We start from the raw sequence: 57,671 nt of genomic DNA on the forward strand, positions 1-57,671 counted from the left end.
TATTTCATTTGATATTGCTGCACGAAGAGTCGGCTCTTCTCCAGTCACGTTATTGCTCGTCGATTCCGAAGGGAATGAAACCACTGTCTACGATTATGAAAACCAAGTCCGAGAATGGTCGACAGAGACGGTTACCTTTGAAGTTCCTGAAGATGGTGATTACAAACTGGTATTCCAATCATCTCAGAGCGATACCTATGGCGCGTTGCTGGATAATATTGAACTGACTGAAGTTGATAATTACGGCTATGAAGATTCGTTTATTAACTTAAGTGATCTTGTCATTGGGGCGTCTAAAGATAACGATGGTTCAGAAGAACTGTCGGTGATACTTGAAGGGTTACCAGAAGGTTCTATCGTCCGTACTGTTGGTGAAGAAGACATTGTCGTTGGCGCTGATGGTGCTGCGGATATCTCTGATTGGTCTGACTTCGTCAACTTACAAGTGCTAATCGAAGAGCCTGGGGATTATCCGGTTACCGTTACAGTGACTTCAACTGAAACGGATACGAATTACGATGTACCTAGTGCGGAAGTCAGCAATGTCATTAATGTTACTGTATTGCCAGTGGCTGTGGCTCCAGATGCGCTGAGCAAAGAGATTAGTGGAGATGAAGATACCGCTATTATCCTGAGCTTGGATGACTTTGGGGTTACTGATGTGGCAAGCCAAGTAACACTTCAGTCACCATTAGATAATGGTGTATTACAACTCAAAGATGGTGACAGCTGGGTAGACATTACGGCAGAGCAAACAATTGACGCCACAGTGATTAGCTCTGGAGAGTTAAGGTTCGTACCAGAACTTAATGAATCTGGGACTAACGAATACAATTCTGACGGCTCTGGTGACCAGTTGAATGACTACGTCGTTATCGATTTTACCGTAAGTAAAGATGGTGTTTCATCTGATGTGAAACAGCTTACTATTGATGTTACGCCGATAGCAGACGACCCCGTTGTTTCTATAGAGCTCGGACAATTAGAAACAAGCTATGTAGCACCTGAGTTCTCAACTGATCGCGATTCTATTATTGATGACTTCAACAATGGTGGAGTGCTGGATGTAGATGGTGACCTATACCGAGGTAAACACGAAGTAGGCGCAGGTGAATCTAGCGACTTGTATGTAGCTCAAGACACCTATCCAGGCGCTCCGGGAACGCCAGACGCTGCACATCAAGTAACATATACTGGGACGTATAACGGTTCGGATGTATTCGTTGGTGGTGGCTTAAACGACACTTTCCACGGTGCACAGACTTCTTTAGACCCAACAAACGCAATTGACACGGTGATTTACGAAGGTTCTATAGATAACTTTGAGATAACTTGGTTTGATAAAGCAGGCGGTGGTTATTGGCAGGTCGTTGATAAGACGCAAACTGAAACCAAGAGTGACAATGTCACACCTATTAACCAAGGTGATCACTTGTACTTTATTGAACAGATTGTTTTTTCTGACGCTATCGTTCAACTGGACAATGAGAACCACGAGTATTCAGTTGCTACTGAGCAGAGAGTTGCTGTCACTATCGATGTTTCATTGTCCGATACGGATGACAGTGAACAGCTTGATGGCCAAAGTGTTGTAGTGTCAGGTATCCCTGAAGGCCTATCGCTGTTCGTCGGTGGTGTGCTGATTTCACCGACGAGCACTGCTAATGGGTTAAATAGTTATCTCATTCCAGTTGCATTGGATGTGAGTAAGTCGGGCACAATAGACGACGCCTATATTTCGATTCCATCTGACTACTCTGGCAGCCTTGATTTGAACGTAACAGTGGCTGCGGTTGCAAACGAAGTAGTTGATGGACAAATCGTTGATAGTGCTTCGAATAGTGCTTCAGCTAGCGCTAGCTTACGCGGTTACTCTTCTACCACTGGTGAAGCCGGAGATGATGTACTTGCCACTGCAGGTGATCACGATGTGATTATTGGTGATGTAAGTGGACTGCAGGTCATACCGGGCGAAGATTATAATATAGCGTTCGTGTTTGATACCTCTGGAAGTATGCATCAAACGATTACCCCTGCGAAAGCAGAACTGCAATCCGCATTTGATCAATTGTTCGATGCAACTCAGGGTGCCAACTCAGGTACGGTTAATGTACTGCTTACTGAATTTGGCTCAGAAGCATCTCGCGTCATTTCAATAGACCTGTCGGAGCCTAATCCTAAATTGGCGTTTGCTAATGCATTGAGCTCCATTGAAGATGATTATTGGGGAATGACAAACTACGAAGCAGGCTTTGAATCAGCGGTCGAATGGTTCAATAGTGTGTCGTCAGATAGTGCGACAAACCACAGTTTCTTTATTACGGATGGGCACCCTAATAGAGCTGTTGAAAACGATTTAGAGGCGGCAGAGTTCTCCAGTTTTTGGCTGTACGTTGATAAATCTACAGGTTCTGTTGAGTCTCTAGGTGATGTACTAGGTGATAACTTTGATATCGGTTCACTGCAAAATAGTCCAATCACACGTGATGGAAATAATGTGGTGGTCTACGATGATGGTGAAGCTTTAGTCTATTCGCCATACACTGGTGAATTGTTAGGAACATTATCCGTAGATGGTTCTTCACTTGAGTTTGAAGATAGCAACTCAGAATCTGAAAATGTGACGGTTCAAGCTCAGCATATGTATCAAGTGCTTGCCAATATGTCGACGGTACAAGCTATCGGTATTGGTAGTGGCGTGGATGCTAATACACTCAAAGCATTTGACACGGATGGCGTAGTTGATCAGAACATCAATGTAGATCAATTGGCGGAAGCAATATTGGGCCATACTCAGGACGTTGATGCTGGTAAGGACACGATAACTGCGGGGGCTGGCGATGATGTCATATTCGGAGACAACGTTCAGTTCGATGGTATTGCAGGGCAAGGTATACCGGCTCTTCAAAGTTATGTCTCACAGCAGCTAGGCAAAGAATTAGCAGATGTTGATACAGAAACTATCCATAACTATGTTCGTGATAATGCCGAGTCTATAAGTAATGCATTAGTGTCTAATCCAGCCAGCCAAACGGGTGATAAGGATGATGTTATATCAGGTGAGGCTGGTAACGACATCTTATTCGGACAAGAAGGCGATGATACGTTAATTGGTGGTATCGGTAACGATATATTGATTGGTGGAGACGGTGATGACATCTTTAAATGGGTAGATGGAGATCAATTCTCAACTCATGAAGATGTGGTTGCAGACTTTACTAAGGGCGAAGACCGAATCGATATCTCTGAGTTAGTTGATGTTGATGGTGGTGAAACTATGGAAGACTTGCTTAACAGTATCGACATCACCGTTGAAGATGACGATCTGAAATTGACCATGGAACATGGTGGGGAAACGCAGGTCATTGTTCTTCAGGATGCGGCGAGCCAGTTTGATAGTTTGCCGCAAGATAGTGCAGCATCGGTGGACTTCTTGAAAAACTTTATCGTGTCGCAAGACACCTAGAGATTAAGCGTTGATAAACAAAAAGGGCCAATAGGCCCTTTTTTATTGAATTCGATAAGTGAATTATAGGACTTTGCACGCAAAGCCCTTCAAGTAGAAACCTTCAGGGTAAGCAGAATCGGTTAAGTGATCCGCTGCTTGCTCAAATCGTTCTACAAATTTAACGCTACGGCCTGCATCTAGTGCTGCGTCAGCGATCACTTTTTGGAATAGATCTGCGCCCATTAGGCCAGAGCAAGAGTAAGTAAGTAAAGTACCGCCAGGTTTCAATATCTGCATGGCCAGCATGTTGATATCTTTATAGCCGTTTGCGCCAGATGTTAAGTTGTTTTTGCTTGAAACGAACTTCGGTGGGTCCATTATCACGACATCAAATTTAGTACCTTGGTCACGGTATTCACGTAGCAGTTTGAAGACGTCAGCGTTAAGGAAGACAGCTCTCTTTTTCGAAATATCAAACTCGTTGATTTGAGCATTGTACTTAGCTGTGTCTAATGCAGGTTGGGATACATCTGCGTTAATAACACGCTTAGCGCCACCTTTTAGTGCATAGAGGCCAAAACCACCGGTGTATGAAAAACAGTTGAGCACTTCTTTGTCTTGAACGTATTTCATCGCTTGTAGTCGGCTATCGCGTTGGTCTAGGTAAAAGCCAGTTTTATGACCATTGACGATATCAACACTGATCTTAACGCCGTTTTCTTCAATCACAACAGACTCTGGTGGGGTAGAGCCGTGCAGTACACCAACCGTTTCTTTTAAGCCTTCTTTTTTACGTACAGCAACGTCTGAACGTTCATAGACATGACAGTTCGGGAAGCACTCTATTAGAGCTTCAACTAACAAACTTTTGTTGTATTCCGCACCTGCACTTAGTAATTGGCAAACGAGGTAGTCTTGGTACTTATCAATTGTGATACCAGGAAGGCCATCTGACTCAGCTGCGATCAGTCTGTAGCCTGTAAGCCCATCACGTTTGATAATGTCTTCGCGAAGTAGCTGAGCATCTTGGATGCGTTTTACAAAGAATGATTTATCTATCTCAACGTTTTCAAAGCTCCACACGCGCGCTCGAATTTGAGAATTTGGTGAGTACGCAGCTTTCGCTAACCAACGACCATCTTTAGTCAATACGTCGACTGTTTCGCCCAGTTCTGGAGTACCTTCGACTTTGCTAATACCGCGAGAAAAAATCCAAGGGTGTTTACGTCGTAGAGATTTATCTCTGCCTTTTTCTAAGTAGATTGCCGAAGTCATTACTGTGCTCTATTGGTTTTGAAAGGTGGGTATTGTCGGGGAAGGGAGGGTGAATTGCAATTAAAGCCAAAATAAAAAGGCCACTAAGTAGTGGCCTTGGGTTCGTTATGCTTTAAGTCCAACCAAAAGTGATTCCATACGGTCACTTTGACTTCTTAGTTGATCAATATTGCTGTTGGTCGCATTGATTAAAGAGCACACATTGTCGGCTTGCACTCTTACTTCTTCGACGCTTGCGGCGATATTGTCAGCTACAACGCCTTGCTCTTCTGCTGCTGTCGCTATTTGAATGCTGCTGTCAGATATCGACTGATTCTTATCTGCTAGTGAACCTATTTCAGCATTGACTTCTGACATTAACGTTTGGCCTTCATTGGCATTGCTTACTGTCACATCCATCAACTTGGTTAGCGCTTGGCTATTACGCTGTAGTGATTCGATCATTGATTGAATTTCCACAGTGGCCTGTTGAGTTCGGCCTGCAAGAGCTCGTACTTCATCCGCAACCACTGCAAAGCCTCGGCCTTGTTCACCAGCACGAGCCGCTTCAATAGCTGCGTTCAAGGCGAGTAGGTTAGTTTGCTCCGAAATCCCATTGATGGTTGTGACCACTTCATCAATCTGAGCCGCGTTTGAATCCAATTCCCCAACTGCCTGAGAGGCCGATTGGATCTCACTTGATAGGCTAGAAATCGACTCTAATGTATGACTTACTTTCGATTGCCCTAGTTGAGCAACACTTTTCGCATCTTCAGTTTGGGTACTAGAGTCATGAGCAAGCGTTGCCACTTCACGAATGGTTGAAGCCATTTGTTCTGTTGCACTCGCTAGCGAGTTTAGATGCTCTTGTTGGGTATTTGACATATCCGAGCTTTGTTGAGTTGAGAGATTAAGCTCAGAGCTAATTTGTTGCATTAAAGCAACCGATTCTTGGATAGATTGAACCAACGTCTGTTCGCGCTCTGCTACTTTATCAATAGTAATTGCGATCGTGCTGAATTCATCTCTCACTTTGAAAAAGTTCATTCGACTGGTTAAGTCGCCATCAGCCAATGTAGATAGCGCTTTGTTCATGGTAAACATGGCGCCACCGATAAAGGTCATAATGTAGTAAACACCTAAAGCGATTAAGCCAAGTGTAACTAAAACGACTGTTAGATGCGTCGTGGAAAGAGAAGTCCAGATATCTTGCTCATGGTTTGAAATAAGGCTAAAGGCGCCGTTGGCGACCGATATCGAACCTTCTCCGGATCCAATTTTGATGGTATCTGAATTGGCGATGAGCGCGGACACTTGTTGTTGGCTTAAATTGCCTGCTTCGATTAGACCTTTCATCAGAGCCAGCTCATCTTTGTATAGGTTATCGAGCATAGCGTCAGATGAACTGTCTAAAACTAATGTAAGAACGGCGAGAGCAATGATGGGTAGAATAAAGAGAAGATAGAATTTTTCTTGTATTTTTAAGTGAATGAGATATTTGTCGATCCAGCGAAATGGTATTTCTTTCATAATAATTGTACTCATTGAGAAACCCTCTTTCCATTGAGGGTGGGAATGGAACTGGGGAATATATCACCCTAATGAAATGAGAGGTATAGATATGAATAAAAAGTGCGAGAAATTCACGGTCTCTGGGAGGGTGCAGGGTGTCGGGTTTCGCTACCATACTTCACATCAAGGGTTGAAGTTTGGGCTGACGGGGTACGCTAAGAATTTAAATAGCGGTGATGTTGAAGTAATGGTTTGCGGAGAGAGCTTGGCGATTGAACAGATGGCAAACTGGCTTGAAGAAGGCCCCCGTACAGCCGCAGTCGAAAGTGTGCAGCGAGAAGAGGCCATAATGAGGGAGTTTAGAGGGTTCGAGATACTCTAGTCATTTTTATAGACATTTAGCTGGCTTAGGTAAGCCAGCAAGTTTTGTTGCTTGCTTCGCTGGACCTTTTTTAAACAGCTTAAATAGGTATTTGCTATTCCCTTTTTCAGGGCCATGAGCTTTTTCCATCGCCTTTACCAACATTCTTACCGCTGGTGAAGTGTTGAATTCTTCATAAAAGTCACGAACAAAATGTATCACTTCTAGATGAGCGTCGGTTAATTCTATGCCTTCATCTTCCGCTAAGATATTTATCATTCCTTCTTCCCACTGCGTGTGGTCAAGAAGGTAACCTTGCTCATCAGTTTCAATTTGCTTGCCGTTATATTCGAACATGTTGTTTGGCTCTAGGTGTTAAGGAACATGAATAGGTTAGCGTGCACGTCGGGCTGCTTCAATAGAGCAGAAATAAAAAAGCCCAAAAGCAAGAGCTTTTGGGCTTTCTTTAAACAACTAAACGAGATTAGTCGTTGTTCATAATACCTAGAATACTTAATAGGCTGATGAAAATGTTGTAGATAGAAACATACAGCGTGATAGTTGCTGAGATGTAGTTAGTCTCGCCACCACGGATAATGCCCTGTGTTGTCATAAGAATAGCCATTGTAGAGAACACAATGAATAGGCTGCTCAGTGCTAGGTGCAGTACCGTAGATTGGATAAAGAAGCTTGCAATCATACCTACAACAAGAACAACGAATAGTGACAACATTAGGCCACCCATCATTGAAAGGTCACGGCGCGTTGTCAAAGCGTAAGCTGAAGCGGCCATAAACGATAGTGCAGTACCACCTAGAGCAGTAAGAACAACATCGCCCATGCCAGCGCCAATGTACATGTTTAGCAGAGGACCGACTGTGTAGCCTAGGAAACCAGTGAACAAGAACGTGAACACAAGGCCCATGCTATTGTTGCGGTTTTTCTCCGTTAAGAAAAGCAGGCCGTAAAAGCCAACAAGCATTAGGATGATGCCAGGACGAGGCAAGTTCATTGCCATTGAAACGCCTGCTACGACAGCAGACCATAGTAAAGTCATTGAAAGTAGAGCGTAAGTGTTACGCAAAACTTTATTTGTTTGGATTGCACTTTCTTGTGTAGAAGTGCGGCTAAACATAGGGCTGTTCATAATCTTCCTCATGAGGGTTTATGTTTATAAGTACATTTATGGGGCTGAATGTAACAAAAATCAAGCCCTGCGTACTATCTTTCTACTTAAAATAATAATGTAAATATGCACTTAAGTATTTTCTAAGATGTAACACAATATAACAACTAAAAAGAGGCGATAGAATCGCCTCTTGGTTCAGTGCTTTAGCTTTAATGATGGAGGATTTGTGCTAAGAAGTTTTGAGTTCGATCGGACTGTGGGTTCTCAAAGAAATCAACTGGGTTGTTTTCTTCAATAATCTCACCTGCATCCATGAATATGACTCGGTCAGCGACTTCTTTCGCGAAACCCATTTCGTGTGTTACACACAGCATTGTCATCCCTTCTTCTGCAAGTTCAACCATTACATCGAGTACCTCACGCACCATTTCTGGGTCGAGTGCTGATGTTGGTTCATCAAACAGCATTACTTGAGGGCTCATACATAGAGAACGTGCGATAGCAACACGTTGTTGCTGACCACCAGATAGTTGCCCCGGGTACTTATCGGCTTGATCTGGGATCTTAACTCGCTCTAGATACTTCATCGCGATGGCTTCTGCTTCTTCCTTAGGCATTTTCTTCACCCAAATCGGAGCCAGAGTACAGTTTTCTAGAACCGTCAGGTGAGGGAACAAGTTGAAGTGTTGGAAACACATGCCTACTTCGCGGCGAACTGCTTCGATGTTTTTAAGGTCTTCGGTCAGTTCATTACCAGAAACAACAATTTGTCCTTTCTGATGTTCCTCGAGGCGGTTGATACAGCGAATCATGGTCGATTTGCCAGAACCGGAAGGGCCACAAATTACGATTTTTTCACCTTTACGGACATTAAGGTTGATGTTTTTAAGTACGTGAAACTCACCGTACCACTTGTTCATATCCTTAATTTGAATCATCGGTTCTTGTGAATCATTCGATTGTTGTTGCGTCATAATACGTCCTTGAGCTTTCTATTATCGTTTGTGACCGGTATGAAGTTTGTTTTCAAGCCATATCGAGTACCTCGACATGCCAAAACAAAATACCCAGAACACTAACGCGACAAATACATAACTTTCTGTTGCAAAGCCTAACCACTCTGGGTCGGTGTTTGCAGCTTGACCTATACCTAGTACATCAAACATACCAATGATTAGAACTAGACTGGTATCTTTAAATAGACCGATAAAGGTGTTTACGATTGAAGGAATTGTGATTTTTAAAGCCTGAGGCAAAATAATAAGCCCCATTTTTTTCCAGTAGCTTAACCCTAGAGCATCAGCTGCTTCGTATTGGCCTTTAGGGATCGCTTGTAAACCGCCGCGAACCACTTCTGCCATATAAGCGGCACTGAACATCACCACACCGATTAGTGCACGTATCAGTTTGTCAGTTTCTGAACCTGCAGTTAGGAACAGTGGCAACATTACTGAAGCCATGAACAGAACAGTAATCAGCGGAACACCACGCCAAATTTCAATGTAGACGGTACAAATACTACGGATGATCGGCATTTCAGAGCGTCTACCAAGTGCAAGTGCAACACCGATTGGCAGAGATACCACAATACCAACGAGAGCGATGATTAGTGTAACGAGTAAACCACCCCACTTATGTGTTTCCACAACCTCTAGCCCGAATACGCCACCGTAAAGTAACCCGGCGATAATGAACGGATAAATGTTGACGAAGAACAACCAAATCCAAAGTCTTTTTGGCGTTTTTTCATACGCCAGCAATACGGTGAATATAGCTAAAGTGATGTAGAACAGGCGAGGGCGCCATAACTCGGCCTCTGGGTAGAAGCCGTACATAAACTGCTCCCAGCGCACGCTAATGAAAACCCAGCATGCGCCTTCTCGAGTACAAGCGTCGCGAGTTGTTCCTACCCAGTCTGCATTGAGAATAGCCCAGTCAAAGATGTACCATGCTAGAGAAAAGGCAAAGTAACCTAAGACTAAAGTTACTATTGAATTTACCGGCGTATTAAACAGGTTTTTACGTAACCAGCCTACAACACCAACAGTATTTGCTGGAGGCGGAAGATCTGGCTGAAATTGATGTATGCTCATCGTTATCTCTCCACCAAGGCTACTTTACGGTTATAAACGTTCATCAATGCCGAAGTTAGCAAGCTCAGCGTGAGATAAACCCCCATCGTCATAGCGATAATTTCTATTGCTTGACCGGTTTGGTTAAGCGTTGTTCCTGCAAATACAGACACCAAATCGGGGTAACCAATTGCCATCGCCAAAGACGAGTTTTTGGTCAGGTTTAAGTATTGGCTTGTTAGTGGAGGAATAATGATCCGCAAGGCTTGCGGAATCACAACCAGCTTCAGCGTTCTTGAGCGGGGTAAACCCAGGCTCATTGCCGCTTCAGTTTGGCCATGGCTTACCGCATTAATACCAGATCGAACAATCTCCGCGATAAATGATGCAGTATAGATAGACAGTGCGAGCAACAATGCTGCTAACTCTGGAATAATGCTTATACCGCCGCGGAAGTTGAATCCTTTCAGTTCTGGCATTTCTGCACTAATAGGAGAACCCATTAAGAAATAAACGACAACCGGTAAGCCAACGCATAATCCAAGAATAATACGTCCCATAGGAGTCTGTTGACCGGTCAGTCTTTGCTTATTATTCGCCCAGATATTAATGACGATGGAAGCGATAATACCGAAAACCAATGCAGCGATGACTATTCCACTGCCTTGTTCAAAAACAGGAGCAGGGAAATAAAGTCCACGAACATTTAGGAAAACAGCTTCACCGAGACTCATACTTTGTCTTGGAGACGGGAGTGCCTGCAAAACTGCGAAGTACCAGAAAAAGATTTGTAAAAGTAGGGGTACGTTTCGGAAAATCTCAATGTAAACCGCAGCGAGTCGACTCACTAACCAGTTAGATGATAAGCGAGCGATACCCATGACGAAACCAATAACGGTAGCCAGAATAATACCTAGGAAAGATACTAGGGCAGTATTGAGTAGGCCGATAACGAAAGTACGTCCGTAAGAGTAGGTTTCATCGTATTCAATGAGCGTAAGGCCAATCCCAAAGCCAGCTTCTTGATCAAGGAAACCAAAACCAGTGGCGATACCACGAGCGTCTAGGTTTGTAAGGGCGTTATTAACAATGGTGTAGAAGAAAAAGATCAGCGCTAAAATCGCAATGATTTGAAAAACGACAGATCGAAAGGTGGGATTGTATATAAGGCTTGTGCTTTTGGCTGATCCGTTATCAGCCTGAGAAGCAACAGTATTAGTAGGTTTCATACAGCTATAACCTCAAATCCATTTTACAAAAAGGGCGGCCTAAACCGCCCAATTTTTATTTAGATGTTGCTTAATTAACGGATTGGTGGCGCGTACATGAAGCCACCAGCATTCCACAGTGCGTTAACACCTCGTGAAATTTGTAGCGGAGAGCCAGTACCAACAGTGCGCTCGAAGCTTTCACCGTAGTTACCAACTTGTTTCACTACTTGATAGCCCCAATCGTCACGAATGCCTAGGCCTTTACCTTTAGGGCCATCAACACCTAAGATACGCTTAACGTTTGGATCTTTTGATTTAAGCATTTCGTCGGCATTCTTCGAAGTAATGCCGTACTCTTCTGCGTTAATCATTGCGTTAAGTGTCCACTTAGCAACGTTAAACCACTTGTCATCATCTTGGCGTACAACTGGGCCTAGTGGCTCTTTAGAAATGATTTCTGGAAGTACGACTGCTGATGAAGGATCTTTCAAGTTAAGGCGAAGTGCATATAGACCTGATTGGTCAGTTGTTAGTACGTCACAACGACCGGCATCGAAACCTTTTGAAGTTTGCGCTGCTGTATCAAATACAACCGGCTTGTATGCCATGCCTTGGTTACGGAAGTAATCTGCTAGGTTTAGCTCTGTTGTTGTACCAGACTGAACACAAACAGATGCGCCGTCGAGCTCTTTAGCGCTTGAAATACCAAGATCTTTCTTAACCATGAAACCTTGACCATCGTAGTAGTTAACACCTACGAAGTTTAGGCCTAGTGCAGTATCACGGTGAAGTGTCCAAGTGGTGTTACGAGATAGAACGTCAATCTCACCAGATTGTAGGGCTGTAAAACGCTCTTTCGCTGTTAGCGGAACATATTTAACTTTCGTTTTGTCGCCAAGAACCGCTGCTGCTAGAGCTTGACAATACTCAACATCGATTCCTTCCCATTCGCCTTTAGAGTTAGGGTTAGAGAACCCTGGCAGACCAGTACTTACACCACAAGTTAAAAAGCCTTGTTTTGTTACTTTGTCCAGGGTGCTTTCTGCTGCTGATGCAGATGTTGCCATCATTGCAGTAGATGCAGCTACGACTGAAGCAAGAATTGTTAGTTTATTTGCCATTTGTATCCTTCCTGTATGATCCGTGTTAAACCAGGTGACTCCTGATACAACTTACTCATAAATGTTGTGTTTTATAATTTGTCGGTCAACTTGGTGATTAGTAACAATCAACTAAATCAACCATTTATAAGCGTAGGTAAGGATTTGTGTTTTCTCAAATGTATAATTTAAAAAGATTTTTGATGGAACTCACAAACCCAAACTGTAATTAGAATGACGAAATGTTACGCGAATGTAAATAGTGCAACAGTTCACACTATTGGGGCAAAAGGATTTATCGATAAAATTAATAATTAACACTTGTGTAACATTTTGTAATGGGTAGTTGTGTTGGAAGTATTGACTAAAGATCGTATTAATTTTGGTGAATAATTGTATTGATACGAATAAATAGATGATCGTGGTGCCCCAATTTTGGTAGCATGTTATTGATAGTGTTTTGAATTAACTAGGGACGTAGATGCAGTATTTTCCGCTTTTTATGGATTTGTCCAATAAGCCAGTTCTGGTTGTCGGTGGCGGTGAAGTCGCGAGCCGTAAAGCCGACTCATTGATTCGGGCTGGTGCACAGGTCACTATTGTGTCTCCAAATATCGAGCCATACCTAAGAGAGTTGGTTGACAATAAGCGCTGTACATGGGTACAAAACTTTTATTCAAGTGATTTACTTGATAAGTGCTTTGTTCAGGTTTGGGCGACGACCGACAATCCAGAGCTCAACCATAAAGTACATAAAGATGCCAAATCTCTTGGGCTATTAGTTAATGTGGTTGATGATCTTCCGTATTGCGATTTTATAACTCCCTCTATGATCAATCGGGGGCGTATTCAGCTCGCCATATCAAGTGGTGGCGCTTCTCCTGTACTCGTTCGCAATATTCGAGAATTGCTAGAAACGGTTCTGCCGCAAAACTTGTCGCTGCTCGCTGACTTTGGTGCTTCGAAACGCAACTCGATAAAAGAAGCGTTACCGAATGTAACTCTAAGAAGAAAGTTCTGGGAGCAATTTCTACGTAACCCTGAAGTCGAAAATGCAGTCTCGCGCGAGGCTCTCGAGGCACTTTACCAACAAGCACTCAACACTAAACTGGAAAGTGAAGGCAGTTGCAGTTGGTTGGAATATGGTGACGATGTTGAGCGTTTGTCTCTTAAAGCTCTGCGTCTGATGCAGAAAGCTGAAATCGTTCTTCATGAGCAGCATTGCCCATTTGACTTTGTAGACTTATCTCGAAGGGACGCAGAGCGCCAAAGCTTTAAAGATGCGGTTGAGCTGTCGGATATGCTGACTAAAGCGAGAAAAGAGAACTTAAGAATTGTTGTATTTGTTCCGTCAAATAAGAGTGACTTTACCTTATTGATAAACAATGATGCTTATTTGAAGCTTGCTGAAGTCTTGTAGCTGATATTGAATTGACTTTGAGACAATAAAAATCCCGCTTTATTAGCGGGATTTTTGTGTTTAATGCTAATTAGGCCGCGTGATTAGTCACGGAAATTTTCAAATTGGAAAGGTTGGCCCAATTCGGCAGACTTCACCAACGCCATAACTTGTTGCAAGTCATCGCGCTTTTTACCTGTTACGCGTACTTTTTCGCCTTGAATAGCGGCTTGTACCTTAATTTTGGCATCTTTGATTGTCTTTACGATCTTCTTGGCTGTGGCTGCATCAACCCCTTGCTTAAACAAAACGTTCTGATGCCAGTTTTTGCCAGTTTGCTCAGCATTTTGAGATTCCATCGCATTGACGTCTACACCGCGTTTGGTCAAGTTGCCGCGTAGAATATCGCGCATCTGCTTGAGCTGAAAATCACTCTCACAACTTAGTTTTACGGATTCGTCTTTAGTGACTTCAAAACTTGCTGTTACGCCGCGAAAGTCGAAGCGAGTCGACAATTCACGTGAAGCGTTGTCTACTGCGTTACGCAGTTCAACCGTATCAATTTCAGAAACAATATCAAAAGAAGGCATTTTTGGTCCTCGTATCCTTTATTGGCGAGCTTTTACAGCGTCGGCTAACATATCAAGCATTTCTACAGTGTCTTCCCATCCTAAGCAAGGATCGGTAATCGATTGACCATAAGTTAAGTTATCTAAATCACACATCGGCTGATTGCCTTCGATGATAAAACTTTCTGCCATGATGCCTGCAATATAGCCTTTGCCTGATTTAATTTGCTCACACACATCGTTAGTCACTTCTAGCTGCTTACGATGTTGCTTTTCGCAGTTAGCGTGGCTGAAGTCGACGACAAGTTTCTGTGGCAGGTCGAACTGTTCTAGTTGCTTACATGCTGCTTCAACAGATTGCGCATCGTAGTTTGGACCAGTGTCTCCTCCACGCAGTATTACATGTCCATACGGGTTGCCACTTGTGCAGTAAACCGTCATTCGTCCATTCTTGTCTGGAGAGTAGAAATAGTGTGATGCTTTTGATGCGCGAATTGCGTCGATTGCGATTTTGATGTTGCCGTTCGTACCGTTCTTAAATCCAACAGGGCAAGAAAGAGCAGAAGCCATTTCACGGTGGATTTGAGATTCAGTTGTACGAGCACCAATTGCGCCCCAAGTGATTAGGTCAGCAATGTATTGGCCCGTAATCATATCCAAAAACTCGGTCGCTGTTGCAAGGCCAAGTTTGTTGATATCAAGTAGTAGTTTACGCGCTTTGTTTAAACCTGTTTCTAGTGCATATGAGCCGTCTAGATTTGGATCCGTAATTAGGCCTTTCCAGCCAACAACAGTTCGAGGCTTTTCGAAGTAGGTACGCATGACCACAAATAGCTGGTCTTTGTATTGCTCCTGAATGCTCGCGAGTTTACCCGCGTAGTCCAATGCTGCATCAGTATCGTGTACAGAGCACGGACCAACAATAACAAGAAGGCGATCGTCTTCTCCGGTTAAAATACTTTCAATTTGTCTACGCGACTGAGCTATTCGCTGCGCTACATCATCAGTAATTGGGTGCGCACCACCTAACTCTGCAGGTGTAGGCATTGGTCCCAGTGGTTGTGTTCTTAATTCATCTGTTTTTAATGGCATGCGAAAGCCTGTACTTTTTATTGCGAAGCGCTAAAGATAACGGAATTGAGCAGAGGAATAAACTCCTTATCAATAAACTTCTCTTATCATAGCGGCTATATTAAAAATTTATGCAGTTCAATGAGCTAAATATGCTCGATTGGGCTTGTATTACGTGCTGCCAATGGTATTTTCGTTTACAAAGACGATTATAATTTTGACACGGAGCAGTAATGAATCTCGATAATAACAACCGTTTGCATCCAGAACTCATATTAGGTGATTCAATTCCTTCATCTGAGCAGGAAATGGCGGGACCACATGTCTATATTTCGATAGCGGATTTGATTGCTGAGAAGGTGTTTTATCATCCATCAATCTCGCAAGTGCAAGACTCCCTATCTGCTATAGAAGCGTCTTCGTTAGAGGCGATATTGGGCGGCAATGATGTCGCTGAGCATTTTGTGTCAGTATTAGTTACCGAAATATCTGCTTCTATCCAACCATCTCACCAATCGGTACGTGTTTGTCTAAGCAATACCGATAGTGCAGGTTTTTCTGCCTTAATAGGAGGGAAGGTAGAATCGGATGAAGCTAACCCTGCATTAGGCAGCCGAGGTGTGATTCGCTATGCGTCAGAAGCATACAACCCTGCTTTTGCGTTAGAGTGTCAGGTGATCAAAGTGCTACGTGAGCAAGGTATAAACGTCGAAGTTGTAGTTCCTTTTGTTAGAACACTTGCAGACGCAGCGACAATTATCGATAAGCTGGCTGAGCAAGGCCTTCCACGCGGTTTGAATGGGTTACGTGTACTATTCTCTGTTGATGTGCCGTCATCTGCATTACTGGCTGAACGTCTGCTTCACTATTTCGATGGTGTAGTGATCAACCTAGACAACTTAGCGCAATTTACATTGGGAATTGATAGAACATCAGCAGAACTTGAACAAAGCTTCGATCCCGAGAATGAATCAGTTATTCAGCTATTGGACATTACGGTATCCGCAGCAGCACATGCTAAGAAGCCGTCACTTGTCGTAACGTGTGGTTTAGAGTCTAGCCCTAAAGTCCAAGAGTACTTGTTGGAGCATCGCAACGTAGCCGCTGTAACTGGCGCTTAATATGTCTTTAGCGTAATCAGTTTGAGTACACAGAAATTTTACGTTTACTCGGCGCTTTTCTGCGCCGAGTCTCTTGTTTGTTAACGAAATGTTGACATCTACTCATGTTTTATATGAACTGGTCTGACTACTTTTGCAGCTCATAGGTTGTTTCATGTTGTCACCACTACAGAAAGCAAACTTTTATCTCAATATGTTTGGCTTTTTCAAAGTTCCCTTTATCTGGTTATCGCGCCCTAAAATTCTTCGTTTGGACGAGCAAGCGGTCGAAATCAAAATCCCTTTGAAACGTCGTACTAAGAATCATCTGAACAGTATGTATTTTGGTGTATTAGCCGTAGGTGCAGATGTAGCAGGTGGCTTTATGGCGATGAGCAAAGCTCAAAAGCGAGGTGAGAAAATCTCATTGGCGTTCAAAGCCGTTGAAGGGCAGTTTTTAAAACGACCTGAATCGGATGTTCATTTCGTTTGTCATGATGGTGAACTGATTGATGAGATGTTGGATGAAACCATCGCTACTGGCGAACGTGTGAATAGGGCGGTTAAGATTACCGCCATCTGCCCCGAGTTACACGGTAACGAGGCGATGGCGGAATTTATGCTTACTCTGTCTCTAAAGCGGCTCTAGGCAAGGTGGTTTCAGCGAGCTCTATTTGTTCAATAGCCACGATTTTGCTTCGATTGAGGATGATCTTCCATCGATAAAAGTTGACTTCGCCTTTATGGTTGTCTTCCTTAACAATCATGTTGAGCAAATGTCTTTTCTCTACCGATTCTTTGGTCACTTGGCCGTTGTTGTGTTGATAAATCTTGTTAGAGCGCTTATCCATCAGGCGCGTTAGCGCACGCATGTTAACTTGAAGCGTTTCTCGTGTCTCTTCGTAGCCACTCATAAACCGCGACGTTGTCATTTCAGTTTCAGAACGATAGTGCAAAACTTGTTCTTCACGCTGAACGACACGTTTTTTACGGATTTGAGTAATGCGATCGGGGAGCTTGCTCAATGAAGTATAGTCAAGCCATTCGAGCTTTTGTCCGACTGCTTTATTTGTTGTCGGGTCGATGTAACGGCGTCGCCATTTAGGTTTCCCTTTGCGGATCACTCTCCATAAAACATCGCGCAAGTCATCTTTGAAGATTTCTCGTAAGGCATACAAAAAAGACATCGCAATAATAAATGAGGCGGTGATTTCCCCCCAGTAATCGCGTGCCATGATTGCTGTAATTGTAACGAATACCATCACTAAGCCGGTCGCGATGCCTTTTACTGCTCGCTTCATGTTTTTGCCCAGCGAAGTCACCTTCTCATTAAGTACGATAGGGTGCTCGATCAAACGACGTAACAGGCGCATTTTGTTACTCATCCTCGTTACGTCGTCACGTACTTTCTTTGAGTTATAGTTGTTGAGCTTTCTATGTGCGGTTTCTTTCTCTACGATAGCAAGTAAGCGCTCTTTTAAGGTTTTGTAATCACCTTCACGAGGCATATGGGCGATTAAAGAGAGAAACTTTTGGCCGGTATACCAAGATAAATAATTATCTATGTTCGCGTAGTAACGCTTTAAGCTCTCTTCAAATGGAATTGCTCGGCGCAGTCGTTTCAAAATATCGAGTGCTAGCTCGATAACTTCGTCAACTTCTTCTGTCGTGATGACGTCTTTTTCATGCTTGTTCAGCTCTGCGACAGCTTTGTCTAAGGCAATTACGTATTGGTAAGCAAACAAACTCAAACTTACTCGGTATTGAGTCGTAGAAAGTCGGCCGCGTTTGGCGAGTCGGCTATGGACGAGTGGCAATAGCGTTTTGTCACTGAAATAGGCCCGTTTTTGATGAATTGAGCTGTAATAAAAGGCACTTTCGCTCATGACTTCGGGGGTTAATCCGAGTTCGCCAGGGACAAAAAGGTAAATATCTAAATCGGACTTTTTGGTCGCTGCCATCGCATGGGAAATTTTTAGAGTTATAGCGTCTTGTTTGTCGACCGAGACCAAGAAATGCTCCTGATAATAAAGTTAAATTTCTTTGTAGATTTACGGAAAGAATAACAGAGTTTGGTTATAATCTCCGTAAATTTAAAAAGAGACAGATGAAATGATTAAAGTTGGTCAGATGAACCGCTTGGAAATTGTAAAGCGGGCTGATTTCGGCATTTTTTTAGATGCGGATGACTTTGGGACCACATTATTGCCTAACAGACATGTACCAGAAGGTGTCGAAATCGGCCAGTACATCGACGTATTTCTTTACTTTGATTCAGATAATCAACTTGCAGCGACTACAGAATCACCGATTGCCAAAGTGGGTGAATGGGGAATGATGAAAGTTGAAGGTGTCAATAGCACCGGTGCTTTCGTAAGTTGGGGAATCAAAGAGAAAGACTTGTTAGTCCCATACAGTGAGCAGCGTGGTCGTCTACGTGAAGGGCAGAACATTCTTGTGTATGTTTACACAGATAAAGCGTCCGGGCGAATTGTTGGTACCACTAAATTCAATAAGCTATTAGATAAAACGCCAGCAAACTATAAGCAAAACCAGCAAGTAGATTTGATCATTGCAGAGAAAAGCGACCTAGGTTACAAAGCGATTGTAAATGGGACGCATTGGGGAATGATTTTTCCATCTGACGTGTTCGGTAAGCTTTTCATTGGTAAACAGTTGAAAGGGTTTATTAAAAATGTTCGCGATGACGGCAAAATAAACTTGTCGCTACAGAAGATTGGCACCGCGAAGATGGATGATCTTAGCTCGAAAATACTGGATTTGTTGGAAAAGAAAGAGGGTTTCTTACCACTGAACGATAAATCATCTCCAGAGGCTATCTTTACGGCGTTCAGAACCAGTAAAGGCACCTTTAAGAAAACGATTGGTGGCTTGTTCAAACTGGGCAAAATCACAATGGAAGCTGATGGCATCCGTTTAAAGAAATAGCCGCAATTTGTTTAGACTGCACACCTAAAAAAGTGGCCCAACACTTCCTGTATTGGGCCAAGGGGAAGGGCTCTTGAAGAGCCTGCGCTAATCTCAGAACTACAATAGCTGTATACCTCTATTGTAGTTCATCATAGCGTCTAGGCGACTAATCTATAGAATTTCATACTATAGTCTTAGGTATCAGAATAGATTTTTATCTCTGACTAGCTCTCTAGGAAGGCCATTCTTAATTCTGTTTCCAACCCATTTCCCTAGTCCAATCACATCGTTACCCAGTTTTACTAGCACTTCACCTTTGCCACTAAGTCCCTCTGGACGTACATCTCTACCCATGAACCACTCACGAGCATCATCAACAGAAAGTGCTATGGATTGGCTTTCGTTTCCTGACGCCAAGGCGGTAGCGACTTGGTGTTGCCAACGGTAGCCTTTATTAAAACTCTCGGCGATTTTGATTCCCATACGAGAGAAACGCAGCTCGCCAAGCATAGGCTCTAGGTTGTTTGGGAATAGCCAAACGTCTTTATCTCTAATCCAAACAGAGCTATCTTTTGGCAGAGATACCCCTAGTGCCTTAAACAGTTGCTCAGCAATGTCTTTCTGAGTTTTAGCGGGCGCTTTTTCAAACGGAAATTTGCCTAGTCGCTTCTTAACGGTTGGAGCAGGTACTGAGCCCGTCTTCTTAATCTTAGCGACAAAGAATCCTTCGCAATCGTATGTTTGAGGGAATATATGTAGAAAGCCTTCTTTTGTAATTGAGAGCTTTGCTTTATCAAATAGGTTTTCCAGAGTTTCAAATTCTACGTTATCGCCGAACGTTTCTTTCAAATGTAGGCAAACGTGCTGGTTTTCTTCAACGCTGAGTGTGCAAGTAGAGTAGACAAGAGAACCACCCGGCTTCAGAGCGTGAAAGGCACTTTCAATGAGATCTTTTTGCGTATCAGAGATAGACAGAACGGAAGCTTTACTCCAGTTCTTCATGGCATCCGCATCTTTACGGATAGTGCCTTCACCAGAACATGGCGCATCGATCAATACGGCATCGAATTGTTCCGGTAGCCAACCACCAAAAACGCGCCCATCAAAGTTGCTTAGTGCAGTATTTCTAACGCCACACCGCTCTATATTGGCGTGCAGTACTTTCACCCGGCTGGCAGAGAACTCATTTGCAACCAGTACGCCATGATTTTTCATCAGAGCAGCGATTTGGGTGGTTTTTGAGCCTGGAGCCGCTGCCATATCAAGAACAGAATCGTAAATGATACTGTCGTCTTCAAACAGTGCTGATACAGGCATCATGGAACTGGCTTCTTGGATATAGAATAGCCCAGCCATATGTTCTGCGGTATTGCCTAATGGAACGATTGACTCATCAGCTTCAATCCAGAATCCAGTAGAGCACCAAGGTACAGCTTCAAGTATCCAGCCCTTATCATTTGCACGTGTTTTAAACTCTTCGACGCTAATTTTAAGCGTATTCACACGGATACTTTTGCGCAGAGGGCGCTGACAGGCAGCGACGAAATCTTCCATATTGAGATGAGAGGGCATAATGGCTTCCATCTCACTAAGAAATTCAGCTGGGAGTGTAATGTTTGAATGCAAGGGAGAATCTCGGTGGTCTTTGTTTATCGCGGGATTATAGCGGAGATAAACAATAAATATAAAAAAATGCAGCGTAAAGCTGCATTTTTCTTACTTTGAGACTGTGCTATGGCCGAGGAATTGGGGTTCGCCACTTTTTCCAGTCGTCTTGAGCAGTCGCATACAGGTAGAAGGACTGTTCTGGCTGAGCTGGTGGCTGTAGTTGTTTTTCCTCTGGTGTGGCGAAAGTAATGCCGCCTTTGACTATGCTGTCTATTGTACCAGAGCGGATATTCGCCCCTGATAAGCCAATGGAAACATCAAGCCCTGAGGTATTCCAGAAAATACTATTTGAACGCACTAAATAGGCATACTCGCTATCAATCACAATGGTTGAAATGACGCGATCTGAAAACTCACCAAGCTTAACATCGGTCACTTGTCCGACGGTCATGTCACGGAACAAAATTGGTGTACCCACTTTAATTGAGCCTCGAGTTTCACTCTGTAAACTGAATACCGTGCCCATCTCCTTAGCTGGTGCGTCTGTTAGGGCAAACTCATAATGAGGCTTTCCTTTGCCTGGAGTCACATTAATTGTAGGGCTAATGATGTTCTCTAAGTTGCGCACACCCGATAGCCCTATCTCTGGTTTAGCGACCCAAAAATGACTTCCATGTTTCGCTATTTTTTGTGCGTATTCAGGGAGAATACGTACTTTTATCTGCACTTTGTCACTGTTGAAATCTGGCGCGACAAGAGTCACTTCACCTACTTGAACACCGTTGTACTTGATAGTGGTACCAACAGCGGCATTGTTGGCAGTGTCAGCGGTAAGAGTAATCACATGGCCAAATTTTCGTGCGTCTTGGAAGTCTTTGTATAGCTTCCAGTGCTTATTGATTTTGTTTTCCACTCCAGCCAGTGAGTCAAAGGCAATACCACCTTGAACTAGAGTTTTGAGTGGTGCTGCTTTGACACTGATGCCACTTAACGACGCATCGACTTCAACACCTGAACGATTCCAAAATACCGATTGTTCGGTGATAAGGTGCTTGTACTGATTCTCAATAGTCGCATGGATGAGTACGCCACCATCTCTCAGTTCGAAATCGGAGATACTTCCCACCTGTAGGTTTCGATATAGAAGCGGGCTACCTTTTGAAATTGGAGGCAGTTCGCTGGCAAACATTGAGATTTTCATGGAGCCTGATTGATTATACTTGGCTAACTCGGCAAGTGATTTACTCGCATAAAGTGAGTAACTTTCTTGGGCATTGTTAGAACCTTCGCTTACAAAGCTAATGGAACCTGTAAGAAGTTGCTTGGCGGGTGGTACAGAAATACTCAGGCCGGATTCAGTAAGTTCTGCGGTAGCGCTGCCCGTTACGTAAAAACGGTTATTTGATTTAATTAATTCGGAATAGGTGTTATCAATCAACGCTGAAAGGTGAACCGAGTCGTTCACAAGGCTAACTTGAGTGATCGAACCGACTGGAATCCCTCGGTATAAAATATTAGCGCCCACGTCCAATCCAAATGAATTATCCGAAACAAGAGTAATCGCAACAGAACGTTCTTGCTGTTCGTTGAATTCATTTTTGCGAACGGCTGTAAAGTGTCGAGAACGATCACCGTCACCAGGTACTAAAGTTAAGAAGTTACCTTTGACAAGGTTGGCGATGTTTTCCATACCTGATAGGGAAACCTTAGCCTCTTCTAGGACAAACCGGCTCTGCGTCGTAAGCATATCGCTGAATACAGGTTGGATTGCGGCAGAAGCGACAATGTCTTCACGGCCTTCACTTAACCTTACGTTGGTCACTTGGCCGATCTCAATGCCGCGATAGACAATAGGGGCTCCAGAAGCACTGATCTTGCTGTCATCTGGTAAAACGATTTGAATAGGAATACCACGACCTGCCGTTTTGAGGTCTCGATATAATCGAAATTGGGTATTATCCGCAACAGGTTGCCCTCCATCTGGAGAATCAACTGCTATAGACCCACCAATTAATGCGCTTAAGCTTTCTAGGTGGACATCCACGCCATCAAACCCGATATTTGCACCGATACCGCTTACATTCCAAAAACGGCTTTCGTCGGTAATGATTTTGCGATATTCGTCTTTGATCGACGCTTGGATGATGACGTTTTTGGCGTTGCTGTCTAACTGGTAGTTGTATACTTCACCAATCGGGATTTTTTTGTAAACAATTTGAGAGCCAATCGAAATTCCACCCAAGTCGCGAGCACGAAGAGTGATATTTAGGCCCTTATCCGCCAACAAGTCGGACGGGGCGCTTTCTAAAGCAGTAAACTTAGTCTCGAACTCCGCACCACTATCGCTAGGTTGTATCGCAATATAGTTGCCTGATACGAGAGCGTCTAAACCAGATATCCCGGAAAGGCTAGCGGTTGGTTTGACCAACCAAAAGCGAGTGTCTTCAGTTAGTAATTTTGTCGCTTCAGGGTATATGTCGGCATCCACGTATATACTGCCCAAGTTTTTAGACAGCGTAATGTCGCGCACCATACCGACCTCTAGGCCTTGATATCGTATGGTTGTTCTACCAGCGACCAGTCCTTGAGCGTTAGAGAAATAGATTTGAATCCTCTGTCCTGCATCATGGATTGCCTTTGCGACTAACCAACCGGCGAGCAACATAGTAAGAATAGGCAATATCCACAGTGGCGAAATACCACGATTGCGTTTCACTTTCGGTGAATAGGAAGTTTGAGGGGATAACTCGTCACTCATTAATTAACTCATCCTTAGAAGGCTCGCGATAATTAGACCAGATAAACCTAGGGTCTAAACTCTCTGCTGCAAGCATAGTAAATACGACGACTAAGCCAAATGCGACGGCGCCGTAACCTGGAGTAAAATTCAAAATCTGCCCACGATCAACCAGTGTGAGCATGATAGAAATTACGAACAAGTCCATAACTGACCACTTGCCAATCCAGCGGACTGCGAAGTAAATAAACATGCGTTGGCGGTGGTAGACTGCTCGCTTAAAGCGAATCGCAAGTAAGATGTAGCCTAATCCCAAAATTTTGGCGACAGGTACGACAATACTTGCGACGAATATAATTAAAGCAATGCCTTCTTGCTCTGTATTCACCAACGACGCTACACCCGACAAAATGGTGTCTTCTAAGCGCTGCCCGTTAGTGATAAGAATCGAAATCGGAATGACGTTTGCTGGAACGATGGCAATACTAGCAGCAATCAGATAAGCCCAAGTCTTCTGAATTGATCTAGGCGTTTTGTGGTGGATTGGTTGGTGACATCGAACACAACGTTCACCATTAGGTTGAGACAGGTGACAATTGTGGCAATGAATCTCTTTTACTGAGAACGCATGGTTGCACTCTGGGTCCCACATTTCCCAATAGCGACGAACACTGACTCGGCTGATCAACAAAACGGTAAAGATTTGTAGCAGAATCAATCCGAATAAGCCCGGGCCAACAAAAATGTCGGAATAATCCTGAAGCTTGAAACAAGACACCGCGACGCTAACAAGGAAGACGTCAATCATTACCCAGTGTTTAAGGTGTTGAATCGTCGTTAGAGAGTATCGTAATCCAGTAAATGACTTGAAATGCAGGCTTAAATGCGCACCAACAACTGAGGTACAGACGAGCAGTGGGGCGATAGAGCTACAGAACAGAATCAGTAGTGCCAAAGCAACAAAGCCTTCTTGCATCATAATGATAACGCCTGAAGGCAAAGTGGCAGGAATCATCACTCCTACAAGTCTGATGCTAATAAAGTCGAAGAAATGAGACGGAATAAAAAGAAGTAGGCAGGTTATAGCTACTGCGAGGTTTCCTGATAATGAGGGTTTGCCGCCACGATACAGCTGAGTACCACATCGTGGGCAATAGGCGATTTTGCCATCTTTAATTTCGATAACATCGACAGGGAGCTCACAGCCCTGACAAAGCCGGACATGTAAAGGTTGCGCTTGATGTGCTTCCATGTGCTTACAAGACACGATACAACCTATTGATGCTAGTTACAGGGTCACCGTTAAGCGTTCGACTGCAAAGTTCCATATAATGTTTGATATAAACCTTCTTGTTCAACCAGTTCTCCATGTGTCCCTGTTTGGCTAACCTGTCCATCTTCTAACACATAAATCATGTCGGCTTGTTTTACTGCTGAAAGCCTGTGAGCGACAATCAATGTCGTTCTTCCTTTAAGGAACTCAGTCAGGGCTTTATGCAGTGCTGACTCCGTAGCAGTATCTAATGCAGATGTTGCTTCGTCCAAAATCACAAATTTAGGATCAGTTAATACCATCCTAGCAATTGCAAGCCGTTGGTGTTGCCCACCCGAAAGGCGAATTCCACTTCGACCGATTTGAGTTTCAAGTCCGTCACTAAGCTGAGAAATAACATCATGCATTTGAGCAACTTCTAGTGCACGCCAAAGTGACATGTCGTCGTAGTCGCCGCCGAGGGTCAGATTATGCCTTAAGCTATCGTTAAAGAGTATAGGTTGTTGTAAAACAACGGCGATTTGCTCACGAATGACATCAAAACTTATGTCGTCAGATGATTCTCCATTGAAACGAATGATGCCTGAGCTCTGGCGATAAACGCCTATCAGCAACTGTATGAGTGTCGACTTACCACCACCACTTGCACCTACCAACGCGACTTTTTTCCCTGCTGGGATAATAAGGCTCAAGTCGTTAAGTACCTGACTTTCATTATTGTAGGAAAAATTGACATTTTCGACTCTGACTTCGACTTCTCGATCAGAAGTGAATGGATTGACTTTACTTACTGGGCGATACTCTTCTTCAAGAGTGAGAAGGGTATTAATACGGTTTAGAGCGGCTTTGGCGCTATACCAAGAAAATTGAATCCCTAACAATTCTTGTACTGGCCCAAGCATAAACCAAAGGTAGCCAAAGACTGCAAAGATTTGGCCTATCGTCAGGTCACTGAACAGCACCATTAGCATAGCGACAGCGCGGAACAACTCGAAGCCAAGCAGGAACAATAGAAATGATAGACGGCCTGCAGCTTCTGATTGCCAAGCGTATTTGTCAGCATCAACACGGATCTGGTCGGCTTGGCCTTTCAGTTCCCTTAGAAACTCGCGCTCTTTGTTAGCTGCACGGAGTTGATAGATGCCATCGAGTGTTTCGACTAAGCGATTCTGAAACCTTTCAAAAGATTGATTTTCTCTTTTTTTAAGGTGCTTTACACGGCTACCCAGTTTACGAGAAAAGTAGATAACAACAGGGTTTACCAACAAAATAAACAGCCCTAGGCGCCATTCGAGCCATAGAAGTACAATTGCGGTACCGAGCACTGTGAGTAGGCTAATGATGAACTTAGACAGTGTACTGCCAATGAATTGATCGATCGTTTCTATGTCGGTAATGAGATGGGCGTTAATACCGCCGCTTCCTTGAGTCTCGTACTGCTTAATACTAATGCGGCCGAGCTTATCTAGCATTTTCGTTCGCATTTTGTAGGTAATAGTTTTGGATACAAGGGTGAACTGCCTGCCTTGGAGTATGTTCAAACCTTGGCTTACGGTACGCATTAAGATAACGAGGAATAGAGTTAAGGCAATATAACCAGTAGGAGTTTGAACCGAATCTGGCAACAGCATATTCATGTACTCAAGCCCAGTGCCAGGCTGGTTTAAAAGTACTTCATCAACCATTAGAGGCATTAATAATGGGATAGGGACACTAATTAGTGTGGCGAGTATGGCTATAGCATTAGCAAACAGAAGCTTAGACTTGTGCTTTTTTACTTGTTTTAGAAGCCAAGAGCGGCTAATAGTATCACTTGAATCGAACATTTTGATGAGAATGCATCCTATTTGTATTTTGTGGGCATTGTACGGATAACGATGATGTATGTCTCTAATTTTCAAATGGAAGTAATAATGAAAATAGAACATTACCACCGACTAACCAAACAAGCAGTTGCGCTTTTGGAATCTGAAACCGATCTGGTTGCTAATCTTTCTAACTTATCGGCACTGCTCAACATGGAATTAGAGGAACTAAACTGGGTTGGTTTCTATCTAATGAAAGAAGGGGAACTGGTGTTAGGTCCATTTCAAGGAAAACCTGCGTGTGTGCGTATTCCGGTTGGGCGTGGTGTGTGTGGAACAGCTGTCGCTACGAACACTGTTCAGCGTATTTACGACGTACATGAGTTTGAGGGGCATATTGCTTGTGATGCTGCGAGTAACTCCGAATTAGTAATCCCTTTCTCAATTGGGGGAGAAGTCGCGGGGGTACTTGATATAGATAGCCCAAATATTGGTCGATTTAGCGAGATTGACGAGCAAGGTTTGACATTTTTAATGGTTGAAGTAGAAAAGCTGCTTAATTCGCATACTAACAAAGCATAAAATGACTCTTTACTGTGGTTTTTCGCTTGCAGGTCACTATAATACCTGAAATATTTATCTTAATGCCTGCGGACAAGCTTACCGCAACAACCAGGAATCCTCATGGAAAACACTGAAAAGTTAAAAAACAGCAAAGAAGTTATCGCATACATTGCTGAATGTTTCCCTAAGTGCTTTACTTTAGAAGGTGAAGCAAAACCTCTGAAAATTGGTATTTTTCAAGATCTTGCTGAGCGTCTTAGCGAAGATGAAAAAGTAAGTAAGACTCAACTTCGTGCAGCGTTAAGACAATACACGTCATCTTGGCGTTACCTACACGGCGTTAAACCTGGTGCCACTCGTGTGGATCTAGATGGCAACGCATGTGGTGAGTTAGAAGAAGAACATGTTGAGCATGCTAAAACTGCACTAGCAGAAAGCAAAGCTCGTGTACAAGCTCGTCGTAAAGAGCAAGCACAGAAAAACCGTGAAGAAGCGAAAGCAAACAAGCCTAAGGCGAAAAAACCTCAAGCTCGTCGTGCTCAGCCTAAAACACAAAAAGCGCCAAGCAAGCCAGTTGAAACACGTGCTCTGAATGCCGACGAAGTTACTGTTGGTAATCAAGTAAATGTGAATATGGGCAAAGGAAACATGGCTGCGACCATTGTTGAAGTAAATAAGGAAGATGTGCGTGTTCAACTAGCAAACGGCCTGCAAATGGTTGTGAAAGCGGAGCACTTACGCGCATAAAGGAGACACTCCTACGCATGAAATGCCGTTCAAGATTGACTCTGATTGCTGCTGGCCTTTGGCTGGCAGCTTCATCAGCTCAGGCTCTAGAAGCCAAACTTACCAAAGAGGACTTACCGGTTCTCGCTCCAGAAGTTCAGCATGAAACCGCAAGCAAGCGGATCACATCACGCTTTACTCGTTCTCATTACAAACACTTCACTCTCAACGACCAGTTCTCTCAGGCTATTTTCGACCGTTATATCGAAATGCTGGATTACAATCGTAATATCTTCACCCAAGCAGATATCGATTCATTTCAAAAATGGTCGGTCGGTATTGATGACCAATTAAAAGCGGGTAACAACCAAATTGCTTTTGACGTTTACAACCTTTCGATTCAGAAACGTTACGAGCGTTTTAAGTACGCGCTATCCTTGCTTGACGAAGAGATGTCTTTCGATATCGATGAAACGATAGAGTTAGATCGCTCAGAAGCTGCTTGGCCGAAAAACCAAGACGAAGTGGATGAGCTATGGAGAAAGCGCGTAAAATACGATGCGCTGAATCTAAAACTAACGGGTAAAGAGTGGCCTGAAATTAAAGACGTGCTTGGTAAGCGATACAACAACGCGATTAAGCGCATTAGCCAAACTCATAACGAAGATGCGTTTCAGCTGTACATGAATGCATTTGCCCGAGAAGTTGATCCGCACACGAGTTATTTATCACCACGTAATGCAGAGCAATTCCAATCTGAGATGAACTTGTCTTTAGAAGGTATTGGTGCCGTTCTCCAAATGACGGATGACTACACCGTCATTCGCTCTTTGGTCGCTGGTGGTCCAGCTTCAAAAAGTAAGCAACTCGGTGAAGGCGACCGCATCGTAGGTGTTGGCCAAGATGGCAAAGAAATTGTTGACGTTATTGGTTGGCGCTTAGACGACGTGGTTCAGCTAATTAAAGGGCCTAAGGGCACGAAAGTTAAGCTACAAATCTTGCCTGATGGTAATGATGTGAAAAGTCACGTTGTCACAATTGTCCGAGACAAAATTCGTTTAGAAGATCGTGCAGTTAAGTCTGAGCTCATTGAAAAAGATGGCAAGAAGATTGGTGTTTTAGAAGTTCCTAGCTTCTATGTCGGATTGTCTAAAGACACTGACAAGTTAATCACTGAACTGAAAGAGAAAGAAGTTGACGGTATCATCGTCGATCTTCGTAACAACGGTGGTGGTGCGTTAACTGAAGCAACATCTTTATCAGGTTTGTTTATTGAAAGTGGCCCGGTTGTCCAAGTTCGTGATAGCTACGGTCGAGTTAATGTAAACAGTGACACAGATGGCAAGATCTCTTACCAGGGGCCGTTAACGGTTCTAGTGAATCGCTATAGTGCATCAGCATCAGAAATTTTTGCCGCAGCGATGCAAGACTATGGTCGTGCGATTATTCTAGGTGAAAACTCTTTCGGTAAGGGGACTGTTCAACAGCATCGCTCTTTGAATCACATCTATGATTTGTTTGATAAAGAGTTAGGTTACGTGCAGTACACGATTCAGAAGTTCTATCGAATTGATGGTGGCAGTACGCAAAACCGAGGTGTGGTTCCTGACATTCCATTCCCAACGCCAATTGAACCTAGCGAAACAGGTGAAAGTGTTGAAGATAATGCACTCCCTTGGGATCGCATAGATCAAGCGAAGTTTAGCCCGCTGAAAAGTAATGAAGAACTGATTCAGCAACTCACAACTAAGCATCAAGCTCGTATCGCTAACGACATGGAATTTGGCTTTATCCGCGACGACATTGCGAAGTACAAGGCAGAAAAAGACGAGAATACGACTTCTCTGAATGAGAAAACTCGTAAGGCTGAAAGTGATGAGGCAGACGCCAAACGTCTTGCGCGGATCAATCAGCGTCAGAAAGCCGAAAATGCAAAAGAGTTTAAGTCATTAGATGATGTGCCAAAAGACTATGAAGTACCTGATGCGTACTTAGACGAGTCGGTTGCCATCATGGTTGATATGCTTAAATAACCAGCCAATTTACAGTGTAATTTAAAGCGAACTCGAATGGGTTCGCTTTTTTTATGGCATTAAATAACGTGATTTAGATCAAAAATTTCGCGTTATTGTGAAAGCAATCCTAAGCTTAAAGAAAAAAGTGAGGAGTGCGCTATGAAATGGATGGTAATAATACTCGCTTGTTTCAGCTATACAGTATCAAGCAATACCGTAGTCGAAGAGGCTACTAAAGACACTGAAAAATCGAACAGTGCCGACTTAACACAGTTTGACCTGCCATTTCTTCTTGGCGACTGGTATTTGATTAATCCAGATCCGGAAAACTCCTCTGAGAATTTTGTAGCGATTAAACTTACTCTAAATTCCAATTATTCATTTCAAATAGATATTCAGAAGAAAGATTACAGTGTCGACCATTGGGAAGGGCTCTACGCTGCAAACGAAGATACCATTATTCTAGGACTGAACACCTCTCAGCCTCAGGTTTATAACTACGAAGGCAACCACAATTTGCTAAATATGAACGGTGTTACGTTTACCAAAGCGTTACCAAATGCACTGGCGGGTATGTGGTCGAGTGAGTCTTTGTCTGGCGACGATTTGCTTGCTAGCAATGTGAGCCAGATGGACTTGGTATTGCAGCCAGATTTTGTCTTTTTGTTTAGGGTGAGTAATAGTGATGGAGAAGAGGCAGTACATAAAGGTGTCTACTATACAGAGGGCAATAACTTGGTACTGCTGTATGAAAATGGTGAGCACAACACAACTTACACGCTGCAAAATGACCGGTTAACCCTTGAAGAGGAAGGTGGCGGCATGTTTGCCGTACTCAATCGAATCCGATGAAACGATTAACTGACCAGTCTATCTGAATTAGCTGATTGTATATTTATTGTTTATTAATTCAGCACTTATACGAGGTATTTAATGCAAATACCTCGTATTTTGTATTTAGGAGTTGTATCGTAACCGTTAAATCATAAAGTGATATTTCACTCTTATCTCTCGTCAAAAGGATCAAGACAATGGCTCAAACTCCTACGGCCAAGTACCGCAAAGATTATCAAACTCCGTCGCACAGTATTTCAGAAATAGATCTAACCTTCGACTTATATGATCAAGCCACAACTGTGACTGCTATTTCTACAGTAAAGCAATTAGGCGAGCAGAATGCGCTAGTTCTAGATGGAGAAAGTATCGAACTAAAGTCTCTGAAAGTGAATGGAACAGACTGGGCAAATTATACTTTGCTTGACTCTAAGCTAGAGATCAAAGATCTGCCTGAGCAGTTTGAGTTATCAATAGAAACGTTGGTTAATCCTGAAGCGAACACGGCTTTGGAAGGCTTGTATAAATCTGGTGGAGCATTCTGTACTCAGTGTGAAGCAGAAGGTTTCCGAAGAATTACATACTACCTAGACCGTCCCGATGTCTTAGCGAAATACACTACGAAGGTGATTGCCGATAAGCAGCAATATCCATATTTGCTAAGTAACGGAAATCGAGTGGCTGAAGGTGATTTAAAAGATGGTCGTCATTGGGTTCAATGGCAAGATCCGCATCCTAAACCAGCGTACCTGTTTGCATTGGTGGCAGGTGATTTTGATGTCTTACGCGATCAATACAAAACACAATCGGGACGAGACGTAGAGTTAGAGATCTTTGTCGACAAGGGAAATCTTGATCGAGCAAATCATGCAATGGTGTCTTTAATCAACTCCATGAAATGGGATGAAGAGCGATTTGGACTCGAATACGATTTACATATTTACATGATTGTAGCCGTTGATTTCTTCAACATGGGTGCAATGGAAAATAAAGGCTTGAACGTATTTAACTCTAAGTACGTGTTAGCCAATGAACAAACGGCAACAGATACCGACTACCTTGGTATTGAAGCTGTGATTGGGCACGAGTATTTCCACAACTGGACGGGTAATCGAGTTACTTGCCGTGATTGGTTTCAGCTTAGCCTTAAGGAAGGGTTAACTGTTTTCCGTGATCAGGAATTCTCTTCTGATTTGGGTTCACGTGCCGTAAATCGAATTAATAATGTACGCATTATTCGTGGTCCCCAGTTTGCTGAAGACGCGAGCCCGATGTCACACCCAATTCGTCCTGAAAAAGTGATTGAAATGAATAACTTCTATACATTGACTGTCTACGAAAAGGGCAGTGAAGTTATTCGAATGATGCACACGCTTCTTGGTGAGGAAGGTTTCCAAAAAGGCATGAAACTTTATTTTGAACGCCATGATGGAACGGCAGCGACTTGCGAAGATTTTGTTTCAGCAATGGAAGATGCTTCTGGTGTTGATTTAGCTCAGTTCCGCCTTTGGTACAGCCAATCAGGAACACCAACGTTATCGGTATCCAGCCAATACGACTCTGAAGCAAATACATATACACTTAAAGTGAGCCAACATACAGAAGCAACTCAAGACCAATCTGAGAAGCAAGCCCTTCATATTCCATTTGATGTTGAGCTGTACGACTCCAAAGGCCAAGTCATCACGCTTCAATCTAATGGCCAGCAACTCGATAACGTTCTTAATGTGACTCAGTCTGAGCAAACATTCATTTTTGAAAATGTTCAAGAAAAGCCAGTGCCTTCAATGTTGAGAGAGTTCTCGGCACCTGTGGTTCTCGACTACGGATATTCTGACGATGAGCTTATTTTCTTGATGGTCCATGCGAAAAACGAATTTGCTCGTTGGGATGCTGGGCAAATGTTATTGGCGAAATACATTAAGAGTAATGTTTCTCGCGTACAAAATGGTGAGTCAATAGAGCTTGCTGAATCCGTCATCGATGCATTTAGAGGCGTACTGCTCAGTGAATCCTTGGAACCAGCATTCATTGCTGAGATGATGGCGCTGCCAAGTCACAACGAAGTATCTGGTTGGTATAAGCAAGTTGACGTAGATTCTATCGCAATGGTATTGAAGACAATAAAAGTGAACATAGCTGAAGCACTTGAAGATGAGCTTAAAGCGGTTTACAACCACCATGCCCAAGAGAGCTACACAATTGAGCATGCAGCGATTGGTAAACGCGCATTACGCAACATTTGTTTGTCATATCTGGCATTCACATCTGAAGGTAATCAGTACGCGCAAGCCCAGTATCAAAAAGCTAACAATATGACTGACACGATTGCTGCTATGAATGCAGCCAACAGTGCGAAACTCCCTTGCCGTAGTACATTGATGGATGATTACAGCGAGAAGTGGAAGCATGATGGATTAGTCATGGATAAGTGGTTTGCGCTGCAAGGTACCAACCCAGCAGATGATGTTTTAAGCATTATAAAAGACACCATGAACCATGAGGCGTTTAGCTTAAAGAACCCGAACCGTACGCGAAGTTTGATTGGGGCTTTCCTAAATATGAACCCGGTTCAGTTCCATGCTAAATCAGGAGCAGGCTACCAATTTGCTGGTGAGATCTTAAGGGAGCTTAACAGCAGTAACCCTCAAGTGGCTTCGCGCTTGATTGACCCACTGCTCAAATTCCGTAAATACGATGATGAGCGCCAATCTCTGATCAAGAAAGAACTTGAGTCTCTGCAGTCTTTAGATAATCTTGCGAAAGACCTGTTCGAAAAAGTAAACAAAGCGTTAGAGTCTTAGTCAATAAAAGAGGTGGTAGCCACGAGCTACCACCTCATTACCACTGTATAAAATTCCAGTAAGAGTATGAACCAGTACTATTTCAGTCTTAACATCAGCTATCAAAATTTTGTTGCACATTACTCTGGTGCAGCGAGCCAGGTGCAAGTCATTACAGACAATGGTTTGAGGCTACAACTACCCGCAACCCGGCTTAGACCTTTTCTTAGCCAAATTGGCGTAAAAGGGCGCTTTAGGCTAACAACTGACCAAAACAATAAGTTTCTAAAGTTAGAAGTTCTGTGAGTAACTGATTTCATAGATGTTTAAATAGAACTTTAATCACATTATCAAACATTTCACCTCTTACCACCTGTAAAACAATTAACTATTTATCAATAAAGCTTTTACAATAACTCTGCATTACCCGAAGTAGGCACTATGCTTACACCATCCCCTACAAAAAACATACAATTCTAATTGTGGAGTGTGAATATGACCGCGCGTGAAACTTTAATGCCGGTTCTGCTTGAAAAAGTGTATAAGCTTATTCAAGACAAACTCGAGCTTGCTCATCAACCTTTAGTTACACAACTCGCTCAGCATCTTTTTAGCAATATTGCACAAGATGACCTGATGGAAAGAAACGAATCGGATTTATACGGTGCGGTTGTCAGCCTTTGGCACCATATCAATGAAAAGAATCCGGAAGAGATTTCTGTACGAGTATTCAATCCAACAGTTAGCCGCCAGGGTTGGCAGTCAACACACACAATTGTAGAAATGGTCGTTCCAGACAGCCCATTTCTAGTCGATTCAGTAAAAATGGCACTTAGCCGTTTAGATCTTTCTTCTCACTTAATGCTTCATGGTCCAACTCAAATAGAGCGTGATGATAAAGGCGTCATAAAAGGAATTAACTCAGGGGAAGGTGGTTTCCAATCGCTGTTCCACGTTGAGGTTGACCGTCTAAGTAGCAAAGAAGAAATGGCTTCGCTGAAAAACGAACTTCTTAGTATCATGAACGATACGGGACTGGTTGTTAAAGATTGGTTGCTGATGGTTGAAAAGCTAGAGCAAGTGACCAACGAAGTCGAAGCACAAAAAGACAAAATTTCTATTGAAGGTGATCACTACGAAGACACCGTCAAGTTCCTACGTTGGTTAGGAAATCACAATTTCACCTTCATGGGCTATAAAGAGTACGACTTAGTTTCAGTCGATGGTGATACCGAGTTAAGGCCAACGAAAGATAAAGGCCTTGGTTTGTTTGCCAATGAGCGTCGAGTCCGTAGCGTAAAACTATCAGATTTCCCTGATTCTGCTCGTTTAGAAGCGAAAAAGCCTTTCTTGCTTATTGTTACCAAGGGCAACACTCAGTCACGTATCCATCGTCCTGCATACACCGACTACATTGGCGTTAAGAAGTTCGATAAGAACGGCAAGGTGATTGGTGAGCATCGATTTACTGGCCTTTATACCTCAGCAGTCTATAACCAAAGTGTTGAAAGTATTCCACTGATCCAAGAGAAAGTAGAACGTATCTTGGAGTCGAGTGGTTACCGAGACGGCTCATATTCATACAAAGCACTACACAATATTTTAGAAAACTACCCACGAGATGAACTGCTACAAGCTAAAGAAAACGAACTACTTGAAGTAGGTATGGGTGTCGTTCAAATGCAAGATCGTGACTTGCTTCGTTTGTTTGTTCGCAAAGACCCATTTGGACGTTTCTTCAGCTGTATGGTTTATGTAACGAAAGATCGTTATAACACGGAACTTCGTCGTCAAACCCAGAGAATCCTAAAGCAGTACTTTGGTTGTGAGCAAGAGGTTGAATTCACAACTTACTTCTCTGAAAGTCCACTAGCAAGAACTCACTATATTGTTCGTGTTGATAACAACAACATGGACGTAGATGTAAAAACAATCGAGCAAAACTTAATGGAAGCATCTTCTACTTGGGATGATCGTTTATCAGACGCGATTATCGCAAACTTTGGTGAAAGCAAAGGGTTACCACTTTCTAAAGAATATTTGCGCGCATTCCCTCGCTCGTACAAAGAAGACATGATGCCAGGATCTGCGGTTGCAGACATTGAGCGCTTAGAATCACTAAGTGATGATAACAAACTTGGTATGCTGTTCTATCGCCCACAAGAAGAGGCGGCGGATTCAAAAGCGGTGCGCTTGAAACTGTACCACCGTGATGAGCCAATCCACCTTTCTGATGTAATGCCTATGCTTGAAAACCTTGGCTTACGTGTGATTGGTGAATCTCCTTACCAAGTGAGTAAAACAAATGGCCAAACTTATTGGATCCTAGATTTCTCAATGCTTCATAAGAGCGAGAAAACTGTGGATCTACGTGAAGCTCGTGATCGATTCCAGCAAGCATTTGCTGCAATTTGGGCTGGCGATCTAGAAAGTGATGGCTTTAACCGATTGGTATTAGGCGCTTCATTAACAGGACGTGAAATCTCAATTTTACGTGCTTATGCTCGTTATATGCGCCAAGTTGGCTTCCCATTCAGTCAACAATACATTGAAGATACGCTGAGCCATTATCCAGATCTAGCAAAAGGCCTAGTGGATCTTTTCGCTAAGCGCTTTGAACCTAAATCGAAAGGCAGCCAAAAAGGTCAAAACGATCTTATTAAGAAGATTACCGAGCAACTTGATCATGTTGAGAGCTTGGATGATGACCGTATCATTCGTCGCTATATGGAAATGATCACTGCGACTCTTCGTACCAACTACTATCAGCTGGACGATAATAAGCAGTATAAGCCTTGGCTATCGTTGAAGATGAAACCAAGTGATATTCCAGAGATTCCTCAACCGGTTCCAGCTTTCGAAATTTTCGTTTATGCACCAGACATTGAAGGTGTGCACCTGCGTGGTGGTAAGGTTGCGCGTGGTGGATTGCGTTGGTCAGATCGTCAAGAAGATTTCCGCACGGAAATTTTAGGTTTGGTTAAAGCACAACAAGTTAAGAACACCGTTATTGTTCCTGTTGGGGCGAAGGGTGGTTTCGTATGTAAGAGACAACATACTCTAACAGCACGTGATGAGATCTTCGCTGAAGGTCAACGTTGTTATAAGCGTTTCATCAGAGCATTACTCGATGTGTCAGATAACATCATTGAAGGTGAAGTTGCACATCCTAAGAACGTCGTGCGTCATGATGAAGACGACCCGTATTTGGTCGTTGCTGCTGATAAAGGCACAGCGACATTCTCTGATTTGGCTAACTCTGTTTCAGAAGAGTACAATTTCTGGCTAGGTGATGCATTTGCGTCGGGTGGCTCTAACGGCTACGACCACAAAGCTATGGGTATCACAGCGAAAGGTGGTTGGGAATCGGTTAAACGTCACTTCCGTGAGATGGGAATTAACTGTCAGACAACTGATTTCACGGCAATTGGCGTTGGTGATATGGCTGGTGATGTATTTGGTAACGGCATGTTGTTATCTAAGCATATCCGTCTGCAAGCCGCGTTTAACCATATGCATATTTTCATCGATCCAAACCCAGAGTCAGCTTCAAGTTGGAAAGAACGTGATCGTTTATTCAAGCTGCCACGTTCTAGTTGGGAAGATTACGATAGCAAGCTAATTTCTAAAGGCGGTGGCATTTTCTCTCGCCGCGCGAAATCTATTGCTCTAACACCAGAAATTCAAAAAATGCTTGGTACCAAGAAAGCGTCAATGGCACCAAACGATTTGATCAAAGCGATTCTTTCTATGGAAGTGGATCTGCTTTGGAATGGTGGTATTGGTACTTACGTTAAAGCAGCATCAGAGACTCATACTGATGTAGGCGACCGTGCGAATGATGTACTTCGTATCAACGGTAGTGATCTGAAAGCGAAACTGGTTGGGGAAGGTGGTAACCTTGGTATGACTCAACTTGGGCGTATTGAATATGCTCTAGCTGGTGGCCGTGTTAACACTGACTTTGTGGATAATGTTGGCGGTGTAGACTGCTCGGATAACGAAGTAAATATCAAGATCTTCCTAAATGGTTTGGTGACAAATGGTGATCTAACCGTTAAGCAGCGCAATAAGATCCTTGAGTCTATGGAAGACGAAGTAGGCGAAATCGTTCTAGACGATGCGTATTGCCAATCTGAGTCTATTTCTGTTACAGAACATCAAGGTGTTTCATTGGTTAAAGAGCAAATCCGCTTTATCCATACAATGGAAAAAGCAGGGCACCTTGACCGCGCATTAGAATACATTCCTGATGATGAGACCTTGCTAGAGCGTGAAAAACTTGGATTAGCGCTAACTCGTCCAGAGCTTTCTGTACTTATTGCTTATGGCAAAATGGTTCTGAAGGAAGAGTTGGTTCACGATGACATTGCTAATGATGAATTCCACGCTCAGAAGCTTATCACTTACTTCCCAACTGAGTTACGCCGTAACTATTCTCAGTACATGGATAACCATCCTCTGCGTGCCGAGATCATAGCGACAGTTCTTGCTAACCAAATGGTTAACGAAATGGGTTGTAACTTTGTCACTCGTCTTCAAGAAGAGACCGGCGCAAATGTTGTCGACATTGCTAATGCCTACGTCGCATCCCGTGAGATCTATGGTTTAGGTGATGTTCTGACGCAAATCCGTGCACTTGATAACGAAGCGAGTGCTCAAACTCAATACGATGTGATGTACTACGTAAGACGTACATTACGCCGTCTGTCTCGTTGGTTACTTCGCAACCGTACAGGTAAACAGTCAGTTAATGCATTAATTGAGTTATACCAAACGGACGTTAATACCATCAAAGCTAACTTAGATGATATGTTGGTTCCGGAAGAAGTCGCGGAGCACAATGAGATGGCCAACCGCTGGATCGAGCAGGGTATCTCTAGTGACATCGCAAACTATGTGGCTCGTCTGTCTAGCTTGTATTCAGTACTGGATATTTCAACAGTATCTCGAGAGAAAGGTAAAACAATCGAGCAAACAGCGAAGCTGTACTACAATTTGGGCGATCGTTTATCACTGCACTGGTTCTTGAAACAAATCAACGGCCAAGCTGTTGACAATAACTGGCAAGCACTGGCAAGAGCTGCGTTCCGTGAAGATCTTGACTGGCAGCAACGACAACTTACGGGCCAAGTCCTAAGTTGCAGTTGTGCGCCTGAAGAGCTTGATGTAATGAAAGCGCTTGATGATTGGATTTTAACCAATGAGCTGTCATTACATCGTTGGGAAAACATTTTGAACGAGTTCAAAGTGGGCTCGGTGCATGAATTTGCAAAATTCTCCGTCGCTTTACGGGAATTAATGCTATTAAATTTGAATTGTGCAGCAAATGAGTAAATAATAAGGCCCCGTTTATACGGGGCTTTTTTCTTTCGGAGGCACAATGCTTTACCGTCTAGCCAGGACTGGCTTTTTCCAACTTGATGCCGAAAAGGCACATGATCTAGCAATTAAAAATTTCAAACGATTCACCGGTACACCCCTCGATCTTCTCTATCGTCAACAGCTTCCACATCGTCCTGTTGAATGTATGGGACTTACCTTTAGAAACCCAGTTGGCTTAGCTGCCGGCCTTGATAAAAATGGCGAGTGTATCGAAGCATTTGACGCAATGGGTTTTGGTTTTGTTGAAGTGGGTACAGTAACTCCACGTCCACAAGCTGGAAATGATAAACCGCGTTTATTCCGTCTTGTTGAAGCGGAAGGCATTATCAACCGAATGGGCTTCAACAATCTCGGGGTTGATAATCTAGTAGAGAATGTAAAGAACTCAAAGTTTGACTGTGTACTTGGTATTAATATTGGTAAAAACAAAGATACGCCAATTGAGAAGGGTGCAGAAGATTACTTGATTTGTATGGAGAAGGTGTATCAATACTCAGGATATATTGCTGTCAATATCTCTTCTCCAAATACTCCGGGGCTTCGCTCACTGCAATACGGTGAGGCGTTAGATGAGCTGCTGTCAGAGCTGAAAGTGAAACAGAACGAGCTTGCTGAAAAGCATGGTAAGTATGTACCTTTAGCTCTGAAGATCGCACCGGATCTAAGTGACGATGAAATTAGTCAAATCTGTGATTCATTGATCAAAAATAACATCGATGGTGTTATCGCAACTAATACCACGTTAGATAGAACTGTCGTTGAAGGAATGAAGCATTCTCATGAAGCCGGTGGTTTGAGTGGTCGACCTGTTCAATCGCGTAGTACAGAAGTTGTTCGTCGACTTCACGAAGAGCTTGAAGGCAAACTACCTATCATTGGTGTCGGTGGGGTAGATTCATTTGTCGCTGCTAAAGAAAAAATGATGGCAGGTGCAAATCTTGTTCAGGTCTACTCTGGTTTTATTTACCACGGACCAGCACTGGTAAGAGACATCGTTAAAAATCTTTAATCATGAGTGACATTGTCACAACCAGCTCTAAGCCAATAATTAGATGATATTGAGAGGAAATGAGTTTTCATTTCCTCTTTTTTTTTGACTTATCCCACATAAAATTACCAAATCAACAGAAAGGTAATTAAGCGTTTACCTAGTTACTAACCAGAATAGAGATTGGAACGATGCTTAAACCCAGTGACAAATGGACTTGGTATTATGACGACAGGGAAGGCAATCTTATGCTGGACCTGGGCCAAGACATGGTATTTAAAACCAACTTATCTCGTAAACTTCTTGTCGATTGCGCCCTCGCGATCAACGAATTCTCTGTTGACGATGCTGCAGCGTTCGAAATTTTTCGCGAACAGCTATCCTATCTTTCTTTATCTGAACCTCGCCAAGCCGAACTTGCTCTATATTGTGTGGCTGCCAAACGGTTCCACAAAACGGTGCAGCCAAAGAGTTGGTTTTTTGATGGTCTAAGCTCTGGGGATGAATCACCGAAAGAGGGTGATTTAATACGTATGAGAAACGCACATAGCGACAGTTACTTTATTGTATTAGAAGTAGGCGAGTCAGCAAGCTTATGTGCATGTATTGATTTAGACGGATTCAATCTAACCAGCACCAAATCACTAGTATTTGGTCAAGCAATTAAAGTCATGCATGACAGAATTTCTGTCGCTAACCACGAATTTCTAAGCCATCCAATTGCTATGGTAGGTTAGCGAACCACTCACATTATTCGTTCCTTCGTTTCATTAGAACTTTCTATCGGCCAATAGGCCGATTTTTTTTGTTCAAAATTCGGTGTCGCCAATTCGTTATCAAAGTTTTATTTGTGAGATTTATAGCGATATAGGAATTTTTTTGCCTCTCAACGGCGATTAAAAGTTGGCCTGAAGATGTCCGGTATCGCCATTTATTCCTCCTTTAATGCGTTTTTGTAAGTCAATTACAGGTAATATCACTGTGTGGTATAGACCAAAATTGTCGAGAATAAGTATTCACTTCGCCTGTAGGCAAGTAAAAATGTAGATATAGAAAAACGGTAAAGACTATAAAGGCGAAAAAATAAATGAATAAATGCTGAGCAGTTAGCGGCGAAGAATAAGAAAATTCGTTCTATCGTTTACTCTCAATAAGGATTGTCAGGTATAATGTGCAGTCATTTTTCAAAACTAAAGAACGCTATGCATCAATATCTTGCGGTAACCTCTAATGGTTTAGAGAACCTGTTAGCTGAAGAGCTTAAGAATCTTGGGATCACTAACGCTAAACCTGTCCAGGCAGGGGTGAAATTTAAGGCTTCCAATGAGCAGATTTATCGCTGCTGCCTGTGGAGTAGGCTTGCCTCGCGCTTTGTACGCGTTCTGTCTGAGTTCACGTGTCAAGACGACATGGACTTATACCTATCAGCTACGGCTATTAATTGGGTAAATCACTTCCATAGTAGTAAGAAGTTTGTTGTTGATTTCAATGGTACAAACCGTGAGATCCGTAACAGCCAATATGGTGCGATGAAAGTGAAAGATGCTGTAGTCGATTGTTTTGAAAAGAAAAATCTACCTAGACCATCGATCAGTAAAGATCGTGCAGATCTTAGAATCCATGTTCGTCTTCATAAAGACAAAGCTTTGCTGGGCATCGATATGGTTGGCGGAGGCTTGCACCAACGTGGTTATCGTCCTGAATCAGGTCGCGCTCCACTACGCGAAACCTTAGCGGCAGCTATCTTACTAAGAAGTGAATGGCAACATGATAAGCCATTGCTAGATCCTATGTGTGGTTCTGGTACCTTGCTTATAGAAGCCGCTATGATGGCTGCAAACATGGCTCCAGGAGTCAAAAGAGAGCGCTGGGGTTTCGAATCTCTAGAGGATTTTGAGCCTGAACTTTGGGCAGAGATTAAGTCGGAAGCCAACGTACAAGCGAGAAGAGGTGTCAAAAAAGTTGACGCTAAATTCTACGGTTTTGATAACGACGAAAGAGTAATTAAAACGGCTCGTGATAACGCACGTAGAGCCGGTGTGGAATCTCTGATCGAATTCAACTTAGGTGACGCAGCAAAAGTAACTCGTCCTAGCGAGTTTGAGAATGGCGTAATTGTAAGCAATCCACCTTATGGTGAGCGCTTAGGTACTCATCCCGGCCTTATCGCGTTATACACGGCATTTGGCGCACAGTTAAAGGCTGAGTTTGGTGGTTGCTCGGCGTCTATCTTCTCTAGTTCTGATGAACTACTGAGCTGTTTAAGAATGCGTGCCGATAAGCAATTTAAGCTTAATAATGGTGCGTTACCTTGTCACCAAAAGAACTATTCAATTTCTGAACGCAGTGGTCAGCAGGCTCGAAACCCAGATACGTCTATCGAAATAGCACCTGACTTTGCTAACCGATTAAAAAAGAACATCGCGAAAATAGGAAAGTGGGCGCGTAAAGAAAAACTCGATTGCTATCGTATTTATGATGCTGACTTACCAGAGTATAACGTAGCAATAGATATCTATTTGGACCATCTTGTCATCCAAGAGTATGCAGCTCCAAAGAACATCCCAGAAGAAAAAGCGAAACGTAGACTGACTGATATCATTCGTGCGGCGATCCAAGTAACTGAAACTGATGCTAACAACGTTGTTCTCAAAGTACGAGAAAAGCAGAAAGGACGTTCACAGTATCAAAAACTGGCTCAGCAGTCTGAGAGACTAACCGTGAATGAGTATGGTGTTAAGTTGATAATCAACCTTCACGATTACCTAGACACGGGGTTGTTCCTCGATCACAAAATCACTCGTCGTAAGTTGGGTGAAATGGCTCAAGGCAAAGACTTCTTGAATTTATTTGCCTACACCGGTTCTGCTACTGTTCATGCAGCTTGTAGCGGTGCTAAGTCGACTACGACAGTCGATATGTCGAACACTTATCTTGAGTGGGCGAAAGATAACATGAAGCTTAACGGCCAGGTTGGACGTCAGCACCAGTTTGAACAAGCTGATTGTTTGCAGTGGCTGGCTAACTCGAAAGGCCAATACGATCTTATCTTTATCGATCCGCCAACATTTTCTAACTCGAAGAGAATGGAACAAACATTCGACGTTCAACGTGACCATGTCACGTTAATGACTAACTTGAAACGTTTACTAAGAGAAGACGGTACTATCGTGTTTTCAAATAATAAGCGTCATTTCAAAATGGATAACGCAGCTTTGGAGGCGTTGGGCTTACAAGCTAAGAATATTTCTTCTCAAACACTGCCTTTAGATTTTGGTAGGAATAAGCACATTCATAATTGCTGGGTTATTACTCACAAATAAGATTGAAAGGATTCTATTTTGTTAACGCTATACAGCACTGAAGGGTGCCATTTATGCGAAATGGCTTTGGAATTGATCACAGAGGCTGGGTTAAAACGCAGCTTTGAAGTTATTGATATCGCAGGTAACGACGAGTTGTTTGTCCGTTACGGTGTCACGATACCTGTGGTAAAATTTGAAGCGAATGAGCTCAATTGGCCATTTGATTTAGAACAGTTAAAGAATTGGTTGGATAATAATGGCATTACTTACAGTACATAACGCGCAGTTGGCATTTGGTGATCACCCATTACTCGATCACGCAGATTTTGCTTTACAGGAAAATGAACGTGTTTGTCTTGTAGGGCGCAATGGAGCCGGCAAGTCAACAATGATGAAAGTGCTGTCTGGAGAAATAGTTCTAGATGACGGCAAGATGCAAGTTACTCAGGATGTTGTTGTCTCTCGCCTTGAACAGGACCCACCAAGAAACCAAGAGGGTACGGTACTTGACTATGTTTCTGGCGGCTTAGCTGGCATAGGCGAACAGCTGAAGATCTACCAAGATCAGCTGGATCTGGTTGCTGTTGACCCTTCAGAAAGCAATATGAACAAACTGGCTCGTATTCAAGAGTCATTAGAACACGCTGGCGCTTGGCGTTTTGAAGATAGGATCAAAAACGTACTCGGGGCTTTGAAATTAGATGGGCATACTAAACTAACGGATTTATCCGGTGGTTGGCAGCGCAAAGCTGCGTTAGCTAGGGCTCTTGTATGCGACCCCGATGTTCTACTTCTTGATGAACCGACCAACCACTTGGATGTCACCACAATTGAGTGGCTCGAAACTTTCTTAAAGGATTTTAGAGGTTCGATAATCTTCATTTCTCACGATCGTACTTTCATCAAGTCAATGGCGACGCGTATCGTTGATCTTGATAGAGGCAAGCTCAATTCTTTCCCTGGTGATTATGATAACTACTTAACCGAGAAAGAAGAGCTGCTTCGAGTCGAAGAAATGCAAAATGCGGAGTTCGATAAAAAACTTGCACAGGAAGAAGTGTGGATTCGTCAGGGTATTAAAGCTCGTAGAACACGTAACGAAGGCCGTGTAAGGGCGCTTAAAAAGCTTCGTCAAGAGCGTAGTGAAAGGCGAGAAGTACAAGGTAAGGTAAATCTACAAATCGACGATGCTGCTCGGTCAGGTAAAATCGTGTTTGAAGCAGAGAACCTTAACTATACGATTGAAGGACAGAAGATCGTGGAAAGCTTCTCCTTTAATATTATGCGTGGTGACCGTATCGCACTGATTGGGCCAAACGGCTGTGGTAAAAGTACATTACTAAAGCTGCTTCTTGATCAGTTAAAACCGGACTCTGGCCGCTTACATTGCGGAACTAAGCTCGAAGTTGCGTACTTCGACCAATATCGTGAAGTACTCGATCCTGAAAAATCAGTCATAGACAACTTGGCTGACGGCAAGCAAGAAGTGATGGTTGGTGGTCGTGAAAGGCACGCATTAAGCTATCTACAAGATTTTTTGTTTGCGCCCAAACGCGCGCGTACTCCTGTAAAAGCTTTATCCGGTGGTGAGAAGAATAGGCTTTTACTTGCTCGAATTTTCCTCAAATCGAACAACCTGCTGATTCTAGACGAACCAACTAACGATTTAGATATAGAAACTTTGGAACTTTTAGAGGATTTGCTTGCCAACTATCAGGGAACGTTGTTATTGGTCAGTCACGACCGTGAGTTTGTTGATAACACCGTAACAACGAGCTGGATATTTGAAGGTAACGGAGTAATTGAAGAGTTTGTCGGCGGTTATCACGACGCTCAACAGCAAAGGGCTCAGGTAAAAGCATCAAGAGGTGTTCAATCTGCGCCAAAAGCGAAAAAAGTCGTTGAGGAAACTCCCAAAAATGCGCCACTAAACAATAAGCCAAAGAAGTTGTCTTATAAACTACAGCGCGAGCTCGAATCACTTCCTTCGCTTTTAGAGGAATTGGAAGTTGAAATTGAAGCATTACAAGGCGAGGTTAATACTCCTGAATTCTTTTCAAAGCCTGTAGAGCAAACACAAACGATATTAGATAAGCTGTCTGCTAAAGAGCAGGAGCTAGAAATTGCGTTCGAGCGCTGGGAAGAGCTCGAAGCGATGCAACAGGAAAGTTAAGTACCGATGAGTAGTAAGTTATTTAAAGTTTCAGCAGTCGCAGCCACAGTATTTACTGCGATGAATGCAAATGCGGCTTTGTATCAGGTTGTCGAAGTCGACCCTGAGGGTATAAGCGCCGGTGAATATAACGAAGTACATGGCGTTGCAATTCAGCCAAGTACTATTGGCGATGATATGGGCTGTTTTGGAACATCATGTTCAGCGTCTCAATTCAAGCTAGGTGGCGAAACATGGGCCGATGTTGAAGGCAATAGCTACCGTGAGGAAGTACCGTGGGCGATGGATAGAACTTTCGTCTACTTAGATGAATTAGATGATTTTAAGAGTTACTGTTATCGAGAGCTGTTGTATTCGACATGTGAATCTTGGGCAGATCAACATTGGGCTGTTTGGGAAAGAGAACTAAACGGAAATACGACTTCAAACGTGCTCGCTTTTGTCGAGGGAGACGCTTCCGCTTATCAAAATGTATTTAACAACGTTATTAATAGTTTAGATTCGGATGCAAAACCTGTAGGTAACCAAAGTACTGCTCCGCAAGAGTGGGGCCAGGTAAATTCAGGGACTCGCAACCGTATTGTATCTCCAATAACACCAAATGGTGTTGCGCCAACTAACTGGTTCCAAGGTAGAGCGTGGGCGGTAGATAGCACCACCACTTATGCAGTCGGTAGTATTGCGAGTGAAGTAACCAATGAAAATGGTGAACACCACTCTTCTAAAGCTGCAATTTGGGTTGATGGTGGAACACCTGTTCAGCTTGGCTGGGCTACAAATGTTCCTGAGAAAGATGGTGAATTAATTGCTCAAGGTAGTATGCGAGATGTTGTTGTAAAAGATAATGTGATCTATGGTGTCGGCTATAACACATACACTGATGACAACTACTACAATGCTTCTATCTTTGTAGCTAATGTTGCGGACTATGATGATGTCGATTCATGGGACAGTAATGAAATCGATAATGTTCAATCTAAGATCGATGGTGACTTCATCCACAGTAACTCAGTAGCGTCAGCGATTAACGATAACTTAGTTGTTGTTGGTACTGCAAAGCTATCTGGCAGTAAACCTCAAAACGGGGCCGCGGGTAACAAGATATTTGTCGTAGATGACGCATCAAGTTCAAGTCCGAAAGCAAGCTTCTTAAGTGGTGGCATCTTCTTTGATGGTGCTGGCGGTAAAGTAGGGGCTATAAACAACTATAACGAGATCGTTGGGCAACTTGACGCCGAAGATACCCGTGAGAATGATGGTAAACCAAGGCGCAAGCGTGGATTCATTTATCCGTATAACGTTGATACTGATCGCAGTGCAATTATTGGTAATCAAGCTCAATTCCTCGATAACCTAACTAATGGTGGGTCGTATTCTGATTCAAACAACGCATATCGTATAGTCGATGCTACTGACATCAATGACGCAGGCGTTATTTCAGGCACAGCCATCAAATGTGAAGGTGGATACGATGACACGACTCACAACTCATATTGTGGTGGTGGTTCACAAACAGAGACGATGGTTGCGGTAAAACTGATTCCAATTCAAGGAGCGAGTAACAGTGATATCGAACCTCGCGGTATTGATGATCCTGTTGTCGAACGTAGCGGCGGTTCTCTTGGTTGGTTGATGTTATCTGTACTTGGATTGTTAGGGTTCCGTAGAAAATAGGTTAAATTTTCATCTAGGGCACAACTTCACACTTTTGGAGTTGTGCCTTTTTTAATGCTTGTGAAAGGACGTTTTTTGATCGATTCTTAATTGTGGGTTCATAAAAGATCCACATTATTTTAATAGTAGTACGTTAGAACAAATTTTATGTATGAGGACGACACTATGAAGAGACAAAAGCGTGACCGCCTAGAAAGAGCGCAATCTCAAGGGTACAAGGCAGGGCTTAACGGACGTTCATCCGAAACGTGCCCTTACCAGCAGATGGATGCTCGGTCCTATTGGTTAGGTGGTTGGCGTGATGCCAGAGACGACAAGCAAGCTGGCCTCTACAAATAACACAACCCTCCACATACAACAGAAGGAGAGCCCCTGATAAAGGGGCTTTTTAGTATACGTCTAATGCACTATAACTAAATAAATTGAGAATAAAAAAGCGACTCAAATGAGTCGCTAGTATCAATATATAATTTAAAACGCAGAAGTATCTTGGAAAAGACCTACTTTCAGGTCTTTAGCTACGTAGATTTCTTTGCCATCTACCAATACTCGGCCATCTGCTAGGCCCATTACTAACTTACGATTCACAACACGCTTCATGTGAATTTCATAAGTCACTTTTTTGGCAGTAGGAAGGATTTGCCCAGTAAATTTAACTTCGCCAACACCTAGGGCGCGGCCTTTACCTTTGCCTCCAACCCAGCCAAGGAAGAAGCCAACAAGTTGCCACATCGCATCCAAGCCAAGACAGCCTGGCATTACAGGGTCTCCAGGGAAGTGGCAGTCAAAGAACCATAAATCCGGAGTAATATCTAACTCAGCCAAGATTAGACCTTTACCGTAGTCACCTTCGGTTTCCGACATTTTGGTTACTCGGTCCATCATAAGCATATTCGGCGCAGGAAGCTGAGGGTAACCTGGACCGAACAACTCACCTTGGCTTGACGCTAGTAGATCGTCACGGTTATATGAATCACGTTTGTTTTGCATTATCAATTACTCCAATTTTTGATACGAGCATGTTAGTGAACAGGTGTACGCTAAACAACTCCGATCAGTGAGATCTGAACAAGTTTTTTAACCTGTCTAACACCGTGGGTGGATGCTCAAGTCTTTCAAAGTTTTCAATACGTTCCGCTATTTTTGCAATAACACTGTTCTCGTCTTCTCCACGGAATGGTTTATCCAACAATATTGGGGTAGCTTCATCGACATTGGAGACCGGCCACAAATGGAAGTCACCATTCTTTATACTTTCAATGACATCTTTATGAAGTGCTAAATGCTTTAGGTTACTACGCGGCAAAATAACGCCTTGTGAACCAGTTAGTCCTTGGTGTTTGCAGACGTGATAAAAGCCTTCGATCTTTTCATTCAAACCGCCAACAGCTTGGACTCGACCGAACTGATCTACTGCACCTGTTACCGCAATCTGCTGATTAATTGGGTATTCTGAAAGTGCGCTGACAAAACAGCAAAGCTCTGCAAGTGAAGCGCTATCACCGTCGACTTCACAGTACGATTGCTCGAAAACGAGCGAAGCAGAGTAGGGTAAAGGTTCATCAAGATTCAGAGCACTGCTTACGAATGCTTGCATGATCATCATGCCTTTTGCATGTAGATTACCAGCCAGCTCTGCTTTACGTTCAACATCAGAGACGTCACCATCGCCGAAGTGAATCACACAAGATATTCGAGCCGGCTCTCCGTAAGATTGCGGGTGACCAGGAACATCGATGACGGTTAATCCGTTGACCTGACCAACTTGCATACCTTCCGTTTCGATGATTACCTGGCCATCAAGGATATCTGATAAAGCTCGCTCAGGCAGATAAGATTCACGATAGAGTTTTTGGTCTATTGCTTGGTCGATATGTTGATATTCAATGTCACGCGCTTTCGAGACGAGAGCTGCTTCTTGTATTAGTGCGAGATGCCACATCAAGCAAAGTGGCGCATACCTTTGATCCTCTGTATATCTTGCGCCAGCGACCAGTAAGCGATCTATCGCAGAATGGGTAAGAGTAGGGAGCTGATATTCTTTGACGAGCCACTTGAGATATCCTAAATACAACTCTGTATTGGCGGCACTCAAATTGATCTCTAATTCAATTTCTCCAAACAAACAAAGACCAGTATGGATATCCGCATCTAGATAATCTATTTCTGCGAGCTGAGAACGATCCCCTACAATAATGATTTTCAGATCATAGCGACGGCCCTGAATACTCTGGCCAATTGCCTTAGAATCAACATTTATTGGAGAAACAACTTCGCCTAGTAACGCAGACTTTAACTTTAACCAACTTACTGGATTGGACAATATAAAATTGGCAGACAAAATCAAGTAACCACCATGGGCCTTATCCAATAGCCCATCATGTTGCTCAATCGATCCACCATCCATCACTTTGTATCGCCCGAATACCTCTAAAGGATCGAGTGTTTCACTCGCTACAATAGGTTTGTTGCCTACAATCTGGGTCAACTTATTCGCAATAACTTTGCGATAGAGCGCATTGTCCGGCGAGTTCACCATCATTACGCGTGAAATACCGAACAACGAAACGAATTGCTCCAGTGCACTACACAATCGAGGTTGTGTTTTCATAAACTCGTTAGGTTCGATCTCTTCAAATCGATTTAGAACAGACTGTATTTCATTGTATTGAGGGGTAACGGCGCGCCAGATCTCTTGATTCATGAAAACTTCAAAGTGATTAAAAGGATGCAAAGTATAGCGGAAAAATGTAAACCGCTATATAGATAAATGATCTCTCTCCGGTTTTTGAAGTCTCAGATTGAACATCAACAAGGTATGGGTTACGCTGTCACCATAACTTGCAAGGAAACCATCATGAAATACCAACAGCTTGAAAATCTAGAGTGTGGCTGGAAATGGCAGTATCTAATTAAAAAGTGGAAAGACGGTGAAGCAGTAACTCGTCACATCGACACCAGCGAAGCAGAAGCAGCGGTAAAGTTACTCCAAAAAATTGAACACGAACCGACTCTTGTTTTGGAATGGATCGACGACCATATGTCGCTAGAGCTAGACAACAAGATGAAGCAGGCTATTCGTGCTAAACGCAAGCGTCACTTTAATGCAGAGCAAATTCATACTAAAAAGAAATCCATTGATTTGGACTACCGTGTATGGGAGAAGCTTTCGTTTCGAGCTAATGAGTTGGGGTGTACGTTATCCGATGCTATCGAATATCTGTTATCAGAGGCTTCAAGAAGTGAAAAAGCAAGCAAGGCTGTAAGTAATTTAAAAGAAGACCTGAGTAAGCTATTGTCTGATTAAGGAGCAAGTATGCTTTATGTAATTCTTATTGCAGCGATCGTGGTTTTTTGGTTAGTCGCTGTAGATAGACCAGTCCTTAAAGTTAAGTTCCAAGCTGGTAAGATCGTAAAGGTTAAAGGGCATTTCCCACCGAAGTTTCGCCATAACGTAGAAGAAATTGCCGATATCGTCCCATTTGACGGAGTATTTAAAGTTTATCAGCAGCGCACTGGTATGAAATTGGTTTTTTCTGAAGCTGTACCAAAGAAAGTTCAGCAACGTATTCGAAATGTTTTTCCTCACCAAGGGTTTTCAAGCAAGCCAGGCTCAAAAAGAGCGTAATCTTGTGTTTGCAAAGTATGAAAGAAGCCAGATCTGCTCGTGAAGGTTTTAGCTTAGATTGAGGGTATGGTAATACTTACTGATAATCGACCTCTAGATCTGGAGGTCGAATTGTATGAAGCTAATATTATTTGTACTGGTGTTCATTGGTTTTTCATTGCCAGTTCAATCCGACGACGCCGAGCACAACATTGCGGCTAAAATGCTTAAAAAGAAAGTAGAGCGTTATATAGATAAACGGCAACTCGTTCAGTTTGGTTACTGTGACATAACTTTCCAAATGGAACACAAACAGAACAAAGCTGTGGTCAAACGCATTCAAACTCGAGGAAGCACACAGCTTTGCAAACTCAGTAAGAAAGCCGTTAAGATTGGCCAAAAAGTGAAATATGAAGAGCCAGAGAAGTTCATTAGAATCCATATATCGACGAATAATTAAGGCTACAATTGGTGCGCATTATGCGACCTTAAGTTAAATGGAACTAGTTTCACACTATTTATAAAATCCCTACTTTTTAAGGGATTAAGCAATGAAGTATCACGAAATGACAAAAAACTATATTTTTCGTGAATTTAACTGTGGAATTGGTATCGAACAAGCTGCAAAACTATGTTTCAAAAGTGTGAGGACCGTCAAAGCTTGGGATATGGGAAAACCAATTCCTTATGAGTGTAAGCGACTGATGAAGATGCATAAGAGGCTAGAGTTAAGCCATGAACCGGAATGGGAGGGCTTTAGAATGGTTGCAGGGCGTCTTGAATTGCCCACAGGAAGCAAAGTGTCACCTCAACAAATTATAACGGGGATTGCATTACTTGAGATTCAGTCAGAACTGGAAATTAAAACCTCTAGAAAATTACTGGCTTACGCAAGAGCACTAGCACAAATCAACGACAAGAATATATCAGAAGTATAGTGCGGCTAGAAAAAGCCCCTTCGAGTCGAAGGGGCTTAGAATTAATTTGCTGATGAAGGGGTCCAAGTCGAGATATCCATAATTACACTTGGATCACTAATACTTTGTACTACTGTGTGGGACAGAAATTTAACAAACTCTAACACGCAATCTTTTGTACCGTCGTGTATTAACTCATCTTTACTGCTAAACTTCATGTGCCATTGTTGGTCTTTCGGAAGTTTTGAGTTTGCTATAGCTTGCTGATCTTTAAGACTTGTCCATGATTTATGTTTACCCGTCGCTATCGCTCGAATGAAATGGTTCTTCTCACGGACTCCCATCGAATCTACGTAGCTACCAAATTTATTCTTAACATCTTCTGTAATCAAGCCATCAGTGACTAGATCTGCAAATCCAACACGAACAGCTCGGTTTTGAACCTCGGTATAATCAGCCGTAACAACAAAGTGTGCGAAGTTGCTTACCAACAGATAGAACGATGTTCCTTGGCGTAAAACGACAAAGTCATAGTCTGGATTAATTTTATAGCGTTCATCTGAAACTACAAACGCTTCATTACCTTTACGATAAAAAGATTTTTTAGAATCATCAATGACCTTTTTACCCACATCTGTCGTTCTTTGAATAGCGTAAACCTCGATATCGGGGCCATTTTTCTTTTCTACAGTAAAGGATAAAACACCAAGGTTTGCACCTTCGATTTTAGCCCCCTTATTCGGGTTACTTTTTGATACCTTCAAAACGCTAATTAGTGTATTAAACAACGACTGAATGTCTACATTGTTAGTATCATTAAGATCCAAACAGCCCCATGTGTCGTACTCTGTTTTTACAGCACCATCGTCTTTAAGAAGATCTACAAGTTTATTTACCGATGCGAAATTGTTCATAATCAAATCAAGCATATAGTCGGCAGCATCTACACCATCGCGAGCTTTTAATATGAAGCTAGTGACGTTATCAAAATTGTTAGATCTAGCTTTATGATGAAGTATGAAGTGATCAATAGTAGAGCGGGGTATATCGCTTCTAGATATCTTCACATCTTGAAATATCGTATTAATAGCTGAGAGCATTACTGTACTCGAAGTATTAGCCTGGATATTATTGGTCATAGGTCACCTAATTACTGAAATTTTGTTGTACAACATGATGTCCATTCTTTGGGGACTTCTAGGGTTGTAAGTAAAGTTTTGGATAATATTCTTGGTAGTAATAACTACGAATTCATCCGTTACGTTGCTCTCCCTGTCAAGAATTACAGATGCTTTTGCAAACATAATTCCCTTAAAGCACACTAATGAGTTATATGGCCATATCGGTGAATAGAAACTTAGCAACAAGGTAGCGATAAACGCTAGCTCTGTAGAGGCCGTGTATAAAACAGTAACAATAGTAATCAGCGCACTAGATTTGAGTAAAAGCTCGTTTTCATACGGGCTAAATTTTACGACAAAAACTCGATGAGATTCACCTATATCTATGGTCTTGCTAGTTTGATATCGAACCAGTGCGGACAGTGCTGTTGTGGATAACAAAGAGATTATTATGACGACCAATATATGAAGAGTAAGAGACTCATTGAATAGTACATCAATCATTGAGCTATTAATTTTATATATTAAACTCCCACCAACATTAACTGGATGTATCAAATCAAAAAAGTTAAAACCAGCATCCACTGCTTTTTTAAGTTCAAGACCAAATAAACATACCCATAGAACTAAGCTGATACTCATAGAAGAAAGTACCTTAACAAACTTAGGTATATTGTGATAATTCAATGAACTACTCATTTGGGCTCCTTAATGCGCGAGATTGTAGAACTGATAAAATTCTTAATCAATCAGTTTGGTATGCTCGGTAGCAAAAACGTGAGATAGCATACTCTGGACGGTTACTAGAAACTGAACCCTCAGTAAAAAATCACATAAACTCATGGGGCTGTATATATATACATATATTAGCAAGTTGTCCTATTTTTGGGAAGAATCCCAGAACTCTTCTTTTTAGCATAAGTGTCATAAGTAAAATGAGGTATAAAGGAAAGGTCATAATGCTGACGCACTTCGTTTGTCTGCTTCAAACACGCTCTACATGCAAGCATATAGCAGCAAGTTTGAACCTAATCTTCTCTGTGTGGGGGTATGTATTGCTTCGAGCCACATCTCACTGTCAGTATTGATGTTTTACACATCAGCTTAAGCTTCATTAGCCTAAGTTGTGCCTTTGCTTGAATTGCTATGGAATGAGAGCTTCAGAAAGAAGCCAGAGTGGAGCCGGACTCTTTCTGAGTTCGGCTTTTTATTGGTGTTTAAAGAACTGTTGTGCGTATGACTATCTTGAGTTCTTTCTGTACTTTCTCTCTACGTTCTGAGCGGAACAAACTCCCAATCAACGGAATGTCTTTGAGAACCGGCACACCAGATACACGTTGGCGGCTATCACTTGAGATTAACCCACCTAAAACAATGGTCTGCTTGTCTTGAACTTTAACCACTGTTTGAAGTGTGCGCTTGTTAGTGATGATGTCTGTTGCTATCGAGGAGTTAGTGACAGCTTGTGATTCTTGGTTGATTTGCAAGATGACTTCTTCACCAATAACATGCGGGATGACTTCGAGTGATACACCTACGTCCTGACGCTGGATTTGCTGGATTTGAGTACCGCCGTCAGTGACTTCATTAGATACAAGAAAGGGTACGTTTTGGCCAACGGTGACATAGCCACGTTCTCTATCCATGACGAGGATATTTGGCCGTGATAGTAGTTCAGTATCTTCATTGGCCGTCACTGCTTTAATCAAAGCGTTAAAGTCTCCACCGGAGAAAACCGCGACGTTGTCTGTCAGCATATCGATTGCTGACGTGTTGGTCACAAACCCCGCATGCTCCATGGCTAAGCTCATGTTCACACCGATTTCTTGTGAATCATCGATAGTGTCTTCGGTGATGATAGCTTCGATAAAGATTTGTCTTTGTGGCTGGTCGATTCCTTTGATGAGCACGTCTATTTTCGTAAGCTGGTCTGCCGTTCCTGTCACTAGTATCGCATTGGTTGTTGGTAAAGATTCTACGGTGAAGTTTTCCAGCGACGAGCCTTTTACGCTTTGTGTTTTCGTTGCCGATAACGTTGAGCCGATAAGGTCAATTATCTTGGTGTTTCGTACGTTGTTGAGACGGTAGAGCTTTACTAGCGATGGCTCTATAACTTCAATGGAGTCAGTTTTAGGCTTTACAACGTAGAGCCCGTTGTCATATTGCACCCAGTAGCCGTGAGAGCTCAACACCGAATTGAAAAACGATGCGTATTCTGACGGTTCAAGGTTTGGTGCCGTAAAGCTGACTGTGCCGATAACGCCAGCACCTAAGACAATCGGTTGGTTTAACTCACGAGCGCCCCAAGCAACGAACTCAGAGATAGGGGTGTTAGACGTTTCAAAGGTCGTAGCTTCAGCATTGGCTTTTCTAGGTGATATGGCAATAAAGAGCACTACGAGGAATGAGCAAAGCATCCAAGTAGTCAGTCTGGTGTTGTCTTGTTTGGTGTGGTTAGCAGCGGAGGATTTCATGTTGTTCACCTTGACTGATTGTGATTTGGCAACGGGACTTGGAGTTGAACGTATAGCCGTAAGAGGCCAGTTGGACGCTATCGATTCGATGACCGGATTTGTCTATCTCAAAGTAAAGCGGTTGGTTTGGAAGCTTGGCGTAACTCACGATGCGATAGGCTGACAGGTTGAGTGAAGTCGTTTGGGTTTGCTGTGTTTCGAGTTGCACGATTTGTTGAGGCTCGGGCTTTGGTACGACAAAGGTGGTAATAATAAATGACAGCACCGCGCCTACCATGAACATAGTCATTCGCGAGTATTTACGTAGGTAAATCTTGGTTATACGCATAATGTTTTTGGCCGTATAAGGGACAGTGTAACGTCCATGTGTGTACCACGGAGGCAAGACAGAATAGGTCTTGTGCTCGTAATGGTCTGAAAAGGCTTGTTTAGTATCGTAAGCGGCGTAAAGGTCTGTGCCCCAAAGCGTCCAAGTATCGACGGTGACCGATTGGGCGCTGTCGCCATACTTCACAATGCCTCGGTGAAGCTTGGGAAACTTGAGACTAAGCTGGCCTAACGTGAGCACTTTAATAGCCGTGGAGATAAGGGGGATTTGAAGTCTATCGAGGCGGCGACAAAACACGGTATGCTCAGCCAGTGCTAAGCGTGCTTGCTTATCGACAATCGAAATGTCCTGAACAATAAAAATGATGTCCCAACCGAGCTTGCGGGCGTGTAAAAACCAGTTGATCACATCTTGTCGTGATTTGTCATTCCACGTTCTGGAGTTGAACCAGGTACCACATTCATCGAGTACCAACAGCCCATTTTTGCTTTCATCGTAGGTCTTATTACCGTTCCCCAAAGCCTGTAAATCTTGAAGTGTAGGTTTGTCCGGTACGCGATAGAGTTTGGTGTGCTTTTTCATGCGGCCAAGCATCGGTACCAGATTGATATCGAGATTCGTAGCGACAGGAGCGGCACGAAAGAACGCTTCTTGAATACGGCCAACGGAGGTGAGGGATTTACCCGAGCCCAATTTACCCGTAACGAAGTAGACAGCCATGCTATGACACCCTGTTGATTGCCCAGAACTGCCATTCCCAAACCCAACGGATAACACGCGCTGAGAAGATAGCACTTAAGCAAGGCACCGCATTGGACGGTACAAACATGGAAAAGCCACTCGATACATAGGGCGGGACAACGTAGGATAGGCCAGCGATAAGCACGTTAATGGAGAATGCCACCGTGAGCGTTAATCCAATCACCATGGTAAGCACGGTAAGGTTCCAAGCTAGTCCTTTGCTCATGCGAACCGCAAACCAGCCCATAATCTGAGCGGCGAGGCCACCAATAAAGGTCGCAATGGCGGGAAGCTTTAGCGCGTTGCCTATGGTGGAGGCGAGCGGTAAAAGAAACACGGGAACGGCCATAGAATCACCTAGGTAATGTAGTCGTTATGGCCTTGAGTTCCTGCAATGCGCGGAGTGATTCCGGTCAGCAAGATATCTATCAAAGTCCATAGAGTGAAGACAAAGAGTAGGAAACCAAACAGAGATTTAAATTTGGCTGAGAACTCGCAATCAATGACAGTCGCGTTGCCCGATAATGAGGGCAGGGAGAGCGGGGTACAATCACCGGAAGCGTCAACAATACCAATGAGTGTCGAGATATTAGAATTGATGACTTCTTCAATGTCGCCTGTCATTGGGTTTTCAATGATGTTGCTTGCTGCAGAGGCCGCGCTTTCGTAAAACACACTGTGTTGGTCATCGACAATGGTGTTGATTTGGTCGTGGATGTCTGACACCAAAGACGTTCCCATACCATGGGGATTTTCACAGTAGCCATTCGCGGCCGTTGGCTCACAAGCTTGTTCGAGATTTCCAATAGCCTCAGTCACACCGTCAAGGCCATCGCTTAAATGAATGGTTTGCCCTGTAATGGATTGATTAATATCTTCTAGCCCCTCGTTAAGGTTCATGATTGCGCCCGTTTGCTGCAACATCAGGTCTTTGTTGGATTGGTGTATGGCATAGTCTTGGTTCATTTGGTCAACGATGGATTGACCGATGGCGTTATTAGTATTGTTGAGGTTCGCTAACTGATTGTTGGTATCAGCAAAACCGATATTCAAATCTGAGTTAATACCGTTTAAAGCCGCGTTATTGTCTCGGTTGAGATTTTGAATCGCTTCCAGTACTGCTGTATCGGTGGTTTCGGTTGGGAGCACTTCGTCAGGCTCAGGCTTATCAAATTCTGGCGGTTTGGGTGCGCTTGGGTTTGCAGTAGGCGGGTTAAAATCTCCAATGGGTTTTCCTATCGGGTCTGTTGGGTCAATATCTCCCATACAGTCAGGCCAATTAGGCATACCCATAACGCACTCTTGAGGCTGGGTGCATTTCATCTCTAACGACTCGAAAAAGTCGCTACATTCATACGTGAACACGCCTTGAGAATCGGCACATGATTGTTCAGCCGCCATGATTTCGTCCCATGTTGAGTCACGGTCACAAAAGGCAGGAGTCGTACATTCGCCA

Annotated in this window: 47 protein-coding genes (2 of these 47 cut by a window edge); 24 read left to right on the plus strand and 23 right to left on the minus strand. The window is 43.1% G+C overall.

Going from position 1 to position 57,671, the window contains the following annotated elements:
* Nucleotides 1–3,466: the 3' portion of an Ig-like domain-containing protein gene (locus ACXABW_RS07235; protein ID WP_457524824.1), read on the plus strand. Its footprint begins 8,477 nt before the window's first position; the window shows 3,466 of its 11,943 coding nt (coding positions 8,478–11,943); its start codon lies off the left edge, out of view; the stop codon is at nucleotides 3,464–3,466.
* A gap of 63 nt (nucleotides 3,467–3,529) precedes the next feature.
* On the opposite strand, the gene ACXABW_RS07240 is transcribed toward ACXABW_RS07235, so the two are convergent.
* Both ACXABW_RS07240 and ACXABW_RS07245 read right to left on the minus strand, forming a co-directional pair.
* A complete protein-coding gene (locus ACXABW_RS07240; protein ID WP_457524825.1) occupies nucleotides 3,530–4,723 on the minus strand; it encodes a class I SAM-dependent methyltransferase in 1,194 nt (397 codons plus the stop codon).
* A 105-nt stretch (nucleotides 4,724–4,828) separates the two neighbouring features.
* The gene (locus tag ACXABW_RS07245) at nucleotides 4,829–6,232 is read right to left on the minus strand and encodes a methyl-accepting chemotaxis protein (protein WP_457524966.1); all 1,404 of its coding nucleotides are present in this window, start codon (nucleotides 6,230–6,232) and stop codon (nucleotides 4,829–4,831) included.
* Between the two features lie 91 nt (nucleotides 6,233–6,323).
* Between ACXABW_RS07245 and yccX the strand changes: the two genes are divergently transcribed.
* Nucleotides 6,324–6,596, plus strand: coding sequence for an acylphosphatase (gene yccX, locus ACXABW_RS07250; protein ID WP_252030708.1), 273 nt, complete (start codon nucleotides 6,324–6,326; stop codon nucleotides 6,594–6,596).
* A 6-nt stretch (nucleotides 6,597–6,602) separates the two neighbouring features.
* Here yccX and ACXABW_RS07255 read toward each other — a convergent pair whose 3' ends face one another.
* The 6 genes from ACXABW_RS07255 to ACXABW_RS07280 form a co-directional block, all read right to left on the minus strand.
* On the minus strand, nucleotides 6,603–6,932 hold the full coding sequence (locus tag ACXABW_RS07255; RefSeq protein WP_252030709.1) for a TusE/DsrC/DsvC family sulfur relay protein: 330 nt from the start codon (nucleotides 6,930–6,932) through the stop codon (nucleotides 6,603–6,605).
* A 127-nt stretch (nucleotides 6,933–7,059) separates the two neighbouring features.
* Entirely contained in the window at nucleotides 7,060–7,722 is a 663-nt protein-coding gene (locus ACXABW_RS07260) for a Bax inhibitor-1/YccA family protein (protein WP_252030710.1), read from the minus strand.
* 191 nt (nucleotides 7,723–7,913) lie between these two features.
* A complete protein-coding gene (locus ACXABW_RS07265) occupies nucleotides 7,914–8,678 on the minus strand; it encodes an amino acid ABC transporter ATP-binding protein (RefSeq protein WP_457524827.1) in 765 nt (254 codons plus the stop codon).
* 21 nt (nucleotides 8,679–8,699) lie between these two features.
* Nucleotides 8,700–9,797 carry an amino acid ABC transporter permease gene (locus ACXABW_RS07270; protein ID WP_252030712.1) on the minus strand — a complete coding sequence of 366 codons (1,098 nt, stop codon included), beginning with the start codon at nucleotides 9,795–9,797 and terminating at the stop codon, nucleotides 8,700–8,702.
* 2 nt (nucleotides 9,798–9,799) lie between these two features.
* Nucleotides 9,800–11,005 carry an amino acid ABC transporter permease gene (locus ACXABW_RS07275; RefSeq protein ID WP_265688262.1) on the minus strand — a complete coding sequence of 402 codons (1,206 nt, stop codon included), beginning with the start codon at nucleotides 11,003–11,005 and terminating at the stop codon, nucleotides 9,800–9,802.
* A gap of 74 nt (nucleotides 11,006–11,079) precedes the next feature.
* The gene (locus ACXABW_RS07280; RefSeq protein WP_252030714.1) at nucleotides 11,080–12,108 is read right to left on the minus strand and encodes an amino acid ABC transporter substrate-binding protein; all 1,029 of its coding nucleotides are present in this window, start codon (nucleotides 12,106–12,108) and stop codon (nucleotides 11,080–11,082) included.
* Nucleotides 12,109–12,568: 460 nt separating this feature from the next.
* Between ACXABW_RS07280 and ACXABW_RS07285 the strand changes: the two genes are divergently transcribed.
* Nucleotides 12,569–13,507, plus strand: a complete 939-nt coding sequence (locus tag ACXABW_RS07285) for an NAD(P)-dependent oxidoreductase (RefSeq protein WP_457524828.1) — start codon at nucleotides 12,569–12,571, stop codon at nucleotides 13,505–13,507.
* An 83-nt stretch (nucleotides 13,508–13,590) separates the two neighbouring features.
* On the opposite strand, the gene ACXABW_RS07290 is transcribed toward ACXABW_RS07285, so the two are convergent.
* A complete protein-coding gene (locus tag ACXABW_RS07290; RefSeq protein ID WP_252030717.1) occupies nucleotides 13,591–14,076 on the minus strand; it encodes a YajQ family cyclic di-GMP-binding protein in 486 nt (161 codons plus the stop codon).
* Between the two features lie 18 nt (nucleotides 14,077–14,094).
* On the minus strand, nucleotides 14,095–15,147 hold the full coding sequence (locus ACXABW_RS07295; protein WP_457524830.1) for a 3-deoxy-7-phosphoheptulonate synthase: 1,053 nt from the start codon (nucleotides 15,145–15,147) through the stop codon (nucleotides 14,095–14,097).
* A gap of 212 nt (nucleotides 15,148–15,359) precedes the next feature.
* On the opposite strand from ACXABW_RS07295, the gene ACXABW_RS07300 reads away from it, so the two are divergent.
* Both ACXABW_RS07300 and ACXABW_RS07305 read left to right on the plus strand, forming a co-directional pair.
* On the plus strand, nucleotides 15,360–16,247 hold the full coding sequence (locus tag ACXABW_RS07300) for a putative PEP-binding protein (protein WP_457524832.1): 888 nt from the start codon (nucleotides 15,360–15,362) through the stop codon (nucleotides 16,245–16,247).
* A gap of 154 nt (nucleotides 16,248–16,401) precedes the next feature.
* On the plus strand, nucleotides 16,402–16,875 hold the full coding sequence (locus tag ACXABW_RS07305; protein ID WP_252030720.1) for a PaaI family thioesterase: 474 nt from the start codon (nucleotides 16,402–16,404) through the stop codon (nucleotides 16,873–16,875).
* Here ACXABW_RS07305 and ACXABW_RS07310 read toward each other — a convergent pair.
* Nucleotides 16,850–18,238 (minus strand): hypothetical protein, encoded by a 1,389-nt coding sequence (locus ACXABW_RS07310; RefSeq protein WP_252030721.1) that lies wholly within the window; start codon nucleotides 18,236–18,238, stop codon nucleotides 16,850–16,852. The two genes, ACXABW_RS07305 and ACXABW_RS07310, sit on opposite strands and share 26 nt — an antisense overlap.
* A gap of 100 nt (nucleotides 18,239–18,338) precedes the next feature.
* Between ACXABW_RS07310 and ACXABW_RS07315 the strand changes: the two genes are divergently transcribed.
* The gene (locus tag ACXABW_RS07315; RefSeq protein ID WP_252030722.1) at nucleotides 18,339–19,175 is read left to right on the plus strand and encodes a CvfB family protein; all 837 of its coding nucleotides are present in this window, start codon (nucleotides 18,339–18,341) and stop codon (nucleotides 19,173–19,175) included.
* 183 nt (nucleotides 19,176–19,358) lie between these two features.
* On the opposite strand, the gene rsmF is transcribed toward ACXABW_RS07315, so the two are convergent.
* The 4 genes from rsmF to ACXABW_RS07335 form a co-directional block, all read right to left on the minus strand.
* Nucleotides 19,359–20,783 carry a 16S rRNA (cytosine(1407)-C(5))-methyltransferase RsmF gene (gene rsmF / locus ACXABW_RS07320; RefSeq protein WP_457524835.1) on the minus strand — a complete coding sequence of 475 codons (1,425 nt, stop codon included), beginning with the start codon at nucleotides 20,781–20,783 and terminating at the stop codon, nucleotides 19,359–19,361.
* A 106-nt stretch (nucleotides 20,784–20,889) separates the two neighbouring features.
* A complete protein-coding gene (locus ACXABW_RS07325) occupies nucleotides 20,890–23,523 on the minus strand; it encodes an MlaD family protein (protein WP_457524836.1) in 2,634 nt (877 codons plus the stop codon).
* Nucleotides 23,516–24,754, minus strand: coding sequence for a PqiA/YebS family transporter subunit (locus ACXABW_RS07330; protein ID WP_457524968.1), 1,239 nt, complete (start codon nucleotides 24,752–24,754; stop codon nucleotides 23,516–23,518). The genes ACXABW_RS07325 and ACXABW_RS07330 overlap by 8 nt, the downstream gene beginning before the upstream one ends.
* A gap of 50 nt (nucleotides 24,755–24,804) precedes the next feature.
* Nucleotides 24,805–26,601, minus strand: a complete 1,797-nt coding sequence (locus ACXABW_RS07335) for an ABC transporter ATP-binding protein (RefSeq protein WP_457524837.1) — start codon at nucleotides 26,599–26,601, stop codon at nucleotides 24,805–24,807.
* Between the two features lie 87 nt (nucleotides 26,602–26,688).
* Between ACXABW_RS07335 and ACXABW_RS07340 the strand changes: the two genes are divergently transcribed.
* From ACXABW_RS07340 to rmf, 14 genes are all read left to right on the plus strand, one after another.
* On the plus strand, nucleotides 26,689–27,162 hold the full coding sequence (locus tag ACXABW_RS07340) for a GAF domain-containing protein (RefSeq protein WP_252030727.1): 474 nt from the start codon (nucleotides 26,689–26,691) through the stop codon (nucleotides 27,160–27,162).
* 102 nt (nucleotides 27,163–27,264) lie between these two features.
* Nucleotides 27,265–27,891 carry an RNA chaperone ProQ gene (proQ, locus tag ACXABW_RS07345; RefSeq protein ID WP_252030728.1) on the plus strand — a complete coding sequence of 209 codons (627 nt, stop codon included), beginning with the start codon at nucleotides 27,265–27,267 and terminating at the stop codon, nucleotides 27,889–27,891.
* A gap of 17 nt (nucleotides 27,892–27,908) precedes the next feature.
* Complete coding sequence (gene prc / locus ACXABW_RS07350) at nucleotides 27,909–29,903, plus strand: carboxy terminal-processing peptidase (protein ID WP_457524839.1); 1,995 nt, start codon at nucleotides 27,909–27,911, stop codon at nucleotides 29,901–29,903.
* Between the two features lie 141 nt (nucleotides 29,904–30,044).
* Complete coding sequence (locus tag ACXABW_RS07355) at nucleotides 30,045–30,737, plus strand: hypothetical protein (protein WP_457524841.1); 693 nt, start codon at nucleotides 30,045–30,047, stop codon at nucleotides 30,735–30,737.
* A gap of 179 nt (nucleotides 30,738–30,916) precedes the next feature.
* Nucleotides 30,917–33,523: an aminopeptidase N gene (pepN, locus tag ACXABW_RS07360; RefSeq protein WP_457524842.1), complete on the plus strand. Its 2,607-nt coding sequence runs from the start codon at nucleotides 30,917–30,919 to the stop codon at nucleotides 33,521–33,523.
* Between the two features lie 66 nt (nucleotides 33,524–33,589).
* Complete coding sequence (locus ACXABW_RS07365) at nucleotides 33,590–33,808, plus strand: DUF2835 domain-containing protein (RefSeq protein ID WP_457524844.1); 219 nt, start codon at nucleotides 33,590–33,592, stop codon at nucleotides 33,806–33,808.
* Nucleotides 33,809–33,997: 189 nt separating this feature from the next.
* Nucleotides 33,998–38,839, plus strand: coding sequence for an NAD-glutamate dehydrogenase (locus tag ACXABW_RS07370; protein WP_457524846.1), 4,842 nt, complete (start codon nucleotides 33,998–34,000; stop codon nucleotides 38,837–38,839).
* A gap of 46 nt (nucleotides 38,840–38,885) precedes the next feature.
* On the plus strand, nucleotides 38,886–39,896 hold the full coding sequence (gene pyrD, locus ACXABW_RS07375) for a quinone-dependent dihydroorotate dehydrogenase (RefSeq protein WP_457524848.1): 1,011 nt from the start codon (nucleotides 38,886–38,888) through the stop codon (nucleotides 39,894–39,896).
* A gap of 170 nt (nucleotides 39,897–40,066) precedes the next feature.
* The gene (locus ACXABW_RS07380; protein WP_457524850.1) at nucleotides 40,067–40,612 is read left to right on the plus strand and encodes a cell division protein ZapC; all 546 of its coding nucleotides are present in this window, start codon (nucleotides 40,067–40,069) and stop codon (nucleotides 40,610–40,612) included.
* A 465-nt stretch (nucleotides 40,613–41,077) separates the two neighbouring features.
* Nucleotides 41,078–43,198, plus strand: coding sequence for a bifunctional 23S rRNA (guanine(2069)-N(7))-methyltransferase RlmK/23S rRNA (guanine(2445)-N(2))-methyltransferase RlmL (gene rlmKL / locus ACXABW_RS07385; protein WP_457524852.1), 2,121 nt, complete (start codon nucleotides 41,078–41,080; stop codon nucleotides 43,196–43,198).
* Nucleotides 43,199–43,216: 18 nt separating this feature from the next.
* Nucleotides 43,217–43,459 (plus strand): glutaredoxin family protein, encoded by a 243-nt coding sequence (locus tag ACXABW_RS07390; protein ID WP_457524853.1) that lies wholly within the window; start codon nucleotides 43,217–43,219, stop codon nucleotides 43,457–43,459.
* Complete coding sequence (locus tag ACXABW_RS07395; RefSeq protein WP_457524855.1) at nucleotides 43,437–45,353, plus strand: ABC transporter ATP-binding protein; 1,917 nt, start codon at nucleotides 43,437–43,439, stop codon at nucleotides 45,351–45,353. The genes ACXABW_RS07390 and ACXABW_RS07395 overlap by 23 nt, the downstream gene beginning before the upstream one ends.
* 6 nt (nucleotides 45,354–45,359) lie before the next feature.
* The gene (locus tag ACXABW_RS07400; RefSeq protein WP_457524857.1) at nucleotides 45,360–47,027 is read left to right on the plus strand and encodes a DUF3466 family protein; all 1,668 of its coding nucleotides are present in this window, start codon (nucleotides 45,360–45,362) and stop codon (nucleotides 47,025–47,027) included.
* 165 nt (nucleotides 47,028–47,192) lie between these two features.
* Entirely contained in the window at nucleotides 47,193–47,366 is a 174-nt protein-coding gene (gene rmf, locus ACXABW_RS07405; RefSeq protein WP_252030741.1) for a ribosome modulation factor, read from the plus strand.
* Between the two features lie 132 nt (nucleotides 47,367–47,498).
* Here rmf and fabA read toward each other — a convergent pair whose 3' ends face one another.
* Together fabA and ACXABW_RS07415 are read right to left on the minus strand one after the other, a co-directional pair.
* A complete protein-coding gene (gene fabA / locus ACXABW_RS07410) occupies nucleotides 47,499–48,017 on the minus strand; it encodes a bifunctional 3-hydroxydecanoyl-ACP dehydratase/trans-2-decenoyl-ACP isomerase (RefSeq protein ID WP_252030743.1) in 519 nt (172 codons plus the stop codon).
* A 64-nt stretch (nucleotides 48,018–48,081) separates the two neighbouring features.
* Entirely contained in the window at nucleotides 48,082–49,731 is a 1,650-nt protein-coding gene (locus ACXABW_RS07415; RefSeq protein WP_457524860.1) for a S16 family serine protease, read from the minus strand.
* A 153-nt stretch (nucleotides 49,732–49,884) separates the two neighbouring features.
* Between ACXABW_RS07415 and matP the strand changes: the two genes are divergently transcribed.
* The 4 genes from matP (at nucleotide 49,885) to ACXABW_RS07435 (ending at nucleotide 51,572) form a co-directional block, all read left to right on the plus strand.
* On the plus strand, nucleotides 49,885–50,334 hold the full coding sequence (gene matP, locus ACXABW_RS07420; protein WP_457524862.1) for a macrodomain Ter protein MatP: 450 nt from the start codon (nucleotides 49,885–49,887) through the stop codon (nucleotides 50,332–50,334).
* 9 nt (nucleotides 50,335–50,343) lie between these two features.
* Nucleotides 50,344–50,655 (plus strand): DUF3634 family protein, encoded by a 312-nt coding sequence (locus ACXABW_RS07425; protein WP_457524863.1) that lies wholly within the window; start codon nucleotides 50,344–50,346, stop codon nucleotides 50,653–50,655.
* 115 nt (nucleotides 50,656–50,770) lie between these two features.
* A complete protein-coding gene (locus ACXABW_RS07430; RefSeq protein WP_457524865.1) occupies nucleotides 50,771–51,094 on the plus strand; it encodes a hypothetical protein in 324 nt (107 codons plus the stop codon).
* Nucleotides 51,095–51,185: 91 nt separating this feature from the next.
* A complete protein-coding gene (locus ACXABW_RS07435) occupies nucleotides 51,186–51,572 on the plus strand; it encodes a regulator (RefSeq protein ID WP_457524866.1) in 387 nt (128 codons plus the stop codon).
* A gap of 41 nt (nucleotides 51,573–51,613) precedes the next feature.
* Here the strand turns inward: ACXABW_RS07435 and ACXABW_RS07440 are convergent, their stop codons facing one another.
* The 6 genes from ACXABW_RS07440 to ACXABW_RS07465 all read right to left on the minus strand — a co-directional run.
* Nucleotides 51,614–52,690 carry a hypothetical protein gene (locus ACXABW_RS07440; protein WP_457524868.1) on the minus strand — a complete coding sequence of 359 codons (1,077 nt, stop codon included), beginning with the start codon at nucleotides 52,688–52,690 and terminating at the stop codon, nucleotides 51,614–51,616.
* Between the two features lie 3 nt (nucleotides 52,691–52,693).
* Entirely contained in the window at nucleotides 52,694–53,371 is a 678-nt protein-coding gene (locus ACXABW_RS07445; RefSeq protein ID WP_457524870.1) for a hypothetical protein, read from the minus strand.
* A 518-nt stretch (nucleotides 53,372–53,889) separates the two neighbouring features.
* On the minus strand, nucleotides 53,890–55,146 hold the full coding sequence (locus ACXABW_RS07450) for a secretin N-terminal domain-containing protein (protein WP_457524871.1): 1,257 nt from the start codon (nucleotides 55,144–55,146) through the stop codon (nucleotides 53,890–53,892).
* Complete coding sequence (locus ACXABW_RS07455; protein WP_457524873.1) at nucleotides 55,127–56,194, minus strand: zonular occludens toxin domain-containing protein; 1,068 nt, start codon at nucleotides 56,192–56,194, stop codon at nucleotides 55,127–55,129. Before ACXABW_RS07455 ends, ACXABW_RS07450 begins: the two co-directional genes overlap by 20 nt.
* Nucleotide 56,195: 1 nt before the next feature.
* Complete coding sequence (locus tag ACXABW_RS07460; protein WP_457524875.1) at nucleotides 56,196–56,564, minus strand: DUF5455 family protein; 369 nt, start codon at nucleotides 56,562–56,564, stop codon at nucleotides 56,196–56,198.
* Nucleotides 56,565–56,572: 8 nt separating this feature from the next.
* Nucleotides 56,573–57,671, minus strand: the 3' portion of a protein-coding gene (locus ACXABW_RS07465) for a hypothetical protein (protein WP_457524876.1). 386 nt of this gene lie beyond the right edge of the window; only the last 1,099 of its 1,485 coding nucleotides appear in the window; its start codon lies beyond the right edge, outside the window; the stop codon is at nucleotides 56,573–56,575.

Source organism: Vibrio paucivorans (assembly GCF_054053395.1).

Bases quoted from the DNA above. Each gene is read 5' to 3' on its own strand.
- ACXABW_RS07440 (WP_457524868.1), bottom strand. From the start codon at position 52,690: ATGACCAATAATATCCAGGCTAATACTTCGAGTACAGTAATGCTCTCA.
- ACXABW_RS07395 (WP_457524855.1), top strand. From the start codon at position 43,437: ATGGCATTACTTACAGTACATAACGCGCAGTTGGCATTTGGTGATCAC.
- ACXABW_RS07330 (WP_457524968.1), bottom strand. From the start codon at position 24,754: ATGGAAGCACATCAAGCGCAACCTTTACATGTCCGGCTTTGTCAGGGC.
- ACXABW_RS07400 (WP_457524857.1), top strand. From the start codon at position 45,360: ATGAGTAGTAAGTTATTTAAAGTTTCAGCAGTCGCAGCCACAGTATTT.
- ACXABW_RS07245 (WP_457524966.1), bottom strand. From the start codon at position 6,232: ATGAAAGAAATACCATTTCGCTGGATCGACAAATATCTCATTCACTTA.
- matP (WP_457524862.1), top strand. From the start codon at position 49,885: ATGAAATACCAACAGCTTGAAAATCTAGAGTGTGGCTGGAAATGGCAG.
- prc (WP_457524839.1), top strand. From the start codon at position 27,909: ATGAAATGCCGTTCAAGATTGACTCTGATTGCTGCTGGCCTTTGGCTG.
- fabA (WP_252030743.1), bottom strand. From the start codon at position 48,017: ATGCAAAACAAACGTGATTCATATAACCGTGACGATCTACTAGCGTCA.
- ACXABW_RS07315 (WP_252030722.1), top strand. From the start codon at position 18,339: ATGATTAAAGTTGGTCAGATGAACCGCTTGGAAATTGTAAAGCGGGCT.
- ACXABW_RS07460 (WP_457524875.1), bottom strand. From the start codon at position 56,564: ATGGCCGTTCCCGTGTTTCTTTTACCGCTCGCCTCCACCATAGGCAAC.
- ACXABW_RS07415 (WP_457524860.1), bottom strand. From the start codon at position 49,731: ATGAATCAAGAGATCTGGCGCGCCGTTACCCCTCAATACAATGAAATA.
- ACXABW_RS07300 (WP_457524832.1), top strand. From the start codon at position 15,360: ATGAATCTCGATAATAACAACCGTTTGCATCCAGAACTCATATTAGGT.
- ACXABW_RS07435 (WP_457524866.1), top strand. From the start codon at position 51,186: ATGAAGTATCACGAAATGACAAAAAACTATATTTTTCGTGAATTTAAC.
- ACXABW_RS07430 (WP_457524865.1), top strand. From the start codon at position 50,771: ATGAAGCTAATATTATTTGTACTGGTGTTCATTGGTTTTTCATTGCCA.
- ACXABW_RS07355 (WP_457524841.1), top strand. From the start codon at position 30,045: ATGAAATGGATGGTAATAATACTCGCTTGTTTCAGCTATACAGTATCA.
- rmf (WP_252030741.1), top strand. From the start codon at position 47,193: ATGAAGAGACAAAAGCGTGACCGCCTAGAAAGAGCGCAATCTCAAGGG.
- ACXABW_RS07275 (WP_265688262.1), bottom strand. From the start codon at position 11,005: ATGAAACCTACTAATACTGTTGCTTCTCAGGCTGATAACGGATCAGCC.
- ACXABW_RS07380 (WP_457524850.1), top strand. From the start codon at position 40,067: ATGCTTAAACCCAGTGACAAATGGACTTGGTATTATGACGACAGGGAA.
- ACXABW_RS07280 (WP_252030714.1), bottom strand. From the start codon at position 12,108: ATGGCAAATAAACTAACAATTCTTGCTTCAGTCGTAGCTGCATCTACT.
- pepN (WP_457524842.1), top strand. From the start codon at position 30,917: ATGGCTCAAACTCCTACGGCCAAGTACCGCAAAGATTATCAAACTCCG.
- ACXABW_RS07305 (WP_252030720.1), top strand. From the start codon at position 16,402: ATGTTGTCACCACTACAGAAAGCAAACTTTTATCTCAATATGTTTGGC.
- ACXABW_RS07335 (WP_457524837.1), bottom strand. From the start codon at position 26,601: ATGTTCGATTCAAGTGATACTATTAGCCGCTCTTGGCTTCTAAAACAA.
- ACXABW_RS07450 (WP_457524871.1), bottom strand. From the start codon at position 55,146: ATGAAATCCTCCGCTGCTAACCACACCAAACAAGACAACACCAGACTG.
- ACXABW_RS07325 (WP_457524836.1), bottom strand. From the start codon at position 23,523: ATGAGTGACGAGTTATCCCCTCAAACTTCCTATTCACCGAAAGTGAAA.
- ACXABW_RS07240 (WP_457524825.1), bottom strand. From the start codon at position 4,723: ATGACTTCGGCAATCTACTTAGAAAAAGGCAGAGATAAATCTCTACGA.
- proQ (WP_252030728.1), top strand. From the start codon at position 27,265: ATGGAAAACACTGAAAAGTTAAAAAACAGCAAAGAAGTTATCGCATAC.
- ACXABW_RS07455 (WP_457524873.1), bottom strand. From the start codon at position 56,194: ATGGCTGTCTACTTCGTTACGGGTAAATTGGGCTCGGGTAAATCCCTC.
- ACXABW_RS07260 (WP_252030710.1), bottom strand. From the start codon at position 7,722: ATGAACAGCCCTATGTTTAGCCGCACTTCTACACAAGAAAGTGCAATC.
- ACXABW_RS07445 (WP_457524870.1), bottom strand. From the start codon at position 53,371: ATGAGTAGTTCATTGAATTATCACAATATACCTAAGTTTGTTAAGGTA.
- ACXABW_RS07365 (WP_457524844.1), top strand. From the start codon at position 33,590: ATGAACCAGTACTATTTCAGTCTTAACATCAGCTATCAAAATTTTGTT.
- ACXABW_RS07295 (WP_457524830.1), bottom strand. From the start codon at position 15,147: ATGCCATTAAAAACAGATGAATTAAGAACACAACCACTGGGACCAATG.
- ACXABW_RS07370 (WP_457524846.1), top strand. From the start codon at position 33,998: ATGACCGCGCGTGAAACTTTAATGCCGGTTCTGCTTGAAAAAGTGTAT.
- ACXABW_RS07270 (WP_252030712.1), bottom strand. From the start codon at position 9,797: ATGAGCATACATCAATTTCAGCCAGATCTTCCGCCTCCAGCAAATACT.
- ACXABW_RS07425 (WP_457524863.1), top strand. From the start codon at position 50,344: ATGCTTTATGTAATTCTTATTGCAGCGATCGTGGTTTTTTGGTTAGTC.
- ACXABW_RS07265 (WP_457524827.1), bottom strand. From the start codon at position 8,678: ATGACGCAACAACAATCGAATGATTCACAAGAACCGATGATTCAAATT.
- ACXABW_RS07255 (WP_252030709.1), bottom strand. From the start codon at position 6,932: ATGTTCGAATATAACGGCAAGCAAATTGAAACTGATGAGCAAGGTTAC.
- rlmKL (WP_457524852.1), top strand. From the start codon at position 41,078: ATGCATCAATATCTTGCGGTAACCTCTAATGGTTTAGAGAACCTGTTA.
- yccX (WP_252030708.1), top strand. From the start codon at position 6,324: ATGAATAAAAAGTGCGAGAAATTCACGGTCTCTGGGAGGGTGCAGGGT.
- ACXABW_RS07290 (WP_252030717.1), bottom strand. From the start codon at position 14,076: ATGCCTTCTTTTGATATTGTTTCTGAAATTGATACGGTTGAACTGCGT.
- ACXABW_RS07285 (WP_457524828.1), top strand. From the start codon at position 12,569: ATGCAGTATTTTCCGCTTTTTATGGATTTGTCCAATAAGCCAGTTCTG.
- ACXABW_RS07340 (WP_252030727.1), top strand. From the start codon at position 26,689: ATGAAAATAGAACATTACCACCGACTAACCAAACAAGCAGTTGCGCTT.
- pyrD (WP_457524848.1), top strand. From the start codon at position 38,886: ATGCTTTACCGTCTAGCCAGGACTGGCTTTTTCCAACTTGATGCCGAA.